The 56,923-nt window shown below is 56.0% G+C and carries 55 protein-coding genes and 1 tRNA gene (2 of these 56 only partly in view); 33 read left to right on the top strand and 23 right to left on the bottom strand.

The window, feature by feature from the left end:
* The 4 genes from Q8O73_RS20105 to Q8O73_RS20090 all read left to right on the top strand — a co-directional run.
* Nucleotides 1–409: the 3' end of a cobyrinate a,c-diamide synthase gene (locus tag Q8O73_RS20105; RefSeq protein ID WP_305559994.1), read on the top strand. It extends 926 nt beyond the left edge of the window; only the last 409 of its 1,335 coding nucleotides appear in the window; the start codon falls outside the window, past its left edge; it ends in the stop codon at nt 407–409.
* A gap of 67 nt (nt 410–476) precedes the next feature.
* Nucleotides 477–929 carry a YcgN family cysteine cluster protein gene (locus Q8O73_RS20100; protein WP_305559993.1) on the top strand — a complete coding sequence of 151 codons (453 nt, stop codon included), beginning with the start codon at nt 477–479 and terminating at the stop codon, nt 927–929.
* Nucleotides 930–1,113: 184 nt separating this feature from the next.
* Nucleotides 1,114–2,604 (top strand): PAS domain-containing methyl-accepting chemotaxis protein, encoded by a 1,491-nt coding sequence (locus tag Q8O73_RS20095; protein WP_305559992.1) that lies wholly within the window; start codon nt 1,114–1,116, stop codon nt 2,602–2,604.
* 54 nt (nt 2,605–2,658) lie between these two features.
* A complete protein-coding gene (locus Q8O73_RS20090) occupies nt 2,659–3,477 on the top strand; it encodes an MBL fold metallo-hydrolase (protein WP_305559991.1) in 819 nt (272 codons plus the stop codon).
* 67 nt (nt 3,478–3,544) lie between these two features.
* Here Q8O73_RS20090 and Q8O73_RS20085 read toward each other — a convergent pair whose 3' ends face one another.
* The 6 genes from Q8O73_RS20085 to Q8O73_RS20060 form a co-directional block, all read right to left on the bottom strand.
* Nucleotides 3,545–3,805: a DUF1150 family protein gene (locus tag Q8O73_RS20085; RefSeq protein ID WP_305559990.1), complete on the bottom strand. Its 261-nt coding sequence runs from the start codon at nt 3,803–3,805 to the stop codon at nt 3,545–3,547.
* Nucleotides 3,806–3,833: 28 nt separating this feature from the next.
* Nucleotides 3,834–4,316, bottom strand: coding sequence for an Hsp20 family protein (locus Q8O73_RS20080; protein WP_305559989.1), 483 nt, complete (start codon nt 4,314–4,316; stop codon nt 3,834–3,836).
* A gap of 169 nt (nt 4,317–4,485) precedes the next feature.
* Nucleotides 4,486–6,201 carry an adenylate/guanylate cyclase domain-containing protein gene (locus Q8O73_RS20075; protein WP_305559988.1) on the bottom strand — a complete coding sequence of 572 codons (1,716 nt, stop codon included), beginning with the start codon at nt 6,199–6,201 and terminating at the stop codon, nt 4,486–4,488.
* Nucleotides 6,202–6,282: 81 nt separating this feature from the next.
* Nucleotides 6,283–7,011 (bottom strand): gamma-glutamyl-gamma-aminobutyrate hydrolase family protein, encoded by a 729-nt coding sequence (locus tag Q8O73_RS20070; RefSeq protein ID WP_305559987.1) that lies wholly within the window; start codon nt 7,009–7,011, stop codon nt 6,283–6,285.
* A gap of 167 nt (nt 7,012–7,178) precedes the next feature.
* Complete coding sequence (locus tag Q8O73_RS20065; RefSeq protein ID WP_305559986.1) at nt 7,179–7,637, bottom strand: DUF6691 family protein; 459 nt, start codon at nt 7,635–7,637, stop codon at nt 7,179–7,181.
* Nucleotides 7,638–7,641: 4 nt separating this feature from the next.
* The gene (locus Q8O73_RS20060; RefSeq protein WP_305559985.1) at nt 7,642–8,067 is read right to left on the bottom strand and encodes a YeeE/YedE family protein; all 426 of its coding nucleotides are present in this window, start codon (nt 8,065–8,067) and stop codon (nt 7,642–7,644) included.
* A gap of 234 nt (nt 8,068–8,301) precedes the next feature.
* On the opposite strand from Q8O73_RS20060, the gene Q8O73_RS20055 reads away from it, so the two are divergent.
* The 3 genes from Q8O73_RS20055 to Q8O73_RS20045 all read left to right on the top strand — a co-directional run bounded on the left by Q8O73_RS20055 (nt 8,302) and on the right by Q8O73_RS20045 (nt 10,172).
* Nucleotides 8,302–9,291 (top strand): class I SAM-dependent methyltransferase, encoded by a 990-nt coding sequence (locus tag Q8O73_RS20055; RefSeq protein WP_305559984.1) that lies wholly within the window; start codon nt 8,302–8,304, stop codon nt 9,289–9,291.
* Between the two features lie 113 nt (nt 9,292–9,404).
* Nucleotides 9,405–9,680, top strand: coding sequence for a hypothetical protein (locus Q8O73_RS20050; RefSeq protein ID WP_305559983.1), 276 nt, complete (start codon nt 9,405–9,407; stop codon nt 9,678–9,680).
* The gene (locus Q8O73_RS20045; RefSeq protein WP_305559982.1) at nt 9,681–10,172 is read left to right on the top strand and encodes a hypothetical protein; all 492 of its coding nucleotides are present in this window, start codon (nt 9,681–9,683) and stop codon (nt 10,170–10,172) included.
* 62 nt (nt 10,173–10,234) lie between these two features.
* On the opposite strand, the gene Q8O73_RS20040 is transcribed toward Q8O73_RS20045, so the two are convergent.
* Nucleotides 10,235–10,310: transfer RNA gene (locus Q8O73_RS20040), tRNA-Ala, on the bottom strand.
* 98 nt (nt 10,311–10,408) lie between these two features.
* Entirely contained in the window at nt 10,409–10,726 is a 318-nt protein-coding gene (locus Q8O73_RS20035; RefSeq protein WP_305559981.1) for an FYDLN acid domain-containing protein, read from the bottom strand.
* A gap of 338 nt (nt 10,727–11,064) precedes the next feature.
* Here Q8O73_RS20035 and aroA point away from each other — a divergent pair, with 338 nt between their 5' ends.
* The 8 genes from aroA (at nt 11,065) to Q8O73_RS19995 (ending at nt 19,155) form a co-directional block, all read left to right on the top strand.
* Entirely contained in the window at nt 11,065–12,405 is a 1,341-nt protein-coding gene (aroA, locus tag Q8O73_RS20030; protein ID WP_305559980.1) for a 3-phosphoshikimate 1-carboxyvinyltransferase, read from the top strand.
* A 54-nt stretch (nt 12,406–12,459) separates the two neighbouring features.
* Nucleotides 12,460–13,104 (top strand): (d)CMP kinase, encoded by a 645-nt coding sequence (gene cmk / locus Q8O73_RS20025; RefSeq protein WP_305559979.1) that lies wholly within the window; start codon nt 12,460–12,462, stop codon nt 13,102–13,104.
* A 210-nt stretch (nt 13,105–13,314) separates the two neighbouring features.
* Nucleotides 13,315–15,018, top strand: coding sequence for a 30S ribosomal protein S1 (gene rpsA, locus Q8O73_RS20020; RefSeq protein WP_305559978.1), 1,704 nt, complete (start codon nt 13,315–13,317; stop codon nt 15,016–15,018).
* Between the two features lie 195 nt (nt 15,019–15,213).
* Entirely contained in the window at nt 15,214–16,128 is a 915-nt protein-coding gene (gene sppA, locus Q8O73_RS20015; protein ID WP_305559977.1) for a signal peptide peptidase SppA, read from the top strand.
* Nucleotides 16,129–16,201: 73 nt separating this feature from the next.
* On the top strand, nt 16,202–16,477 hold the full coding sequence (gene ihfB / locus Q8O73_RS20010) for an integration host factor subunit beta (protein WP_305559976.1): 276 nt from the start codon (nt 16,202–16,204) through the stop codon (nt 16,475–16,477).
* 150 nt (nt 16,478–16,627) lie between these two features.
* A complete protein-coding gene (locus Q8O73_RS20005) occupies nt 16,628–16,948 on the top strand; it encodes a lipopolysaccharide assembly LapA domain-containing protein (RefSeq protein WP_305559975.1) in 321 nt (106 codons plus the stop codon).
* 93 nt (nt 16,949–17,041) lie between these two features.
* Nucleotides 17,042–17,755: an orotidine-5'-phosphate decarboxylase gene (pyrF, locus tag Q8O73_RS20000; RefSeq protein WP_305559974.1), complete on the top strand. Its 714-nt coding sequence runs from the start codon at nt 17,042–17,044 to the stop codon at nt 17,753–17,755.
* A 194-nt stretch (nt 17,756–17,949) separates the two neighbouring features.
* Nucleotides 17,950–19,155, top strand: coding sequence for an MFS transporter (locus Q8O73_RS19995; RefSeq protein WP_305559973.1), 1,206 nt, complete (start codon nt 17,950–17,952; stop codon nt 19,153–19,155).
* A gap of 4 nt (nt 19,156–19,159) precedes the next feature.
* Here the strand turns inward: Q8O73_RS19995 and Q8O73_RS19990 are convergent, their stop codons facing one another.
* Nucleotides 19,160–19,963 carry a TSUP family transporter gene (locus Q8O73_RS19990; RefSeq protein ID WP_305559972.1) on the bottom strand — a complete coding sequence of 268 codons (804 nt, stop codon included), beginning with the start codon at nt 19,961–19,963 and terminating at the stop codon, nt 19,160–19,162.
* 143 nt (nt 19,964–20,106) lie between these two features.
* On the opposite strand from Q8O73_RS19990, the gene mutM reads away from it, so the two are divergent.
* The 7 genes from mutM to gyrB all read left to right on the top strand — a co-directional run bounded on the left by mutM (nt 20,107) and on the right by gyrB (nt 29,276).
* Nucleotides 20,107–20,946, top strand: a complete 840-nt coding sequence (gene mutM / locus Q8O73_RS19985; protein ID WP_305559971.1) for a bifunctional DNA-formamidopyrimidine glycosylase/DNA-(apurinic or apyrimidinic site) lyase — start codon at nt 20,107–20,109, stop codon at nt 20,944–20,946.
* Between the two features lie 167 nt (nt 20,947–21,113).
* Nucleotides 21,114–21,890: an enoyl-CoA hydratase gene (locus Q8O73_RS19980; protein WP_305559970.1), complete on the top strand. Its 777-nt coding sequence runs from the start codon at nt 21,114–21,116 to the stop codon at nt 21,888–21,890.
* 132 nt (nt 21,891–22,022) lie between these two features.
* On the top strand, nt 22,023–22,283 hold the full coding sequence (gene rpsT / locus Q8O73_RS19975) for a 30S ribosomal protein S20 (RefSeq protein WP_305559969.1): 261 nt from the start codon (nt 22,023–22,025) through the stop codon (nt 22,281–22,283).
* A gap of 467 nt (nt 22,284–22,750) precedes the next feature.
* Complete coding sequence (dnaA, locus tag Q8O73_RS19970) at nt 22,751–24,184, top strand: chromosomal replication initiator protein DnaA (protein WP_305560003.1); 1,434 nt, start codon at nt 22,751–22,753, stop codon at nt 24,182–24,184.
* Between the two features lie 266 nt (nt 24,185–24,450).
* The gene (gene dnaN, locus Q8O73_RS19965) at nt 24,451–25,569 is read left to right on the top strand and encodes a DNA polymerase III subunit beta (protein ID WP_305559968.1); all 1,119 of its coding nucleotides are present in this window, start codon (nt 24,451–24,453) and stop codon (nt 25,567–25,569) included.
* A 64-nt stretch (nt 25,570–25,633) separates the two neighbouring features.
* Nucleotides 25,634–26,791, top strand: coding sequence for a DNA replication/repair protein RecF (gene recF, locus Q8O73_RS19960; RefSeq protein ID WP_305559967.1), 1,158 nt, complete (start codon nt 25,634–25,636; stop codon nt 26,789–26,791).
* 25 nt (nt 26,792–26,816) lie between these two features.
* Nucleotides 26,817–29,276 (top strand): DNA topoisomerase (ATP-hydrolyzing) subunit B, encoded by a 2,460-nt coding sequence (gyrB, locus tag Q8O73_RS19955; RefSeq protein ID WP_305559966.1) that lies wholly within the window; start codon nt 26,817–26,819, stop codon nt 29,274–29,276.
* A gap of 489 nt (nt 29,277–29,765) precedes the next feature.
* Here the strand turns inward: gyrB and Q8O73_RS19950 are convergent, their stop codons facing one another.
* The gene (locus Q8O73_RS19950; RefSeq protein WP_305559965.1) at nt 29,766–30,506 is read right to left on the bottom strand and encodes a DeoR/GlpR family DNA-binding transcription regulator; all 741 of its coding nucleotides are present in this window, start codon (nt 30,504–30,506) and stop codon (nt 29,766–29,768) included.
* A gap of 76 nt (nt 30,507–30,582) precedes the next feature.
* Here Q8O73_RS19950 and Q8O73_RS19945 point away from each other — a divergent pair, with 76 nt between their 5' ends.
* From Q8O73_RS19945 to Q8O73_RS19915, 7 genes are all read left to right on the top strand, one after another.
* Nucleotides 30,583–31,215: a TIGR00725 family protein gene (locus Q8O73_RS19945; protein WP_305559964.1), complete on the top strand. Its 633-nt coding sequence runs from the start codon at nt 30,583–30,585 to the stop codon at nt 31,213–31,215.
* 75 nt (nt 31,216–31,290) lie between these two features.
* On the top strand, nt 31,291–32,409 hold the full coding sequence (locus Q8O73_RS19940) for an ABC transporter ATP-binding protein (protein WP_305559963.1): 1,119 nt from the start codon (nt 31,291–31,293) through the stop codon (nt 32,407–32,409).
* The gene (locus tag Q8O73_RS19935) at nt 32,400–33,299 is read left to right on the top strand and encodes a carbohydrate ABC transporter permease (protein WP_305559962.1); all 900 of its coding nucleotides are present in this window, start codon (nt 32,400–32,402) and stop codon (nt 33,297–33,299) included. The genes Q8O73_RS19940 and Q8O73_RS19935 overlap by 10 nt, the downstream gene beginning before the upstream one ends.
* The gene (locus Q8O73_RS19930; protein ID WP_305559961.1) at nt 33,296–34,111 is read left to right on the top strand and encodes a carbohydrate ABC transporter permease; all 816 of its coding nucleotides are present in this window, start codon (nt 33,296–33,298) and stop codon (nt 34,109–34,111) included. The genes Q8O73_RS19935 and Q8O73_RS19930 overlap by 4 nt, the downstream gene beginning before the upstream one ends.
* Nucleotides 34,112–34,280: 169 nt before the next feature.
* The gene (locus tag Q8O73_RS19925) at nt 34,281–35,540 is read left to right on the top strand and encodes an extracellular solute-binding protein (RefSeq protein ID WP_305559960.1); all 1,260 of its coding nucleotides are present in this window, start codon (nt 34,281–34,283) and stop codon (nt 35,538–35,540) included.
* 331 nt (nt 35,541–35,871) lie between these two features.
* The gene (locus tag Q8O73_RS19920) at nt 35,872–37,779 is read left to right on the top strand and encodes a transglycosylase domain-containing protein (protein ID WP_305559959.1); all 1,908 of its coding nucleotides are present in this window, start codon (nt 35,872–35,874) and stop codon (nt 37,777–37,779) included.
* Nucleotides 37,780–37,987: 208 nt separating this feature from the next.
* Nucleotides 37,988–39,976, top strand: coding sequence for a transglycosylase domain-containing protein (locus tag Q8O73_RS19915; protein ID WP_305559958.1), 1,989 nt, complete (start codon nt 37,988–37,990; stop codon nt 39,974–39,976).
* Nucleotides 39,977–39,997: 21 nt separating this feature from the next.
* Here the strand turns inward: Q8O73_RS19915 and argE are convergent, their stop codons facing one another.
* From argE to Q8O73_RS19895, 4 genes are read right to left on the bottom strand one after another with little or no spacing between them, the layout of a single operon-like run.
* Entirely contained in the window at nt 39,998–41,176 is a 1,179-nt protein-coding gene (gene argE / locus Q8O73_RS19910) for an acetylornithine deacetylase (protein WP_305559957.1), read from the bottom strand.
* A gap of 24 nt (nt 41,177–41,200) precedes the next feature.
* On the bottom strand, nt 41,201–42,691 hold the full coding sequence (locus Q8O73_RS19905; RefSeq protein ID WP_305559956.1) for a tripartite tricarboxylate transporter permease: 1,491 nt from the start codon (nt 42,689–42,691) through the stop codon (nt 41,201–41,203).
* Between the two features lie 16 nt (nt 42,692–42,707).
* Entirely contained in the window at nt 42,708–43,232 is a 525-nt protein-coding gene (locus tag Q8O73_RS19900; RefSeq protein ID WP_305559955.1) for a tripartite tricarboxylate transporter TctB family protein, read from the bottom strand.
* 33 nt (nt 43,233–43,265) lie between these two features.
* The gene (locus Q8O73_RS19895) at nt 43,266–44,255 is read right to left on the bottom strand and encodes a tripartite tricarboxylate transporter substrate binding protein (protein ID WP_305559954.1); all 990 of its coding nucleotides are present in this window, start codon (nt 44,253–44,255) and stop codon (nt 43,266–43,268) included.
* A 146-nt stretch (nt 44,256–44,401) separates the two neighbouring features.
* Here Q8O73_RS19895 and Q8O73_RS19890 point away from each other — a divergent pair, with 146 nt between their 5' ends.
* A complete protein-coding gene (locus tag Q8O73_RS19890; RefSeq protein WP_305559953.1) occupies nt 44,402–45,307 on the top strand; it encodes a LysR substrate-binding domain-containing protein in 906 nt (301 codons plus the stop codon).
* Between the two features lies 1 nt (nt 45,308).
* On the opposite strand, the gene Q8O73_RS19885 is transcribed toward Q8O73_RS19890, so the two are convergent.
* Entirely contained in the window at nt 45,309–45,938 is a 630-nt protein-coding gene (locus Q8O73_RS19885) for a LysE family translocator (RefSeq protein WP_305559952.1), read from the bottom strand.
* A gap of 20 nt (nt 45,939–45,958) precedes the next feature.
* Nucleotides 45,959–46,744 (bottom strand): M48 family metallopeptidase, encoded by a 786-nt coding sequence (locus Q8O73_RS19880; protein ID WP_305559951.1) that lies wholly within the window; start codon nt 46,742–46,744, stop codon nt 45,959–45,961.
* A gap of 159 nt (nt 46,745–46,903) precedes the next feature.
* Here Q8O73_RS19880 and Q8O73_RS19875 point away from each other — a divergent pair, with 159 nt between their 5' ends.
* Nucleotides 46,904–48,124 (top strand): argininosuccinate synthase, encoded by a 1,221-nt coding sequence (locus Q8O73_RS19875; RefSeq protein WP_305559950.1) that lies wholly within the window; start codon nt 46,904–46,906, stop codon nt 48,122–48,124.
* Nucleotides 48,125–48,214: 90 nt separating this feature from the next.
* The gene (truA, locus tag Q8O73_RS19870) at nt 48,215–48,955 is read left to right on the top strand and encodes a tRNA pseudouridine(38-40) synthase TruA (RefSeq protein WP_305559949.1); all 741 of its coding nucleotides are present in this window, start codon (nt 48,215–48,217) and stop codon (nt 48,953–48,955) included.
* 8 nt (nt 48,956–48,963) lie between these two features.
* On the opposite strand, the gene Q8O73_RS19865 is transcribed toward truA, so the two are convergent.
* Nucleotides 48,964–49,425 (bottom strand): Lrp/AsnC family transcriptional regulator, encoded by a 462-nt coding sequence (locus Q8O73_RS19865; RefSeq protein WP_305559948.1) that lies wholly within the window; start codon nt 49,423–49,425, stop codon nt 48,964–48,966.
* Between the two features lie 159 nt (nt 49,426–49,584).
* Between Q8O73_RS19865 and Q8O73_RS19860 the strand changes: the two genes are divergently transcribed.
* A complete protein-coding gene (locus Q8O73_RS19860) occupies nt 49,585–50,838 on the top strand; it encodes a D-amino acid dehydrogenase (protein WP_305560002.1) in 1,254 nt (417 codons plus the stop codon).
* Between the two features lie 4 nt (nt 50,839–50,842).
* Here Q8O73_RS19860 and Q8O73_RS19855 read toward each other — a convergent pair whose 3' ends face one another.
* The 6 genes in view from Q8O73_RS19855 to nosZ are tightly spaced (at most 3 nt apart) and all read right to left on the bottom strand, a layout consistent with a single transcriptional unit that may run on beyond the window.
* Nucleotides 50,843–51,778 carry an FAD:protein FMN transferase gene (locus Q8O73_RS19855; RefSeq protein ID WP_305559947.1) on the bottom strand — a complete coding sequence of 312 codons (936 nt, stop codon included), beginning with the start codon at nt 51,776–51,778 and terminating at the stop codon, nt 50,843–50,845.
* A 1-nt stretch (nt 51,779) separates the two neighbouring features.
* Nucleotides 51,780–52,355, bottom strand: coding sequence for a nitrous oxide reductase accessory protein NosL (locus tag Q8O73_RS19850; RefSeq protein ID WP_305559946.1), 576 nt, complete (start codon nt 52,353–52,355; stop codon nt 51,780–51,782).
* Entirely contained in the window at nt 52,352–53,173 is an 822-nt protein-coding gene (locus tag Q8O73_RS19845; protein WP_305559945.1) for an ABC transporter permease, read from the bottom strand. The genes Q8O73_RS19850 and Q8O73_RS19845 overlap by 4 nt, the downstream gene beginning before the upstream one ends.
* Nucleotides 53,170–54,060 carry an ABC transporter ATP-binding protein gene (locus tag Q8O73_RS19840; RefSeq protein ID WP_305559944.1) on the bottom strand — a complete coding sequence of 297 codons (891 nt, stop codon included), beginning with the start codon at nt 54,058–54,060 and terminating at the stop codon, nt 53,170–53,172. Before Q8O73_RS19840 ends, Q8O73_RS19845 begins: the two co-directional genes overlap by 4 nt.
* Complete coding sequence (locus Q8O73_RS19835; RefSeq protein WP_305559943.1) at nt 54,032–55,372, bottom strand: nitrous oxide reductase family maturation protein NosD; 1,341 nt, start codon at nt 55,370–55,372, stop codon at nt 54,032–54,034. Before Q8O73_RS19835 ends, Q8O73_RS19840 begins: the two co-directional genes overlap by 29 nt.
* Before the next feature lie 3 nt (nt 55,373–55,375).
* A protein-coding gene (nosZ, locus tag Q8O73_RS19830) for a TAT-dependent nitrous-oxide reductase (RefSeq protein WP_305559942.1) crosses the window boundary here: on the bottom strand, nt 55,376–56,923 show its 3' portion. 405 nt of this gene lie beyond the right edge of the window; 1,548 of the gene's 1,953 nt are visible here — the last part of the coding sequence; its start codon lies off the right edge, out of view; it ends in the stop codon at nt 55,376–55,378.

The raw sequence follows: 56,923 nt of genomic DNA, 5'->3' as shown, positions 1-56,923 counted from the left end.
GGTATTGGCCGCCGCCGAAAATTTCAAATCCGCCCTGCATCGGGCCGCTGCCCGGGATATCCCGGTTTACGGCGAATGCGGGGGCTATATGGTGCTGGGCGACACCCTGATTGACGGGGCGGGGCATGCCCATGCAATGGCGGGTTTGTTGCCGCTGGTCACCAGTTTTGCCGACCGTGAATTACATCTGGGCTATCGCGATATGACTTTGACCCGTGAAAACCGGTTGGGCGGGGTCGGGGACCGGTGGCGCGGTCATGAATTCCATTATGCCCGGACCCTGCGCGCCGACGGGCCGGGATGGCTGACGGCGACCACCGCCGATGGCCGGAATTTGGGCGAAACCGGTCTGATCAACGGATCGGTGTTTGGTTCCTTTTTGCACCTGATCTGTGCGGCGGCGACATAATCCTGTATAAACAGACAAGACAACCGATCCCCGTCAGGGTCGGTGACGCCGAGGCAGAGAGAGCAAGATGACCGATCAACCGGATAATTCCCCCTTTTGGAAAACCAAATCCCTGCGCGAGATGAGTTCGGCAGAATGGGAATCCCTGTGTGACGGTTGCGGGAAATGTTGCCTGCACAAATTGCAGGACGAAGACACAGACGAGGTATTTTATACCACCGTCGGCTGCCTGTTGTTTGATTGTACCTCCTGTCGTTGCAAGGATTATCCCAATCGCAGCGTTCTGGTGCCCGATTGCGTGATTTTATCACCCGACAATCTTGATGAATTGTCGTGGATGCCCTCGACATGTGCGTATCGTTTGATCAACGAAGGAACGGACCTGCCCGACTGGCACCCTCTTGTGACCGGAAACCCCGATTCGACTCGTTTGGCCGGGATGTCGGTATCCGGGCGGGTAATTTCCGAAAAAGATGCCCATCCCGACCTGTCGCGTTATCTGGCCGATTGGCCTTCCTGATCCAGACATCCCCCCATTCCGTATAGCTATTTGACCTTCCTTCTGTGGCCCCGATCACAACCTGCAAGATATAATTGCATCTGTGCTATGCGCCAAAATCGTTTTAGGTTAGTATAGGTATCGGTATAAGACCCTTAAGGGTAGGTTACATACCTTTGGATGTTTCAGTATGAGGATTCGTGCGATGGCTTTGTTGAACTTTTTCCGGTCCGCAGAAGGTCAGGAAGCCCTTCAGGTTATGAAGGCGCTGGATGCCTCGATGGCGGTGATTGAATTTTCGCTGGATGGCCGGGTTTTGCGGGCCAATCCGAATTTCCTCAAAGTGATGGGCTATAGCGCCAGTGAAGTGGCAGGCAAACATCACAGTATCTTTGTGACGGATCGCGAACGTGAGTCACCTGGATATCAGGATTTCTGGAAAAAACTGCGCGATGGCACCTACCAGAAGGCCGTGTTTCAGCGGGTGGCAAAGGACGGTTCGCACATCTGGCTTGAGGCATCCTATAATCCGGTATTGGGCAGTAATGGCAAGCCGCTTAAAATTGTCAAATTTGCCATCGATATTACCGAACGCCGGATGGATCGCGCCAATCTTCAGGGGCAGGTTGATGCCATAGGCAAATCGCAGGCGGTGATCGAATTTACGATGGATGGTACGATTGTCGATGCGAATGCCAATTTCCTGAATGCCATGGGATATCGTCTGGACGAAGTCAAAGGCAAACATCACAGGATTTTTGTCGAACCCGATTATGCCAAAAGCCGGGATTATACCGATTTCTGGAAGGCCCTGAATGACGGGGAATATCAGGCTCGCCAGTTCAAGCGGATCGGCAAGAATGGCAAGGTTGTGTGGATCGAGGCGTCCTATAATCCAATTCTCGACGCTAATGACAAACCGTTTAAAGTGGTCAAATATGCCATCGATGTGACTGATCAGGTCAATCTGCTGGTCGAACTGAAATCCATGATCGACAATAATTTCAGCGAAATCGACACCACGATCAAACGGCTTGAAGAAGCTGCTCATCACGCCACCAGCGCCTCTGAAGAAACGGCGGCCACCGTGCAAACGGTTGCCGCAAGTGCCGAAGAATTATCGGCATCAATTGGCGAAATTTCGCGCAGCATGGCGCAATCGCGTACCGCCACCGAACAGGTATTTGACCAGACGGTCGAGGCCAATGGTTCGACCCAGCGCATGGCCGATGTCGTGGCATCGATGGGCAATATTGTCGAAGTCATCCAGAATATTGCCGGTCAGATCAACCTTTTGGCGCTGAATGCCACCATTGAATCAGCCCGGGCGGGTGACGCCGGCAAGGGATTTGCCGTGGTTGCCAACGAGGTGAAAAACCTTGCCAATCAGGCGGCACGCGCCACCGACCAGATTGCCGGGGAAATTGCCGGGATTCAGTCGATCACCACCGAAGTGGTGGACGCGCTTGTTACCATTCGCGGGTCGGTCGAAACGGTGCGTGATAGCATCACCAGCATCTCATCGGCGGTCGAAGAACAAAGTGCCGTGACCAATGATGTATCCAACAATATGCAAACCATGTCGCAGGGTGTTGAATCTTTTGCCGAAAACATCAAGGGTATTCAGGATTCGGCCGGTCTTGTTGCCGGGTCGGTAGACCGGACGCGACAGGCTGCCAGCGTTTTGGCGCGCTGATTTTTCTGGCCCCGCCTTTCATGTTACAGTCCGTCATCGTTGTGTGAACTATTTTTGAAGGACTTGCCAAATTCCGGCAACCGCCTCAAAGATAGCAACGATGACGGCGGTAACGGGGTGGGTGGACATATGCGTATCGAGGTTCTGGGAGTTGGCGAGGCGTTTGATCCCGAATTCTGCAATTCATCGGTTGTGGTCAGTGCCGGGGGATACCGCCTGATGATTGATTGCGGGGCGTCGGTGATGGCACCCTTGCTGAAACGGTATCCGGATCCCGATGCCATTGACGGCATTTATTTTACCCATATGCATCCGGATCATGTGTTCGGGTTGGTGCCGGTGTTGCTGAACTGGCGCGATGATGGCCGGTCCAAACCGCTGGACATTGTGGTGACTGAACAATTGCGCGGACATTTGGAAAAACTGATGGCGATTGGTTTTGAAGGGCTGGGCAGTGCCTGGCCGTTTGAGATCGTCTGGCATCTGACATCGGACACCCCGCAAATCGGTCCGTTTCAAACCTGGTTTGCCCTGTCAAATCACAGTGTGCGCAACCACGCGATCCTGTTGCAACATGACGGCGGGTCTTTTGCCTATTCCGGCGATGGCAATGTTACGCCCGATACCATTGCCCTGTTCGCCCGCGCCGATCTGGTCTTTCAGGAAACCTATCTGCCTGCGCCCGATCCGGCCCATGCGGCGCATTGCGATCTGGAAACGGTGCGCGAAATGGCCGCCGATATGCCTGGTGCCCGGTTTTGGCTGTATCACATCAAACGCGATTACCGCAGCCGCATCATTGACCTGGTCCGCGATGATCCGCAGTTGCGGGTGGCGATACCCGGTGAAATTATCGAAATCCGTCAAGGATAATCAAATGCAAAACAGGCGGCACCGCAAGAGTCCGCCTGTTTTGATAATGGCCCGCCAAAATTGACGATCAATGAACGGCGCGTGGTTCCATATCGTGCTGCCGGATGGCGGCAAAGGCCACGGCATAGCTGTCAAAGGTGGCAATATGGGTGCCATCGGCGGTAAAGACGCCGTAACCGTGTTTGGCGCTGTCATCGACCAGTTCACGCACATAGGCGAAATCCTGAATGCCGAGCATGGCAAAATCGCCGGCAGACAGCCTGTGCAAATCTTCGTCGGCGAACATGGCGTCGTCGGAATCGTCGTAATCGGTGATGCGGTCAGTCATTCAAACCACTCCTTTTCATGCCGTGCGCTCAGGCATTGTCTTTGTCGTCGGTATCTTCGACACGCATGTCGATAGTGCGCGACGGCACGGCTTTTTTCTTGCCGGAATTTATGGCGATCTCACGAACCACCGGCTCCGGCACCGGACGATTCAAATCGATATGCAGCAAACCGTTGTCGAGATGGGCCCCGATAACCTCAATGCCTTCGGCAAGGACAAAGGACCGCTGAAACTGGCGCGAGGCAATGCCCCGGTGAATATAGATGCGGTTGCTTTCGTCTTCCTGATGTTTTCCGCGAATGATCAACTGGTTGTCTTCGGTGGTGACCGAAAGATCGTCATCAGAAAAACCGGCAACGGCGACGGAAATGCGTAGATGGTTCTCGCCAATCTGTTCGATATTATAGGGCGGATACCCTTCGGCCTTGGTTTTTGAAACCTGATCCAGAACCCGTTCGATCTGGTCAAAACCAAGCAATAACGGACTGTTGAACATTGAAATACGTGACACAGTGCACCTCCTCTCATTGAGCGAGCGCGAAAAACTTCAGACCCGGCAAGGCGTCTGAAAAATCTGACCCGAACCTTTCGGCGCCAGAATACAGCCTTTCCTCAGTAAATGTGGTTTTGTGCGCGATAGTCAAGAGCCTTGCTGCATCGCAACCGGTTTATTATGGCGATTATGCCGGTTGTGGTTGCAGGGCGGGCGGGGTGGATGGGGTCGGATTTTCGGTGATATCGGGCAATTCCGGCAGGGTTTCAAGGGCATAATAGGCAACATTTTGCGCCTTGCCGCGCAGGGCAACCTCGTGCAGAACGGCATCGGCGGGTACTTCAAGCCCACCATGATCAAACAGGGCCCGCGACATCACAAGCGACACACCATGTTCCTTGGTCCGGCTTTCAAGGCGGGCGGCGGTATTGATGGTATCGCCAATCGCGCTGATATTTTCGCGACCAGGTGGGCCCATTTCCCCGACAATTGCCTCGCCCAGATGCAGGCCAATGCCCATGCGCAAACGATGGGGCAATTCGCTTTCAAGATGGGCGTTCAACTGATCCATCCTGCGCAGCATTTCGCCAGCTCCGCGTACCGCCTGATGGATCATCAATTCGGTATCGCGGGTATCAAGGCCATAAAGCGCCATCAGGCCATCGCCATTAAATTGTGCATAAAGGCCGCCGGTCTGACGCAGGGCATCGGTCATTTCGGCAAAAAACTGATTAAGGATAAATAGCACGTCATAGGGCATTTTGGTTTCGCCCAGTTTGGTGGAATCGCGCAAATCGGCAAACAGAACCACCACCTGACGTTCGCTGCCTGACAGGCCGCCGGGGCGTTTTCCGTCGCGCGCGGTGGCATTGGGGGCCAGCAACGGCGCAACTGCCAGATCATGTTGTGGCCGGATCTGACAAGCCAGACGCAAGCCATGCGGGGCATTGATGCTGCGCAGGGCGGCCTGTTCCACCCGGCCAGGCATATCAAGCTGATCCAGTCCCGATCCGCAATGAATGCGACAGGTGGTACAACGCCCGCGCCCGCCACAAACCGAGGCAATATCGATCCCGGCATCGCGCAACGCTTCCAGTACGGTCGCCCCCGGCGGCACCCGCGCCGCCCGGCCATTGGGCAGATTCAACACCGGCCCGCGCCGGGCACGATCAAGGGTCTGCCTGATCTGTCGCACCACAAACGGTCCCCCGGCCAGAACAAGGCTGACAATCAGGCCGGGGATCAGCATCCGTTCAAAAAAGGCTGCCCCTTCGGCGGTGACCCCGGCTTTTTCAATGACGGAAACCAGATAACCGCGCCCGCCCGCCTCGGTACGTCGCAGGATTTCCATGGCACTTGCGGCAAATCCGGCAAGGGCAAGCGTCGGGACAATTACCGACAACGTTCCCAGAATTCCGCGCCAATGAGTATAACCGGGTTTGATCCGCAGCCAGAAATGAATGCCGATACAGCCATGTATCCACACGACCAGCACCGTGAGGACTTGAAGCACACCGTTTTCCGGCTTGAAAATCACCAGATCCAGCAACACCCGTTCAAAGGACGGGTCGATCCCGTGGCCAAGTTCGACAATGCGGGTGCCGATAATATGCTGAAACAACAGGACCGGAATGCACAGACCCAAAACAAGCTGTGCCCATTCCCATTTGCGCAAACGCAGGCTGCGCCGTTGCGTCAGATGCCCGGTCGCCAGAAAGAAATGCACCAGCAGGGCGGCAAATAACAGAATTTCAAGCGGCGGAAATTTCCACAGACTGCTGGTGTATTGACCGGCAAGATGCATTGCTTCGGGCGAGATGATCCCGGCAGCATGGTTCAAAAGATGCGTGAGGACATATCCAAACAGGGTCAGTCCGGAATATAATCGCAGTTTCGGGATCATGGCGGCCCTCATGCATCCGTTTATTTGATGCAGTCTAGAACACGATCCGCAAAAGTAGAACCATTTTAGCGGGATGGCCGATTACGCTACCTTGCGTTTATGGGTCTGACGCAGGAAATCAAGCATCCATTGCCCGAATAATCCACTATCAACCGGCAATTCCAGCGATTTTTCCGCCGGGGTGGCGATTTCTTCGGGGATCACCGTGCCGCGCCGTGTATCCAGCAGCGCGGTTTCATAAGACCGGGAAAATTCCGGGTGTGGCTGGATCGAGGCGGCAGTGTCGCCATATTGCAGGGCGGCATAAGGACAGAATTCCGAACTGGCCCAGACCTGTGCACCTTCGGGCAGTATAATCACCTGATCCTGATGAAAGGCATGCAGACGGATGGATGAAGGGGCCGCACCCAGCCATGCCGGGGTCTGTGGCGTGATGTCATATTGATGCACACCAATGCCCCAGCCCTTGTCGGATTTGATCACCTTGCCGCCCAGCGCCTCGGCCATGATCTGATGACCGAAACACACCCCGAAAACCGGAACGCCGTTGCTGACAATATCGCGCAGCAGGGCTTGCAGCCGGATCATCCACGGCAGGCTTTCATAAACCCCGTGTTTCGATCCGGTGACGATCCATGCATCGGCATCCGTCACGGCACCGGGAAAATCATTTTCCAGAACCGGCCAGACATGGAACTGCAAGGACGGATCAAGGGCCAGCAACATGTTTTGAAACATCGCCGGGTAACTTTTATGGGTGTCTTGCAGATCTTCGGGCACAAACCCGGTTTCCAGAATGCCGATCTTCATCGCAGTCCTTTTTGGGCTGATGACAATGTGCATCAGCACTTAGGACAGCCGGTGCCCGATGACAAGGGGGATGATGGCAGGATCGCGGAATGGCTGCCATGTCCTGCCTGCCGGATCACAAGAAAACGACGATGCCGTCGCGGGGGGAAACGGCATCGCCGTCAGTCTTACCGGGATTGGGGGCCGGTAAGGGGGCAGGTGGCGGGCAGACCACCGGTGATCCGGTGCAACACCATGCCCGCCAGCATGGCAAAAACAAAAACGACGGTTTCGACCTGACCCAGTGCCAGTGCGCTGATCGCCGGGCCGGGGCAATACCCCACCAATCCCCATCCTGCGCCAAACATCAGACCACCGACAATCAGGTCGCGATCGATATCGCGGCGTGTTGGCAAGGCGATGTCACCGCCGCAAATTGCCCCGGTGCGCCGACGGGCCAGCCAGAAAAACGGCAATGCTGCCAACAGGCCACCGCCCATAACAAAGGCAAGGCTGGGGTCCCAGCCTCCCGACGCGATGGCGGCGATATCAAGAAATGCCAGAACCTTTTGCGGGTTGATCATGCCCGATATGGCAAGACCGGCCCCAAACAGCACGCCACACAACAGGGCGGAAAAAATGCGCATGGTGTCAGGCTCCGATCAGATGGCGAAGGATAAAGACCGTGACAAAACCCGCCGTCATAAAGGCAAGGGTCGCCATCAGCGAACGTGCCGACATCCGCGACAACCCGCAAATGCCATGCCCGCTGGTGCAGCCACTGCCCAGACGGGTGCCAAAACCCACCAGAATCCCGCCCAGAATAATAACCGGCCAACTTGCCCGGACCACGCTTTCAAGCGCAAAACCCGGCAGGGCGATTATCAAAAGCGGCCCGATGATCAACCCGGCGACAAAGGCCAGTTTTTCCCATCGTTCCGACCCGTTTGGGGTCAGAAGGGTTCCGACAATGCCACTAATCCCGGCGATCCGGCCATTAAGGATCAGGTAAAGCCCCGATGCCAGCCCGATAAGACCACCGCCGATCAGGGCCGATAACGGCGTGAAATTTTCCATTAAAACGCTCCCGCAGGATTTAACCAACATCATAATATTATGTTTTTATAATGTTAAGCAAGAACAATTATGCCGAAAACATGCCCTGTGATTCGGGAGGGTCGGGTTTCTGAAAATATAATGCGTTGTTTTTATGAGATATTATCCGGCTTGCCAAAAGCCTTAAACAGGATGATATAGCAGGCATGAAAACATGTGTTGCGATGGTGCAACCGCCCGGGGTTCCTTCCATAAATGAGCAAAGACCGCCTGACCGCCAGCCGCCGTCTGGAATTTGCACTGGCCCTTCTTGAACAGAACGACATTTCTGCCGCCCTTGACGTGGCGCAGGCCGCGATTGAGGCTGACCCGGATTGGGACGAGACGCATTTTGTGCTGGGCGATTTGTATGAAAAGGCCGGTCAGCCCGAAAATGCCGTCGAAGCCTTCCGGCGCTGTCTTGCCCTTGATCCACAGGACCGGCGCGGGGCCGAAGTGCGCCTGACCTTGCTGGGCGCAATGGCGCAACGCGACCGCTTGCCGCCGGATTATGTCCGCGCGCTGTTCGATGATTATGCCCCGCGTTTTGATGCGGCCTTGCGCGATGGCCTTGCCTATCGCGGGCCGGAATTATTGTTTGAGGCGGTCCGCGCCTTGCTGCCCGGTTTGCCGCGTCCGCTCCGTCTGCTTGATCTGGGCTGCGGCACTGGCCTTGCGGGGGATATTTTTGCCGCCCATGTTGATGGCATGGACGGGGTGGATTTATCGCCACGCATGATCAATCGTGCACGGGCCAAGGGCCTGTATCAGACCCTTATTGCTGCCGATATCACAGCACTTCCCGTAACACAGCAGGGCGGGTTGGCGGACCGGTATGGTCTGGTGGTGGCAGCTGATGTTCTGAATTATCTGGGCGACCTTGCCCCGGTTTTCACCGCCGCCACGGCGCGGATGGAAATGGGGGGGCTGATGGTCTTCAGCCTTGAAGACGGGGACATCTATCCGTTTGATCTGGGACGCGGCCAACGTTTCCGCCATCATGGCGATGCGGTGCGCGGCTGGCTGGCGCAGGCCGGGCTTGATATTGTGTCGGATGCCACCGGCATTTTGCGTCAGGAAAAGGGCGTGCCGGTCACAGGCCGTTTCATGGTGGTGCGTCGCGTCCCGGCGACAATTACCCTGCCGGGATCATCGCTTCTGCCGACCGATCCCGATTCTACGGCAACGCCGCAGACATTGCACTGAACATTCAAATTTATCCTATGCATCAGGGGGTGAATATTTGTTCTTGATATGTTCTGTTTGGTGAGTTACTATCTTCAGCTGTAGATAATCATTGTCATGGATTGAGGTGACCAATGGGTGTTGATAGCAACAAATATAATAAAAGCATTCCGCTCCTTTGCCCAACCTGCGGGGGAGAGATGTTTGAATTCTCTAATGGGGTTGATCAAGCCATTGAGGTTGCGAAATGCGTGGTGTGCAAGCGAGAAATTGCGAAAGATGATTTGATCCGGGAGAATGAAGAAAATATCTCGGAGCATGTCGAGGAAATCAAAAAAGAGATAATCGATGATTTCCGCGATTATTTGAAGAATTCTTTTAAAGGCAACAAATATATTAGAATAAAATAGATGGAATTTACTTTATCTATAAGTGATGTAATCGCTCTGATGGCTCTGATGGCTCTGATGGCTCTGGTTTTCTCTGGATATGCCACATGGAAAACGTTGTCTTTTAACGAGCGGCAGAAATCTTTAATCGATAGCCAAGAGCGTCTTAATAATTTGTTGCTTGAGCAGGGTGAAAACCAAGTGCGCGACTCACAGAAGGCAGACCTTGGTGCAAAATTTATCACGTTGGGAAACAGCAAGCATCGCCTCAAGATATGGAATATGGGCAAGGCTACGGCCCGAAATGTCCGCATTGAATTTCCAGAAGGCAATGACACTTTTATTAACTCAGATGTCGAGAGGAAATTTCCTTTAGAAGTGCTTGAGCAGTTTCAGTCGGTTGAGCTGATCGCTGCGGTTTCTTATGGTTCGAAGAGCAAGCATCATATTAAATTGATTTGGGATGATGAGTCTGGTGCTGACAATGAAAAAAGCACCTATCCGACGATTTGATGCTGGCCTTGATTTCTGCGATGTAAAAGACAAAACCCGTCGCTTTTGGCGACGGGTTTTGATGGTGGAGCCGATCAGGATCGAACTGACGACCTCTACAATGCCATTGTAGCGCTCTCCCAACTGAGCTACGGCCCCTTTTAATCGCGCCGCAAGGATTTACACAGAAATCCGTTGCGGCGCGGGGATATTTAGAAGGTTCGCCAGCGCTTGGCAAGCCCTATTTTCAAAAAATACTAGCGGTCCAGATCGTCGTTTTCGACATGTTCGAGAACCTCGCCGAGGTCATCGTCATCTTCGCCAAGATCAGATGCATCTTCAAGCAGATCGTCGCCGATATCGTCATCATCCACGTCATCAACGTCGGCATCGAGATCAATGACATCATCAATGTCTTCATCTTCTTCGGGCTTCGGTTTTGCAACCGCGGCTTTCTTGGGTTTCGCCACACCATCGGCAATGCCGCATTTCGGGCAGACGACAGGGGTACGATTAAGATCGTAATATTTGGTTCCGCAAGCTAGACAGTGCCGTTTCTTACCGCGTGCTGACATTACGGTAGACCCTCGTTAAATACCGTGATTTTCTAAAAAGAGATAAAGGTCAAATTCCCTTTACACATAACGGCCCAATTGCCATCTCGTGTCCCGCTTGTCAAAAGGAAATTGCACACGATGGATCGCATTTGTGACAAAGCCGACAACCCGCCCGATGCCAACATCCCCGGCGCGGGGCAACAACCCTTAAAAACCGCCTGAAAGCTGGTGTCGGGCGGTGGTCTGTGCTAGGACGGTGCCCGATTTGCAAGATGCATCTTTTTCGGGTTTTTTCTGCCGGAATTTGTGTATCGTGCCGCGATCACCCCAAATTTGACAGACCACAGGCAGACCAAATGAGTTCTTCGCAGACCAGACGTTCATTGCAATCACGCAAATGCGGGTCGCTTACCGGCGATATCCGGGTTCCCGGCGACAAATCCATTTCCCATCGCGCCCTGATGTTTGGCGGCCTCGCAATCGGTGAAACGGTGATTTCAGGTCTGCTGGAAGGCGAAGATGTTCTGGCTACTGCCGATGCCATGCGCAAACTGGGTGCCACTGTGACCCGAGATGACGAAGGTAAATGGCATGTGCGCGGTGTGGGTGTCGGTGCCCTGCGCGAACCAGACAGTGTGATTGATATGGGCAATGCCGGGACCGGCATCCGCCTGTTGGCCGGGATTGTCGCCACGCATCCGATTACAACATTTTTCACCGGCGATGCGTCCCTGTGCAAACGGCCAATGGGCCGGGTGGCAGACCCGCTGGCGCAATTTGGTGCAAAATTCGTTACCCGGGATCGCGGTCGCCCGCCAATGGCGGTGATCGGCACGGACGAGGCAATGCCGGTGTCCTATACCCTGCCGATGGCCTCAGCCCAGGTGAAATCGGCGGTATTGCTGGCGGGTCTGAATACCGCCGGAACCACCACCGTAATCGAACCCAAACCATCACGCGACCATACCGAACGCATGTTGCGGCATTTCGGGGTGACGGTCGATGTGACGGTTAATGACGATGGCGGGCGCACGGTCAGCCTGACTGGTCCGGTTGAAATGACTGCCGCCGATATCGTGGTGCCGACCGATCCCAGTTCGGCGGCGTTTCCGCTGGTTGCGGCCCTGATCCATCCTGAATCGAATGTCACCATTCGCGATGTCTGTCTTAATCCGTTGCGCACCGGCCTGATCACCACCCTGATCGAAATGGGTGGCGACATCACCATCACCAATCAGCGCGAAGAAGCCGGCGAAACCATCGGTGATCTGGTGGTGACCGGCAAGAACCGCCTTAAAGGCATTACGGTTCCGGCGGAACGTGCTCCGTCGATGATTGACGAATATCCGGTTCTGGCCGTGGCCGCTGCCTATGCCGAGGGGGAAACCCGGATGTGCGACCTTGAAGAATTGCGGGTCAAGGAATCGGATCGTTTGGCGGCGGTTGCCGCCGGTCTGGTTGCGAATGGTGTCATTCATCGCATCGAAGGTGATGATCTGATTGTCACCGGCGGTATGGTGCCGGGCGGTGGGCGGGTGGAAACCCATCTGGATCACCGTATTGCCATGTCGTTTCTGGTATTGGGTATGGGGGCGGAAAACCCGGTTGCGGTCGATGATGCCGCCCCGATTGCCACCAGTTTCCCGATGTTCGAGGATTTGATGACGGCACTGGGCGCACATTTTGCCCCGGCTTGATCCGATCTGATCCGGCCCGATTCTGCGTATCTATATATAAAGAAGGATCCTGTCATGATCATTGCGATTGATGGACCGGCCGCCTCGGGCAAGGGCACGCTGGCACGCCGAGTCGCCGACGCGCTGGACTATGCCTATCTTGATACCGGGCTTTTATACCGGGCGACCGGGCGCAAGGTTCTGGATCTGGGATATGATCCCGAAGACGCCATCGCCGCCGTTGAGGCCGCCGAAAAACTGGTGGCCGCTGATCTTGATCGTGATGATTTGCGCAGCGAGGAAGTCGGAACGGCAGCCTCGAAAGTAGCAGCGATTCCAAAGGTTCGCGCCGTATTGCTGGATTTTCAGCGTAATCTGGCTGCCCATCCGCCAGGTGGCAAGCGTGGGGCCATTCTGGACGGGCGCGACATCGGCACCGTGGTGTGTCCGGATGCGCCGATCAAGTTCTATTTGACGGCCAGTGTCGGCGAACGTGCGGGCCGCCGGTTCAAACAGTTGCAGGAAAAAAATACCGCTGTTATATACGAGCGCGTTCTGAAGGAACTTGAAGAACGTGATGCCCGCGACAGTGCGCGCGATGTTGCACCGCTTAAACCGGCCATTGATGCGATCCATATCGATACGGATCGTTTGAATGCGAATGCAGTGTTTGATGCGGTCATGGCGCACATCACCACGCATATGCGTGGTGATGACTGAGCAACGGGTGTTTTGAGCCGTCAGGCGACAGACCAGGCCAAGGTGAACGAGCAGATCGTTCGCCTTTTCGTGCATGAAAATCCGTTGGGCTTTTCTGTATGTCCGGGCTGCAATGTTGTCTGGCACCACCGCCGCATTTTTGCGGCAAGACCATCGGATACAACCGATTGGCCAGAATACTGATGACGAACCCGAAAGGAAGTCTCTTTAATGATGACCGCTGAACAAGCACAATTTACCACTGGCGAAAATTTCGCCGACCTGCTGGCCGAAGCTCTTGGCTCGGAAGACGAAGGCTTTATTGGCCGCGTTATTACCGGTACCGTCGTGAAAACCACCGATGATGATGCCATCGTCGATGTGGGTCTGAAATCCGAAGGCCGCGTACCGCTTAAAGAATTTGGTAATGGCACTGTCAATATTGGCGATACCGTCGATGTTTATGTGGACCGTTACGAAAACAAGGACGGCCTGATCGTCCTGTCGCGTGAAAAAGCCCGTCGCGAAGAATCCTGGATTGAACTTGAAAAACAGTTCAACGAAGGCAAGCGCGTTGATGGCACGATCTTTGGTCGCGTCAAGGGTGGCTTTACGGTTGATCTTTCGGGCGCTGTGGCGTTTCTGCCGGGCAGCCAGGTTGACATCCGTCCGGTACGCGACGTCACGCCGCTGATGAACAACCCGCAGCCGTTCCAGATTTTGAAAATGGATCGTTCGCGCGGCAATATCGTTGTTTCGCGTCGTGCCGTTCTTGAAGAAACCCGCGCTGAACAGCGCGCCGAACTGATCCAGAATCTGCAGGAAAGCCAGATTCTGGACGGTGTGGTCAAAAACATCACCGATTACGGCGCATTTGTCGATCTGGGTGGCGTTGACGGCCTGCTGCACGTTACCGACATTGCATGGAAACGTATCAACCATCCGTCCGAAGCCTTGCAGATCGGCCAGACCGTCAAGGTTCAGGTCATTCGCTTCAATTCGGAAACCCAGCGTATTTCGCTTGGCATGAAGCAGCTTGAAGCTGATCCGTGGGAAGGTGTCGAAGCCAAATACCCGGTCGGTTCCAAGTTTGAAGGCCGTGTTACCAACATCACCGATTACGGCGCGTTCGTCGAGCTGGAAGCCGGTGTTGAAGGTCTGGTCCACGTTTCGGAAATGTCCTGGACCAAGAAAAACATCCATCCGGGCAAAATCGTTTCGACCTCGCAGGAAGTCGAAGTCATGGTGCTGGACGTTGATTCCCAGAAGCGTCGTATTTCGCTGGGTCTCAAACAGTGCACCTCGAACCCGTGGGATGCCTTTGTTGCCGCCCATCCGGTTGGCTCGGAAATTGAAGGCGAAGTCAAGAACATCACCGAATTCGGTCTGTTCATCGGCCTGCTTGGCGGAATTGACGGCATGGCGCACCTTTCGGACCTGTCATGGGACCGTTCGGGTGAAGAAGTCATCAAGGAATTCAAGAAGGGCGATATCGTCAAGGCCAAGGTCCTTGATGTTGACGTCGAAAAAGAACGTATTTCGCTGGGCATCAAACAGCTTGCCGAAGACCCGTTCAAGGAAGCCGCTCTGGGCATCAAACGTGGCGATACCGTTACCTGTGAAATCACCGAAGTCAATGACGGCGGGATTGAGGTTTCGGTTGGCGACACCGATCTCAAAGGCTTCATCCGCAAGGCTGAACTGTCGCGTGACCGTTCGGACCAGCGTCCGGATCGCTTCGCCGTTGGCGAAAAAGTCGATGCCAAAGTCATTTCTGTCGACAGCAAGACCCGCAAGGTCACCCTGTCGGTGAAAGTGCTGGAAGTTGAAGACGAGAAAAAAGCGATGAAGGACTTCGGTTCAGTCGATAGCGGCGCATCGCTTGGCGATATTCTGGGCGAAGCCCTGCGCAAGAAACAGCAGGACGCTGAATAAGCATCCACGCACTTGCGATCAATATGCCTTCGGGCGGGAAACGGGCTGCGCTTTGCGTGGCCCGTTTTTTGTGCCGAAACGGTAAAACCGGGAAAATTTATCGTTGGCAGGTTTTTGTCCTTGCCAAGGACGCCCGGACAAACCATTTGAAAAGGCATGATTTTTAACTTTCCCAAGTGACAAGCCGGAGTTCCCATGGCGCTTGATGCCGATATTCTTCTGGACCGCCGCCGCCTGAAAAAATCGATCCTGCGCTGGCGGGTTCTGGCGCTGCTGGCCGTGGTCGTTGCCATTGTTGTCGGGCTGTATCAAAGCGGTCTGTTATCATCGGACAGCGGCCCGCGCATTGCCGAGGTGACGATTGAAGGTGTGATTACCGAAGACCCGTGGTTGCTGGCCACCCTTGAAGAGGTCGAACACGATGATGATGTCGTTGGGCTGATTGTGCATGTCAACAGTCCGGGTGGCACCATGGTCGGTGGCGAATCCCTTTTTGAGGCTCTGCGCCGGATTGGGGAAACCCGCCCGGTGGTCGCCGAAATGGGGACTGTTGCGGCGTCTGGTGGATATATGGCGGCGATTGCCGCCGATCATATTGTCGCGCGACGCGGGACCATTACCGGGTCAATCGGGGTGATTTTTCAGTCGATGAATTTCACCGGTACCTTGGAAAAGCTTGGGATTGAGCCGTTGACGGTAAAAAGCGGGCCGCTGAAAGCGGCCCCCAATCCGTTTGAAGAAACCAGTGACGAGGCCCGTGATGCCATGCAAGGCCTGATTGCTGACATGTTTGATGTGTTTACCGGGATGGTGGCGGAACGGCGGAACCTTGATCTTGCGGTGGTTCAGCGTCTCGCAGATGGCCGGGTTTATACCGGCCAGCAGGCGGTGGCCAACGGTTTGATTGATGAAATCGGCGGACGTCGCGAAGCCTTGCGGTGGCTGCATGATGAGGCGGGTGTTGCACCTGATCTGGATGTTGTGCCGCTGGAAATCAACTATCCGGAAGATTCGCTTCTGGACGCTTTCATCTCGGGAAGTCTTGGAAAAATCCTGTCTTCTGAGGGACTTAAACTTGACGGTTTGCTTACGGTCTGGCAACCTGAATGAAAGCGCCCACTTAGCATATCCGAACCTTTGGTTGAGATGAAATCTGTGTAACCGTATAGGACGGGGCCCGAATATGACAAAATCAGAACTGATTGCCCGGTTGGCTGAACTGAACCCGCATCTTTATCAGCGCGATGTTGAACGTATTGTCGCGACGATTTTTGATGAAATCACCGAGGCGCTGGCGCGCGGTGACCGGGTTGAATTGCGCGGCTTTGGTGCGTTTTCGGTCAAGGATCGCGATGCCCGTGTCGGTCGCAATCCCCGCACCGGCGAGGCCGTGCCGGTCGGCGAGAAAAAAGTACCCTATTTCAAAACCGGCAAACAGTTGCGTGAGCGGCTGAACTGAAACGGCGATTGTACGCTGCGCCGTTCGGTGTAGTCTGACAAACGGCCTTTATGCGCCGCGCCTTTGTGCGCGGCGTTTGCTTTAACATTGTGGCGTTGATCGGTTATGCTGATCGGGTAAACCCCATTAAACGGGACGCAGGAGACATTGATGCGCATTCTTTACTGGGTCATTTCCATTCCTCTGGCGATCCTGTTGACGGTTTTTGCGGTGTCCAATCGTCAGACAGTGACCTTGTCTTTGTGGCCGCTGCCCTACGAAATCGACATGCCTTTGTTTGCGCCGGTAATGTTGGCATTGGTGGTCGGGTTGGGAATCGGGTTGGTATTTGAATGGCTGGTTATGGGCAAACATCGCCGGGCGGCAAGGCGGCTTGATACCGAATTGCACCGCCTGAAACGCGAAAATGAAAAAGACCTGCCTGCCGATAGAGATCCCAAAGAGGGTCAAGCCGCCTTGCCGCGTATTTGACTGATGGGGTGGGGTGTGTTTTGGTTGGTTTTAACGCGATAATCAGCTAAGAAACGCCCGACCCGCCCCTATGCCTGCGACGGAGGATATCCCATGCGCCCCCAGGACCGAATTTTCTGCGCCATCGATACCACCGATCTTGATCTGGCGGTGGGGCTCGCAGAAAAACTGTCGGGCGTGATTGGCGGGGCCAAACTGGGCAAGGAATTTTTCGCCGCGCACGGTCCGCAAGGGGTACGTGATGTGGCAAAGGCCGGATTGCCGGTTTTTCTGGACGTCAAATATCACGATATTCCCAATACGGTTGCCGGGGCGATCCGGGCGGTCACGCCGCTGGGTCTGCGTATTGTCAATGTCCATGCTACCGGCGGGGTGGAGATGATGAAACGCGCCGCCGAAGCCGCCCGTGAAACAGCTGCCAAAATCGGGGTTGAAACTCCGTGGGTGATTGCGGTGACCATCCTGACCAGTCTGGATCAGGGCGATCTGGATGATGTCGGTCTGCGCGGACCATTGTCGGACCGGGTGGTGAAACTGGCCGAATTGACGCAAAAGGCCGGTCTGGACGGGGTGGTGTGTTCCGCACAGGAAATTGACGCGGTGCGTGCCGCATGTGGGGTGGATTTCAAACTGGTCACACCGGGCATTCGTCCCGACTGGGCGGCCAGTGACGATCAAAAACGCATCGTCACCCCCCATGATGCCGTGGCACGCGGGGCGGATGTGCTGGTTATTGGCCGTCCGATTACCCGTGCCGATGATCCGGTGGGGGCGGCCCGGCGGATCGTGGCCGAACTGGCGGGATAAAACCGCAAAAATCTCCCCGATCTTTGACAAATTTGCATAGATTCTATGCCATCATAGCGATGGCATACTGTCCGGTTTGCGGGCATTTTTGAATCGGTTCAATCTGCGTCAAACGCAGATCAGCCGCTTTATATTCTGTTTCCCGCATTTGGTGTCGTCGCCCTTGACGATCCCGCCTTTCCGGATGGTTGCCGATGTCTTCTGTGTTTTCTCCGGCCTTTGTGGCGCGTTTGCCGATTCTGGCCTTGGCTCTGGCGTCATTTGGCATTGGTACCACCGAATTTGTGATTATGGGGCTGTTGCCGGATGTTGCGCTGGATCTGGGCGTGACGATCCCGCAGGCCGGGTTGCTGGTGACTGGTTATGCACTGGGCGTGACGTTTGGTGCGCCGTTTCTGGCAGTGGCAACCGCACGGATGGAACGGCGACGGGTTTTGCTGATGCTGATGGGGATTTTCATTCTGGGCAATTTCCTGTGCGCTATTGCGCCGGGATACTGGCTGTTGATGATGGCGCGGGTAGTGACGGCATTTTGTCACGGGGCATTTTTCGGATTGGGGGCGGTTGTGGCGTCCAATCTGGTTGCCCCGCACAAACGGGTGCAGGCAATTGCCCTGATGTTTTCCGGCCTGACGCTGGCCAATGTTCTGGGGGTGCCGTTTGGTACTGCCTTGGGGCAGGAACTGGGATGGCGGGCGACTTTCTGGGCGGTGGTGATGATTGGCGTGGTGGCGGCGATGGGCCTTTATCTGTGCCTGCCGCGTAATATCCGCGCCCAAAGCAATGGCCTGCTGGCCGAAGCCCGGTCACTGGGCAAGACGCAGGTTTTGTTTGCCATGCTGATCAGCGTTCTGGCCTCGGCCAGCCTGTTTAGCGTTTTCACCTATATCACCCCGATGTTGCAGGATGTGACCGGTGTAACACCGCGCGGGGTGACACTGGTTCTGTTGCTGTTTGGTGTGGGGTTGACGGTCGGGAATTTCATTGGTGGGCGGCTGGGCGACTGGCGTTTGATGCCAGCGGTGATTCTGACTTTTGTGGCGCTGATCGTTGTTTTGATGCTGTTTACCGAAACCTTGCATGCGGTCTGGCCCGCCACTCTGACGATTATTGCCTGGGGCATTGTTGCCTTTGCGCTGGTCTCGCCGTTGCAAATGCGAGTGGTGAACGAGGCATCGGGGGCACCCAATCTGGCCTCTACCCTTAATCAGGGGGCGTTTAATCTGGGCAATGCCATGGGAGCCTGGCTGGGCGGTATGGCGCTGACCTATGGTGTGTCCTATCAGGATATCCCGTGGATCGGAGTGGTGATTGCCGGGTTGGGTTTGATTTTTGCGGTCTGGTCGCACCTTTTGGATCGGCGCGATATCACGGTGGGGGAAACCCCGGCCGAGATCTGAAAGCTTACGCCAGCCCGATCATGGCCTGTTGCCATAAATAGCTGATATCCGAACCATACTGATCGAAAATCAGTTTGATCGATATGGCGACGGAAACAACGACCAGAAGCGGCCTGATCATCCGCGCCCCGATCCTGACCACCATATGGGATCCGATAATCGCACCGACGATTTGCCCACCCGCCATAACAAGGCCCAACATCCACACCACGTCGCCGCCGACAATAAACATTGCCAATGATGCAATGTTGGAGGTGAAATTCAAAACCTTGGTATGGGCGGTGGCCTTTGTCAGGTTAAAGCCCAGCAGGGCGACAAAGGCGATGCCGAAAAACGACCCGGTGCCCGGCCCGAAAAATCCATCATAAAATCCGATGCCAAATCCGGCGGTAAAGGCGAACATTGTCTTGCCGATGACCTGATGGGCATCCATATCGCCGACCTTGGGTGATAACAGGAAATACAGCGCAATCAGGATCAAAAGTCCCGGCAGGATCGTCATCAGGATGCTGGCATCAATCATCCGTACCAAAAGGGTGCCAAGGGTAGACCCGGCAAAGGTCAGGATAATTGCCAGAATCATATCGCGCGGCTGTACCAGGCCACGTTTGATAAAGCTCATGGATGCTGAAAAACTGCCAAAACTGCCTTGCAACTTGTTGGTCGCCAACGCCTGTTGCGGCGTAATTCCTGCCCATAACAAGGCCGGGATCGTAATCAACCCACCACCCCCGGCAATGGTATCGACAAAACCTGCCAGCATGGCAACGGCAAACAGGATCAGCAGCAGGTCGAAACCAAATTCCATTTTGAATATGTCCGTGACAGGTAAAGAGGGAGGGCGGAAAGATGGCAGTAGAAAATCCTTGGCGGGTGGCGGACGATTGCGCGGAAGCCTGACAGGGATTAGATAACACTATCTTCCATCCTTTTATAAAGAGATCAGATCGCATGCCTGAATTGCCAGAAGTCGAAACCGTCTGTCGCGGCCTTGCCCCGGTGATGGAAGGCCGGATGTTACAGCAGGTGGTTCAGCGCCGCCCCAATTTGCGCACGCCCTTTCCGGCAGGGTTCGTCGAAAAACTGACCGGGCGGCGGATTGATCAACTGACACGGCGGGCAAAATACATTGTCGGTTATCTGGATGACGGGCAGGTCTTGCTGATCCATCTGGGCATGTCGGGTCGCATGACAGTGTTTGAAAATGTCGGAATCCCGGCCCCGGTTGCGGGAAAGCATGATCATGTCGATTTCGTAATGGATTCCGGCGCACTGGTGCGCTTCACCGATCCACGCCGCTTTGGCTTGATGGAACTGACCCGGGTTGAGGAAATGGCAGGTCATCGCATGCTGGCCGGAATCGGGCCGGAACCGATGGGTAACAGTTTTAACACCGATATTCTGGCCGTGGGACTGGCACGGCGCAACAGTCCGGTCAAAACCGCCCTTCTGGATCAGAAACTGGTGGCGGGTTTGGGTAATATATATGTGTGCGAGGCGCTGTTTCGGTCGGGAATCGCGCCGGAACGGCTGGCCAGCAGTCTGAATGCCGATGAAATCACCCTGTTGTTCCGCGAAATACGTCTGGTTCTGGAGGATGCGATTGCCGCGGGTGGGTCCAGCCTGAAAGATCATCGGCAGGCGAATGGCGAACTGGGATATTTTCAGCATAATTTTCGGGTCTATGGCCGCGAAAACGAATCTTGTGTACGTGAAGATTGTGTCGGCACGGTTAGGCGTCTGGTTCAGGCTGGACGATCCAGTTTTTACTGTCCGGTCTGCCAGAAATAGGTCTGCAGAAAATAGGTGAGCATGTATGCGGGAATCGGGATTTAAGCATCACCCGGTGGCCTGCCGGTTGCCTCGCGATCTTAAAATCGGTAAAACAGTATCAAATTATAGTTTCACGCGACTCGGGTGGTAAAGGCCCGATGCGTCAGTTTCAGGAAGCAGATAGCATGACTTATGAAAACATTCTGGTCGAGGTAAAGGGCAATGTTGGTCTGATCACACTGCACCGGCCCAAGGCGCTGAATGCGCTGTGCGATGCGTTGATTGCCGATCTGGGAAAGGCGCTGGACGGATTTGAGGATGATGAGGCGATTCGCGCCATCGTCATTACCGGTTCGGATCGTGCCTTTGCCGCCGGGGCGGATATCAAGGAAATGGCCGATTACGACTATATGGATGTCTATAAGGCCGACTTTATTACCAAAGGATGGACCCGTGTGGCTGATTGCCGCAAGCCGGTGATTGCGGCCGTTGCCGGATTCGCTTTGGGTGGGGGCTGTGAACTGGCAATGATGTGCGACATCATTCTGGCGGCCGATACGGCGAAGTTTGGTCAGCCGGAAATCACCATCGGCACCATCCCGGGGGCAGGTGGCACCCAGCGCCTGACACGGGCGATAGGCAAATCCAAGGCGATGGAAATGTGCCTGACCGGGCGGATGATGGATGCCGAAGAAGCCGAACGCGCCGGATTGGTCGCGCGAATCGTCCCGGCTGACTCGTTGCTGGAAGAAGCCCTGAAACTGGCGGAAAAGATTGCTTCTTTCTCTGCCCCCGTGGTGATGAAGGCCAAGGAAAGTGTCAGTAAGACCTATGAAATGACCTTGACCGAAGGCCTGATGTTTGAACGCCGCGAATTCCATTCGACCTTTGCCCTTGAAGACCGTGCCGAAGGGATGAAAGCCTTTTCCGAGAAGCGCAAACCCGAATTCAAACATCGCTAGGACTGGGAAAGAGTCCGTCTGCGCGGAATTTCGCAGGAAATCCCGGTATCAAGGGTTGACGGGGTAAAAGGACGGAGCTATAAGCCGCGCTCCGAATTACGTAACATTTTTGTTTTAAGAGACAGGTTCGCAATGGCTCATCATAAATCGGCCAAGAAGCGCATTCGCCGCAACGCCGCCCGTACCGAAATCAACGGTGCGCGTATCGGTCGCATTCGTACATTCGTCAAGAAGGTCGAAGCTGCGCTGCAAGTTGGCGACAAGGATGCTGCTCTGGCTGCGCTGAAAATTGCCGAGCCGGAAATGGCACGCGGCGCGCAGCTTGGGGTTCTCCACAAGAATACCGTCGCCCGCAAGGTTTCGCGCCTGACCGCTCGCGTCAAGTCGCTCTAATAAATCCCTTTGGGGATGGCGAGTCGAAGGCCGCGCTTGATGCGCGGCCTTTTCGTTGCCCGGATTTCGCAGAATCACCTTTTGTTCCCTAGTTGCGGCATCGTAAAAATCCGCACAAAAAGGGGAATGTTTTGATGTCGAAATCCTTTATTTGTTCCGTTTAAGATCGGCTTGCCTGCGGCGGGCCGCATCAGTACAGTGTCTCGTCTTCGCCCGAGGCTTTGGCCTTAAAAGACGAAGAACCAAAAAAAGGCGCGAGTACGCTTCCGAACTGCTTTTGGGACGACAGACGTGTTGATCGCTTTGGCGACTGACGCGATGGTTTGCTGTTTTGTCTTTGGGGGTTTTTGGTTGACGTATGGTTAATTTGGACACCGGGAAAGGTACGAGCAGTGCAGCACGCCATAAGGGGAGCGCAAGTGGCGGTCACAGGATCCGACGGGGGGATTCCGGGCGACGCGCAGGCGATGCCGGACGATCATACAAAAGGAATCTGGCAGGGAGTCCGCGAAAAATTGCGGGCGGAATTTGGGGCCACGGCCTTTCGGTACTGGCTGGACCCGGTGCAACTGATTGCGGTTGAAGCCGGTGTGGCGCGTCTGGGCGCGCCGACCCGTGCGATGCGTGATTGGGTGTCGCAGCATTATCTGGATCGGATCCAGGCCTTTTGGCATGCCGATGACAGCAATGTTCATTTTGCCGAAATCGTGGTGGTCGCGCCGGCAACCGGCAACCAGACCCGACCCGCATCACCGGCAGTTAAAAAATCCCGCCCGGCAGGCGATGTTGTCGCGACCGGAACTGTGGCACCGCCCCAACCTCTCCGCAATCCGCAAATTTCCGGTCGTAGCGTGATCGCCAGCATGTCCGATGATGGCATCAGTGCCGCCCTTGATCCGCGCTATACCTTTGATAATTTTGTGATCGGCAAGCCAAACGAATTTGCCTATGCCGCCGCCCGGCGGCTGGCCGAGGCCGAATCGGTGCCGTTCAATCCGCTGTTTTTGTATGGCGGAGTCGGTCTGGGCAAAACCCATCTGATGCATTCGATTGCATGGCATATTCGCCGGACCCAACCGCACCGCACCGTTATTTATTTGTCGGCTGAAAAATTCATGTACCGCTTTATCCGGGCGCTGCGCGACAAGAACACGGTGGATTTCAAGGACCAGTTCCGCTCGGTCGATGTGTTGATGGTCGATGATGTGCAATTCATCTCGGGCAAAAACTCTACACAGGAAGAATTCTTCCATACCTTCAATGCATTGGTCGATCAGGGTCGTCAGATCATTGTGTCGGCCGATAAATCGCCCTCGGATCTTGAAGACATTGAAGAACGTCTGCGTTCGCGTCTGGGGTCCGGGTTGGTGGCCGATATCCATGCCACGACCTATGAATTGCGTTTGGGCATTCTCGAATCCAAGGCCGAACGTCAGGGCGTACAATTGCCGCAGCGCGTGATGGAATTCCTTGCCTACAAGATCACCTCGAATGTCCGCGAACTGGAAGGCGCGTTTAACCGCGTGTTGGCCCATGCGCAACTGGTCGGGCGGGAAATCAGCCTCGAAATGGTGCAGGACGTTCTGCATGATTTGTTAAGGGCCTCGGAGCGCCGGGTGTCGGTGGACGAAATCCAGAAAAAAGTCGCCGAACATTTCAACATCAAAGTGTCGGACATGCATTCGGCCCGCCGGGCCCGTGCCGTGGCGCGCCCCAGACAGGTGGCGATGTATCTGGCCAAACAGCTGACCACCCATTCCCTGCCGGAGATTGGTCGCAAATTTGGCGGGCGTGACCACACCACCGTCATGCATGCGGTGCGCAAGGTCGAAGAACTGCATGGCTGCGATCCGTCGCTATGCGAGGATATCGATTTACTGCGCAGGATGCTTGAAAGTTGACATGCGACCGGAATTTCGGGTCTTTTTTCCGGGCTGTCTGGCGGCGTTGGCGGGCTGTAACCCGCCGCCTGCCTGATGCGGAAGAATATCAGCCCTTGATATGCAACGACTCGTTTTGTTTGCTTGGTTTTCGCCTGTAAAAATCCTTCGATTTCCAGACATGCGTGTTATAATGCCGCACCCTGCCCTGAAAAGGTGGGGGTTGGACATAAAAACTGAATAAAAATCAAACTGTTAACCTTGCTAGACAGACGGATAGGACGGGCATGAAGCTGACCATCGAACGCGCGGCTCTGTTGAAATCACTGACCCATGTTCAAAGTGTGGTCGAACGGCGAAACACCATTCCAATCCTGTCCAACATTCTGTTGCGGGCAGAGGATGATCGTCTTTCGCTGGCGGCAACCGACATGGATCTGGAGATCATCGAAACCACCACCGCCAATGTAAGCGAAGCCGGGGCGACAACGACGCCCGCGCATACGCTTTATGAAATTGTGCGCAAGTTGCCGGAAGGCTCCCAGGTGCAAATTTCGCTGGAACCGGGTGCCGGTCGTCTGACCTTGTCGGCGGGGCGGTCGAAATTCAATCTGGCAGTGTTGCCGGTGGATGATTTCCCGGCGATGTCGGGCGGCGAATTGCCGGTCAGCTTTACCCTTGCGGCCGCAGAATTGCGCGGCCTGATTGACCGTGCCGAATTTGCCATTTCGACCGAGGAAACCCGTTATTACCTCAATGGTATTTATTTCCATGCGACCGAGGCCGAAGGCACGCATATTCTGCGCGCGGTTGCGACTGACGGGCACCGTCTGGCCCGGATCGAAGCGCCGCTGCCTGATGGTGCGGAAAACATGCCGGGCGTGATTGTGCCGCGCAAGACTGTGGGTGAATTGCGCAAGCTGATCGAAGATACCGGCGAGGCGGTTGATATTTCGTTGTCCGATACCAAAATCCGGTTCGGGTTTGGCAATGCGGTTCTGACGTCCAAGCTGATTGACGGCACCTTCCCTGATTACGAGCGGGTTATTCCGTCGGGCAATGACAAAAGCCTTGATCTGGAATGCAAACCGTTTGCCGATGCGGTGGATCGGGTATCGGCGATTTCGATTGAGAAATCCCGTGCGGTCAAGGTGGTGTTGTCGGGCAATACCCTGACCCTGACGGCCTCCAGTCCGGAACATGGTACGGCGACCGAGGAACTTGAAATCAACTATGACGCCGAGGATATCGAAATCGGCTTTAATTCCCGCTATCTGCTGGATATTGCCAAGCAGGTCAAGGGGGATACCCTTAACCTTTTGATGTCGGACGGGTCGTCACCGACGATCCTGCGCGATACCGATGATCTGTCGGCATTGTATGTCCTGATGCCGATGCGCGTCTGACGTCAACACAACATTTGCTGTGGCTGTTTTTGCCCATAATTTCCCCCCGGCAGACGGTGCGTCGATGACGCCCCGTCTTGCCGTCTCGCGCATCAGTCTGTCGGAATTTCGCTGTTATCAGACCTTGCGTCTTGATTTGCAGGGTGGGCCGGTTGTGCTGACGGGGCCCAACGGGGCGGGCAAGACCAACCTTTTGGAGGCCGTTTCGCTTTTGGCGCCGGGTGGCGGGTTGCGGCGGGCGAAACTGGGCGAAATGGCCCGCAATGTTCCGGCCCTAGATGATGGTGCTGTGCGGGCATGGGCGGTGGCGGCGACCCTGGAAACGCCCGACGGGGAACGGCATCTGGGATCGGGGTTGGACCCGGCGGCACTGGTGCAGGGGCGTGAACGCCGTGCGGTGCGCATTGATGGCGAAACGCAACGCGGGCAGGCGGCCTTGGGCCGGGTTTGCAACGCGGTGTGGCTGACGCCGCAAATGGACCGGTTGTTTCTGGATGGTCCGGCGGCACGCAGGCGGTTTCTGGACCGGCTGGTATATGGATTGGACCCGGAACATTCCAGCCGGGTTGCGGCCTATGAACACAGTTTGCGCAGCAGGGCAAAATTGCTGCGCGATGGCAAGGCCGATGACAAATGGCTGAATGCCATCGAGGATTCGATGGTTAGGCACGGAATTGCGGTGGTGGTGGCGCGGACCGAATTGCTGGCACAACTGGTGCGGGCCGGGACAATGGCAATCGGGGCCTTTCCGGCGGCGCGGCTGGCGCTGAAAGGTGATCTGGAAGACTGGCTGGCGGAATTGCCGGCGGTGGATGTCGAGGACCGGATGCGGGCCTCGTTGCGAGATGGACGCAGGCGCGATGCCGGATATGGCGGGGCATCGGTCGGGCCGCAGCGCAGCGATCTTCTGGTCTGGCACGATGCCAAGAACCAGTCCGCCGATCAATGTTCGACCGGCGAGCAAAAAGCCTTGTTGCTGTCGATTGTGATGGCGAATACGCGGTTGCAAAGCCGGTCCCGCGGGGCGGGGCCGCTTTTGCTGCTGGATGAAGTGGTGGCCCATCTGGATGCCGAACGGCGGGGTCATCTGTTTGACGAAATCGTGGCGCTTGGGGTTCAGGCCTGGATGACAGGTACGGACCGGGCGCTTTTTGAAGGTTTGGACGGACGGGCGCAATTCTTTCGTGTGGAAGATGCCCGGATTCGTGCCGAGCAAATTTGATCTGTGAATGCCGAGGTTGTGAGCGATGACCAACGAAACTGATACGCCGACAAACGCCGAAATTGCGGCGCAGGAATATGGCGCGGAATCGATCAAGGTCCTGAAGGGCCTTGAAGCTGTACGCAAACGCCCGGGGATGTATATCGGCGATACCGATGACGGTACCGGTTTGCATCATATGATTTATGAAGTCGTCGATAACTCGATTGACGAAAGCCTTGCCGGGCATTGCGATACGGTCTGGGTGCAGCTGAATGGCGACGGATCTGCGACGATCCGCGACAATGGCCGTGGCATTCCCACCGACATGCATAAGGGTGAAGGCGTTTCGGCGGCCGAGGTCATCATGACCCAGCTGCATGCTGGCGGCAAATTCGACCAGAATTCCTACAAGGTGTCCGGCGGCTTGCATGGCGTGGGCATTTCGGTGGTCAATGCGCTGTCAACCTTGCTGAAACTGACGGTATGGCGCAATGGCAAAACCCATTATATGGAATTTTCCAATGGCGATGCAGTCAAGCCGCTTGAAATCATTGGCGATGCGCCGATGGCCAAAGACGGCAAGCCGCTGACCGGGACCGAAATCACCTTTTATCCCGATGCCTCGATCTTTGCGATTACCGAATTCAACTTTCCGACCCTTGAACATCGCCTGCGCGAACTGGCTTTCCTCAATTCCGGGGTGATCCTGACGATGCGCGATGAACGTCATAGCGAACCGGTTGAATCGGTGCTGCATTATGAAGGCGGCATTCGAGCCTTTGTCGAATATCTGGATCGGTCCAAAACCCGCCAGATCGAAGAAGCCATTCATATTTTTGGTGAAAAAGACGGCATTACCGTCGAGGTCGCCCTGCAATGGAATGACAGCTATCACGAAACGACCCTGTGCTTTACCAACAATATTCCGCAACGTGATGGCGGGTCGCATATGGCCGGTTTCCGAGCGGCCCTGACGCGCCAGATCAATAATTACGCGACCGAAAGCGGCATTGCCAAAAAGGAAAAGGTTGCATTGTCGGGTGATGACGCCCGCGAAGGCCTGACCTGTGTGGTGTCGGTCAAGGTGCCGGACCCGAAATTCTCGTCGCAGACCAAGGACAAACTGGTGTCGTCCGAAGTGCGCCCGGTGGTGGAAAACATCGTCAGCGACAAATTACAGCAATGGCTGGAAGAGCATCCGGCCGATGCCCGCAAGATCGTCTCCAAGGTGGTCGAGGCCGCCGCCGCCCGCGAAGCGGCGCGCAAGGCACGCGAACTGACGCGACGCAAGGGGGCGCTTGATATTTCATCGTTGCCGGGCAAACTTGCCGATTGTCAGGAACGCGATGCGTCCAAAGCCGAATTGTTCATCGTCGAAGGGGATTCCGCAGGCGGGTCGGCCAAACAGGGCCGTGAACGCGGCTATCAGGCAATCCTGCCGCTGCGCGGTAAAATTCTGAATGTTGAACGGGCGCGTTTTGACAAGATGCTTTCAAGCCAGGAAATCGGCACCCTGATTACCGCCCTTGGCACCGGGATCGGGCGCGATGATTTCAATGTGGATAAGGCGCGCTATCATAAAATCATCATCATGACCGACGCCGACGTTGACGGGGCGCATATCCGTACCCTGCTTTTGACGTTCTTCTATCGCCAGATGCGTGAACTGATTGAACGCGGGTATCTGTATATTGCACAGCCGCCTTTATATCGGGCCAAACGCGGCAATTCGGTGCAGTACCTCAAAGACGACCGCGAGATGGAGCAATATCTGACCGCGCAGGGGATTGAGGATGCCGTCCTGACCCTGACACGCGGTGAACAGATGGCCGGACCTGATCTGTTGCGGGTGGTCGAACTGGCCCGCCGGGCGAAATCGCTTCTGGAACCGCTGTCGATGAAACTGCCGATTTCGGTTCTGGAACAGGCGGTTCTGGCCGGGGCGCTGAACCCGGCCTTGCTGGATGATACGACCAAACGTCAGGAAGCCGCGACCAAACTGGCCCAGCATCTTGATACTCTGGCCGAGGATTTCGACCGTGGCTGGGTGGGCGAGGCACCGCTGGATGAACTGGTGGTGTGGCGCATGATGCGCGGCGTTGAAGAACGCTTTGTGATTGATGCCAATATGCTGCGCTCCGCCGAAAGCCGGGCGATTGCCGGTTTGTTGACGGAATTGCGCGACCTGTTTGAACAGGGCGCGGTCTTTACCGCCAAGGACAAGACCTGGAAAATCAATGGCCCGGTCGATCTGGTCAATGCGGTGATGGAATATGGCCGCCGCGGCATTTCGGTTCAGCGCTATAAAGGTCTTGGCGAAATGAACCCGGATCAGTTGTGGGAAACCACACTGGATCCAAATGTCCGCACCTTGTTGCAGGTTCGGGTCGAACATGCCGATCAGGCCGAGGAAGTGTTTTCAACCCTGATGGGCGATGTGGTCGAACCGCGCCGCGATTTCATTCAGGCCAATGCGCTTAAAGTTGCCAATCTCGACGTTTGAGGTTTGCAAATTGAGAGTTGATGCACATTCACAAGATGGCGAAGCCCTTGAAAATGTTTTGGATTCTCTGATGTAACAGGATTATTTTCCGGTTTTTGAAAATAGTTCTTGATATGTTCTTTTTGCTGTGGCATAAGAGAAAAATCAACGGGACAAATCCGCCCGGACCGAAACCCGCAAAGCACTACGCTTTGCGGGTTTTTGCGTTTGGCGCCAGATAAAACAGATGAAAGAGATGATGATGCAGCGGTATAAAGACAGACAGGATGGCGGGCGAAACCGCAAGACCCTGACCGGCGGGTGGAAAAGCCATTACGGGGGTATTGCCCAAGCGGTGTAACCCGGCCACAGGTCAAGACGCCCGAGGTGCGTCTTGTTGTCGGCGAAAGGCCTGCCCGATGTCAGCCGATGTTGCCGGGGGGCGTGGGAGGCCGGGAATGGCGTGGTTGCCAGAAGCCCACAGCCTGTCGCCACACCCGTCAGGCTGTGTCACCCCGCCCTGTCCCCCGCCGGATTAAACCCGGATTCTTCGGTGATAATGCCGCTAAAATCCGCAGTTTCGGCAATTTCAACCCTTGCTGTACGGCCAAATTTATCTGTTATTGCCAACAGATAGGACTTTCTGGCAACAGACATCGCCATGCGTTTCACCGCAATTTTTCCGGGATCAAAATCCATGACACCGCCGCCCGGCTCAATCGCGGAACAACTGACAAGGGCAAAATCAGGTCGAAATGCGCGCAAAGCCAAAACCGTTTCTTCCCCCGTGACCGACCCGTCCGGCCCGCTCACCCGGCCGGGCAAAATCCGCACATCATGCCGTGCCGGATCAAAGGCCGCGGCAACATGCAAGCTGTTGGTAACAACATACAGGGCGGGTTTCAGCGCCAGGACTTCGGCAACCGTTTCCATTGTTGTCCCAACATCAAGATAGACAAACGCCCCGTCAGGCACCAGCCCTGCCACCCGTTCGGCAATGCTGCGTTTTTCACCAAGGCCGATCATGCGTTTTTGCCCATGATCCAGCCGGTCAACCGAAACACCGCCCTTAACCCCGGCCCCACCGTGAAACCGTTCAATCAGCCCGGCCTCATGCATGGCAATCACATCGCGGCGCACTGTCTGCATCGATACCGAAAACATGTCCGCCAGGGCTTCAAGGGTGATAAAGCCCTTGGCCTCAATTTGGGCCAAGACTTCCTGTTGCCGTTCGGAAAGTGAAACCGTCATAAAAATCCCCTATGGACAACACCCTGGAATGGAAGATACCTTACAATTCATTTGCCATACAAGGATTAACATCACGATGACATTTCTTTGGTCTGAAAAAACCGGTCGCCTTTGCCAGAACGAAAACATGTATTTCGATGCGTGGCAATGGCAATGGATACAGGGGCATAACACCCCCGATGACCTGGTACCCGTTACGGCACAAAATGCCCTGCGCAACATGACTGAAGCTGGCAAATGCCGCATCATTCCCGTTGCCGTCATTGGCCCGCGCGAAGCCGATGCACAGGAAACAGCAACAGCCGAAAATATTGGCTCGGCATTGGCCAAACTGGGACTGTCATTAATTTGCGGCGGCAAAAGTGGCGTGATGGAAGCCGCTGCACGCGGGGCATATAATGCCGGTGGCTTGACAATTGGCTTGTTGCCCGATGAAGACTGGCACGCGGCCAACCCGTTTATTTCCCTGCCGCTGGCCACCGGCATTGGCCGGGCGCGCAACGCCCTGATCGCGCAATCGGCACAGGCATTGATCGCGGTGGGCGGCAAATACGGAACCCTGTCAGAAATCGCTTACGGGTTGCAATTTGGCAAGCCGGTTTTTGGTTTGTGCACGACGCCCGATGTTCCCGGCCTTCGCAAGGTAGGGTCGGTTGATGCGACAATGGAGGCTCTGGCGATCGCCCTTCTTGCACCGCAAGATATGTAACAATAATTACACTTAACTCGGTAACTGTTAGCGATATATTACATTCATTGGGTATGACGCGACAGGAATTGAGAAATGATAGAGATCGACGCCGTTACGCGCTGTTTTGGCGAGAACACCGTCCTCGACAATGTATCCCTTGTCGCAGAAGAAGGAAGTTTTCTGGCCCTGTTGGGGCCATCGGGCTGCGGCAAATCAACATTGTTGCGCCTGATTGCCGGCCTTGATGATCCGGACGCGGGCTGCGTCCGGATCAAGGGCCGGGATATTTCAGGGTTAAGTGCCGTGGAACGCAATGTCGCCATGGTGTTTCAATCCTATGCGCTTTATCCGCATCTGAGTGTTGCCGAAAATATCGGCCTGCCGCTGGCCATGCGCGAACTGTCGCGCATTGACCGATCCCCGCTTGGCCGGGTTTTTCCCGCCAGCCGCCAGCGCCGCAGCGATACACAGGCCCGGGTCAAAAAGGTTGCCGCATCCGTCGGCATTTCCGACCTGCTAGACCGCAAACCCGGTGCCCTGTCAGGCGGGCAAAAACAGCGTGTTGCCCTGGCCCGCGCCCTGGTTCGTGATCCATCAGTCTTTTTGCTGGATGAACCCCTTTCAAACCTCGATGCCAAATTGCGTGTGCAAATGCGTGCTGAAATCGTGGCGTTAAACCGGGCAACCGGGCGCACTTTTATCCATGTCACCCATGATCAGGTTGAAGCCATGAGCATGGCAGACCGGGTTGCTGTCATGCTGGGCGGGCGGGTGGCGCAATTTGGCACGCCGCGCGAATTATATGAAACACCCTCCAGCCGCGATGTCGCCGCCTTTGTGGGCACCCATCCCATTACCTTCGTTTCCGGCCCCAAATCCGGCGGCCTGCATCCGATATTCCACGGGGTTGGTGTTCCATCTCCTTCCGGTCCGGTGGTCATTGGCATTCGGCCCGAACATTTAACGCCTGCCCCGCAAGGCCCCATAACCGGGCGGTTGCACAATATTGAATATCAGGGGGCAGAAGTTTTGCTTGATGTGATTTGCGATACGGGCATCACCCTGCGGGCCACTGCAACCGGCGACTGGCAGCCGCCGACACCGGGATCGGAAATTCATCTGGCCTGTGCGCCGGTGCATATGCATGTGTTTGACGCCGACAGTGGTGCCCGCCTTGAAGCCGGTCATAAGGGGGCAGCATCATGCGCCTGAGCCGCAAGTCAAGATCGGTACTGACCGATATCTGGCTGGTTGGCCCGGCCACCTGCGCAATGATCGTGCTTATTTTTATCCCGGTTATCATTGTCGCCCTGATGTCCTTTACCGATTACCAGTTCGGGGCGCGCAGCTTTAACTGGGTGGGCTGGCAAAATTACATCGTCATGCTGACCGATCCCACTGCCCGGCACGCCGTGACCAACACCCTGGTTTATGCCGCCATTGTCATACCGGCATCGATCTTTCTGGGATTGATCGTGGCATTGGGATTGCACCATCTGGCCCTGAAAACGCCGCGTTTTGCCAGCGGGTTGCGTGCGGCCTATTTCCTGCCGGTTGCGGCCACACTGGTGGCAATGGCGGTGGTCTGGCAAATGTTGTTGCATCCCAGTTTGGGGCTGCTCAACCAGTTGCTTGCGGCAATGGGTCAGCAAGGCCCCGCATGGCTGTCGGACCGGGGGCTGGTTCTTTATACCCTGGCCGTGATCGGAATCTGGCAATCGGTTGGTTACAACATGGTGTTGTTTTTGGCCGGTCTTGCCGCCATTCCATCCGACCTTTATGACGCCGCCGAACTTGACGGGGCCGGCAGCGGCTGGAACCGTTTTTGGACCGTAACATGGCCGATGCTTGGCCCGACCACCCTGTTTGTCACCGTCATTACGGCAACGGGGGCTTTTCGGGTGTTTGAAACCGTCGCCACCCTGACCAAGGGCGGACCTGCCTTTGCCTCTGATGTGCTGGTTTATGCGATGTACCGCGAAGGATTTGTCTATTTCAAGGCCGGATATTCCAGTGCGCTGACCATCGTTTTCTTCCTTCTGGTCCTGCTTGTCACAGCCCTGAAATTTGGCATTCTCGAAAAAAAGGTACATTACAAATGACTGGCCGGATCATTCTTGTCACTGCCCTGATTCTGGGTGCATTTTTGATGCTTGTCCCCTTTTTATGGATGCTGTCGCTGTCTTTCAAAGACAGTGCCGAAATTTTCAGCTCGACGCTGGATTTTTTCCCTGCCCGTCTGTCGCTGGATAATTACATCACGGCATTTACCAAAGTGGATCTGGGGCGCTTTTTGTTAAATGGCGTTATCGTCTGCGCCGGTATCCTTGTTTTTCAGTTTCTGTTTTCGGTTCCCTGTGCCTATGCCCTGACCCAGCGCCGTTTTCGCGGGCGACAGGTTATTTTCGGGCTGGTTCTGGCGGGGCTTCTGGTGCCGTTTCATGTCACCGCGATTCCACTGTTTCTGGCCCTGGCGAAACTAAACCTGCTCGATACCTACACCGCCCTGATTGTGCCTTTTGTCAGCTCGATGTTTGGCATTTTTCTGTTTCGTCAGGCCTTTGCCGCCCTGTCGCCCGACCTGTTTGATGCAGCGCGGCTTGACGGTCTGTCCGAAACCGCCATCGTCTGGCGCATTGCCTTGCCTCTGGTTCTTCCTGCCGCAACGGCCTTTGGCATTTTTTCGGTTGTTGCCCACTGGAACGATCTGTTCTGGAACCTGATCGTCACATCCGATCCCAACCTTGCCACCCCGCCCCGCGGCATTCTGTATTTTCGCGATCGCGAATCAGGTTCGGACATCGGTCCATTGATGGCGGCCACCGTCATCGTCATCGCCCCCATGATTGTTGGTTTTCTGATGGCGCAACGGCGCTTCATTCAGGGGCTGGCAGCCGGTGGCCTTAAAGGATAACCGGTCAACGCGCCCCCAATCGGCAGGCAGCTTCACGCAAGCCCTTGCCAATCATTTGATAAACCACGCGGCACCGTCGCACCCAACCACACCAACGCCCTTTCCACCCTAGCCTGACCCTACCTGTCCAACTGCCTTTGCACCCATTGTCACATTCAGGAGAAGACCCGTGAAGAAAACACTGTTTGCCGCCGCACTGGGCCTTGCCGTCCTTGCCCCGGGCATTGCCTCTGCCGAGGAAACCACCATTCGTCTGCATTACAGTATTCCCACCATCTGGGCCAATACGCAGGAAAAACTGGCGACCGCCTTCATGGCCGCCAATCCCGATATCAAAGTCGTGCTTGATGGCCCTGCTGACAGCTATGAAGACGGCACCCAGCGCCTGTTGCGTGAGTCTGTAGCCGGTAGACTGCCCGATGTTGCCTATGTCGGCCTTAACCTGTGGCGCGTCCTTCAGGATCGTGGTCTTGCCCAGCCGCTTGATCCCTTTATCGGCGATATGAAAGCCTTTGACGAAAAGGGATACGGCCCGGCTGTTCGCCTGGGGCAATACAAAGACCAGACCTGGGCGCTGGGTGTTTCGGCCTCGACACTGGTGATGTATGTGAACCCGAAACTGGTCGAACAGGCGGGCGGTTCAATGGCATCCTTCCCGACCGATTTTGACGGGATCATAAAACTGGCACACAAAATCAATGCCCTGTCGCCCACCACCGACGGCATCTGGATTGAACCACACGACTGGCGCTTTCAATCGTTGCTTGGTGCCTATGGCGGGCGACCAATGACAGACGATGAAAGCAACATCACCTTTGACAACCCTGCGGGGATTGCGGCGGCCTCCCTGTATCAGCGTTTCGCCACCGAAGGCGGCATGAAAAGCTATGGCAGCAGCGAAGCCCGACAGGCTTTTCCGGCCGGTACGCTCGGCATCATGCTTGAAAGTTCGTCGCTTCTGAACCGTTTTGTCGAAGGTGCTGGCGACAAGTTTGACGTCACCGTGCTGCCGATGCCCGTTATGGCCCCGACCGACAAGGTTTATTTCCCCACCGGTGGTTCGGGCATGGTCATGCTGGCGACCGACCCGGCCCGGCAAAATGCTGTCTGGCGCTATATGACATTCGTCACCAGCCCGGCCGGTGAGAAAATTATTGTAGAAAATACCGGCTATGCGCCGACCAATTCCATTCTTGTCAATGATGACAGCTATCTTGGCAGCTTTTATGCCGCCAACCCGCAATCCCGCCCGGCACATCAGCAAATTGCCAGATTTGCCGGTCCCTGGTATGCCTATCCGGGTGATGAAGGTGTTGCCGTCAACGACCTGATCGGCGCAGCCCTGGTAAATGTTGCCGAAGGTGCCAACCCCGAAACCACCATCAAAACCCTTGCCGAAACGGTCCGCACCCGCCTTGGTATGCAATAAACAGCCTCCATACGAGGTCAGATAGCCAGAACCCGGCGGTTTTCCGCCGGGTTTTGTTTATGCATTTCACACCAGAGCCGGGCCATCACCTGTAATCATGCGCAAACCGTTCTGGCACAATTTGTCCTCTTTTACGTGGTTCCCTTTTTCGTGGAGGGTGTTCCCCGAAACCGGTTTGCCGTGATTTGTGGACCGTTTTGTTTTGTGACAAAGGCGGAATTGGCATGAAGATTGTTATTCACCCGGATGCATGGAAGTATTTTCTTAATCGCTTCGTTGTTTACTGATGTCAGAATTATAACAGCGATACACGACAGAAGCGGGTCCGGGCGTGGCAGAAAACGACGAAGAACCACGGCGCGGCGGAGCCAATGCGGCCCAAAGTGCGATGCATGAAATCGAAGAACGCCGGTTGCGCGAATATCGTCTGCGCCGCCGCAAGATACGTGCGGCGGTCACGATCATCGCCCTGACGGTCATCATCGGTACCGTTACGGCCATTACCCTGTCGATCAGTTCCAACCTTGATCTGAGCCGCAACATGTTGCGCAGCCCCGAGGTGCGCATTGTCGGATATGACGGATCGGCCCTGAAAATCGTCAAGGGACATTACAGTCAGGACGTGTCACTGACCACGATTCCCGAACGGGTGCAGGATGTCTTTGTCGCGGCGGCCGATCCGCGGTTTTATGAACATGCCGGGGTTTCCGCATCCGATTTTGTGCGTATTTTCACCGGTGATCCGGCCCCCGGATCAACCATCACCATGCAGGCCGCGCGCAGTTTCTTTGCCGTGCCGGGGCAAGGAACCGGTCGCAATTTGCAGGAATTGCTGGTCGCCTTGTGGCTGGAATTCAAATTCAGCAAAAAAACCATCCTGCGCAGCTATCTTGAACGGAAATATGTCGGATCGGGTATTTTTGGCATTTCGGCGGCGGCCCGCATCTGGTTCGGGGCCCCGGCAGAACGCCTGACCTTGCATCAGGCCGCCGTTCTGGCCGCCGCAATGGCCGATCCGGTGGGGCATAATCCCTTGCATTTCCCCAAAACATCGGCCGAGGCCGCCAATGTCATTTTGCAGAAAATGGCCGCCTTGCGGATGCTGGAAGTGGAACGGATGTCGGCCCTGACCCGGCTGTTACCGCAACTTGATCCCCAGATTGAAGAAGGCCGGGTTTCGGAATATCTGATTAATCTGGTGATGGATCAGGTGGCCGAACGGGTTGGTTATACCAGCCGCGATCTTGAGGTCCGCACCAGCATTGATGTCGGGGTTCAGATGCTGGCACAGGATGTGGTGCGCAATGTCAGTGCCGTTCGTTTGCAACCGCTGGGCGCGACACAGGCCGCCCTTTTGGCGATCAGCCCGGATGGCCGGGTACGTGCCATGGTTGGCGGGACAAGCTATCAGCCCATGTCACGCAACCGGGCATGGGATGTTCGCCATTATCCCGGCAGCATGATCAAACTTCTGCCTTACTATTACGCGCTGAACCAGAATAGCGACCCGGTACAATGGGTGCGCGACAATCGCATGGCGGTGGGGGGCTGGCGACCGGTGAACCCGGATCGCAAATATCTGGGCCAGATTTCCCTGCGTGAAGCCTTTGTCCGTGATGTCAATACGGTGCCCGCCAATCTGACCGATCAGTTCGGCCTGCTGGCGGTCAAGGAATATGCCCGCAAAATCGGGATCGACAGTCCGCTGTCAAATGATATCCGGACCGTTGTCGGGTTGGATACGGTGACATTGCCCGACATCGCCCGTCTGCACGCCTTGCCGCAAAATTCCGGTAAACGCCCCGATGTGACGGTGATCAACAGTATTTCGGCCATCGGATTTGAACCGCTGCTGTATCAGCGCATCGAAATGCCCAGCGAAAAACTGCTGACCGATGAGGCCATGCAGGGGGTGAATGTCCTGCTGGCCAGTGTGACCGACCCGCAATTGCGGCTGGACCGGCCCTTTGCCGGATATGGTACCAAAGCAGGTGGGGCCAGTGGCGCCTGGTATTCAGGATTTACATCCGATCTGGTGGTGGTGGCATGGGCGGGAAATGATGATAACAGTCCGGCCCCACTGGTGCGGGGCGATGTTGAAGTGGCATCAATGTGGCGGTTGTTTATGCTTGATGCCCATGATGCCCTGCCGATCCGGTCAATGGTGCGGGCATCGTCGCAACGTCGCCGCGAAAGTGATGGGGTGACAGATATGTGGAAAGCATCCCCCGGAAATTGAAATTGCGGTTGGCGCAAGTCAAAATTGATGGCATATCGCTGGTGACGGCGGGGGATGCGGTGTAAAATCATTGTTAAAAGATTTCCGCTATTCGGGACGCGGACATAGGCCTGCAAAGCCGGGTCGGTCGTCAAACGAGCAAAAAGCAGGGCGGTTGTGATATGCACCGTCCCCGGACCCGTGATCAGATAACAGCCCGAGGCCCCTTTTGGCACAGCGACCAAGCAACCGACGCCCGACAGGCACACGCAAGACATCATCGCGCAGTTCTTCCCGACGCAAGAAAAAAGGCGGCAATGGTCTGGGTTCCCGTTTGGGGCGTCTGATTCCGGGGCCTGAACAAATTGCCCGTTTTCTGGTGATTTTGTCGATCTGGGCGGTTGTGATAGGTGGGGCGGTGGTTGCCTATTATGGTTATGGCCTGCCGGACAAGGTCAATTTTCAGGTGGCGACTGAACGCAAACCGTCCATAAAAATTGTCAGTGTCGATGGTGCCACCCTTGCCAGTTATGGCAACCGTTATGGCCGCCCGGTCGAAGTCGGTGATTTGCCAGACCATGTGGCGCAGGCCTTTGTGTCGATCGAGGATCGCCGGTTTTATAACCATTTTGGCATTGATGTGATTGGTATCCTGCGCGCCACTCTGACCAATTTTACCAAAGGCCGGATCGCCGAAGGCGGCAGCACGATTACCCAGCAATTGGCGAAAAACCTGTTTTTGTCACCCGAACGCAGTTTTGGGCGCAAGATTGAAGAAGTGTTGCTGGCTTTGTGGCTGGAATTCAAATTCAGCAAGGACCAGATTTTATCGCTGTATCTGAACCGCATCTATTACGGGTCGGGCCTGTACGGGATTGACGCGGCGGCCCGGCATTATTTCGATACCGATCCAAAACGTTTGACCCTGTATCAGTCCGCTGTTCTTGCCGGTTTGCCCAAGGCACCCAGTCGTTATAACCCGCTGGTCGATCCACAACAATCGGCGGGCCGTGCCAATCAGGTGATTGAGGCGATGGTGGCCACCGGTGTTCTGACCGAAGCCCGGGCGCGGAGTGCAAAACAATATTCGGTCCAGACCGCCAGCATGGATCGCAGCGGCCCCGGTGTGCGTTATTTCACCGACTGGATTCTGGATCGTGTCACTGATTATATCGGCTATGAAGACAGTGATCTGATCATTTACACCACGCTGGATTCCCGTTTGCAGGAAATCGCGGAATTCAATCTGGAACGGGCGCTGGAAAGCCCGGTTGCCGCCGCCGGGCGCGTGTCGCAGGCGGCGATGGTGGCAATGACGCCCGATGGTTCGGTGCGCGCCCTGATTGGGGGCAAAGATTATTTTGAAAGCCAGTATAACCGGGCGACCCAGGCCCGTCGTCAACCGGGATCGGCGTTCAAGCTGTTTGTCTATATGGCGGGTCTGCAAAACGGGATTGGGGCGGGCGACTGGCGGCGGGATGCGCCGGTGACGGTGGCCGGTTGGAGCCCGCGCAACTTTGACCGTCAGCATCACGGCACGATGACAATCCGCGATGCCCTGGCGACCTCCAATAACAGCATCGCGGTTCAGGTGGCGATGGAGGTCGGGCTGGAAAAAGTCGTCAAAATGGCCCGCGATATGGGGGTTTCGGCGGATTTGCGGCCCGAACCCAGTCTGGCGCTTGGTACCAGCGAGGTATCAATGGTGGATTTGACCGGGGCCTATTCGATTATTGCCAATGGCGGTTTTGCTGTTTTCCCGCATGCGATCAACAAGATCACCAATAGCGAAGGTGAAATTCTGTATGAACGCGAGGAAATTTATCCGGTACGCCTGATCAACCCGCTGCATGCCGGTGAGATGAACAATATGTTATCGGCGGTGATTGCCAAGGGCACCGGGCGCAATGCGGTTCTGGACCGTCCGGCGGCCGGTAAAACCGGCACGACGTCGGACAATCGCGATGCATGGTTTGTCGGTTATACTGCCGAACTGGTGGCGTCGGTGTGGATGGGCAATGACAATGGCACCCCGATGAACAATGTCACCGGCGGCGATCTTCCGGCCAAGTTGTGGCATGATTTCATGTTGCATGCGCATCAGGATTTGCCGGTGCGATCTTTGGGTAAGGCGGCATTGGCCAGGTCCGAAAAAATCGGCGAAGACGATTCCTGGAAAAAATTCACATCGGGCTATACGACCGGGACCAAGCAATAACCGGTTTGCGGGAAAGACCGATCAGGCCGCACGGGCCTGATCGGTGATTTTTGCGAGAAAATCCAGACAGTCGTCGAGTTGGGAAATTTCAACAAATTCGTTGCGTTTGTGCGCCTGTTTGATGCTGCCGGGGCCGCAGATGATTGAGGGAATATGTCCCTGTTTTTCAAAAATCCCGCCTTCTGACCCATAGGAAACCTTGCCCGACACCGTCGGAATGACATTGCGCACCAGCGCAAACCCGTCGGCATCGGTACAATCGCCCATGCCGGGATAGGCAAATATTTTTTCCCATTCAAACCCGGTTTCGGGTTCTTTGGCCTGCATTTCGGCTTGCAGCGTGTCGGTGACGGTGCGCTGGATATCTGCAATGACGGCTTCGGCGTCGTGATCGGGCAGATGACGGATTTCAAAGGTAAATTCGCAAAAGTCCGGGGTGACGTTGGTGGCTGTGCCGCCGCCGATTGTGGTGGTCAGCATGGTGCTGTGCGGGACGGTGAAATCCGGGTCGAACGGGCCGTTGATTTCAAAATCGCGACCGATATCGGAAATCATTGCAATGGCGCGGGCGGCATATTCGATGGCATTGACATGATGGGGGGCAAAGGAAGAATGCCCGGCGGTGCCGGTCACATTGACCCGCATCGAATATTTGCCTTTCTGGCCATTGATCACCTTCATTTCTGTCGGTTCGCCAATGATGGCAAGGCGTGGTGGATGGGGCAATTGCGCCAGATGATCAACCATGCTGCCGACCCCCAGACAACCGACTTCCTCGTCATAGGAAAAGGCCAGATGGACCGGCATCGAAAGCGAACGGGTAACCAGATCGGGCACCATGGCAAGGGCGCAGGCGACAAAACCCTTCATATCGGTGGTGCCGCGGCCAAACAGTTTGCCATCGCGTTCATGCATATCAAAGGCCGGGGTTTCCCATCCTTTTTCAAGGGCGGGCACGACATCGGTATGGCCTGAAAACACAATTCCCGGCGCATTTTTGGGGCCGATGGTCGCCAAAAGATTGGCCTTTTGCCCGGTTTCGTCGTGAAACAGGGTGGTTTCGACACCATATTGCGCCAGATAATCCTGCACATATGCAATCAGGCCCAGATTGGAATTCTTGCTGGTGGTGTCGAACGCCACCAGCCTGCCAAGGATATCAATGGCAAGATGCAGGCGGGACATGTTGGTTTTGCTCATTTTGCTATGCTTCTTGTGTTTCGCTCAGGCGGTGGTGCGCGATTTTGTGCGCCATTTTTGCCATTCACGGCGGATGGTCAGGGCCACAAACAGAACAGTCAGGAGGAAGAACCCCCACGAGATCCAGCTTTGGAAAAACACCCCGAGATCGCCGCGCGAAATCGCCAGCGACCGGCGCATATTGTCTTCAAACATCGGGCCGATGATAAAGGCGATCAGGAAAGGGGCGGCGGGGATGTTCAGCAGCATCATGCCAAAGCCGACAACGCCCATCACCAGCAACACTGCGACGTCAAAGCTGCTGGAACCGATGGAATAAATGCCAAAAACGCAGAGGATCAGAATACAGGGCAGCAAAAGATGCTGTGGAATGCGTGAAATTTTGCTAAACGCCCCGGCGGTCATTTTTCCGGCAAAAAACAGGAACACCGAACTGAACAGAATGCCGATAAACAGGGCATAGACATCGCCCAGATTGTTCTGGAACAACATCGGCCCCGGCGTCATGCCGTGGATCATAAAGGCACCCAGCATCACACCGGTAATCACATCCCCGGGAATGCCAAGGGCCAGAAGCGGGATCATCGTGGCACCGCAACAACCATTATTGGCCGATTCCGCCGCTGCAATGCCTTCCAGTTCGCCCTCGCCAAATTTTTCGGGGGTTTTGGAGGTACGCCGTGCTTCGCTGTAGGAAAAGAATGCCGCTGTGGACGGCCCGATGCCGGGGATTGCGCCCAGAATCACGCCGATCACACTGCCGCGCAGGATGGATTTCAGGCTGTGGCGAAATTCCGACAGGGTCAGGCGGTTATCGCCCAGTTTCATGGCAATGGATGTGTCTTCGGGCCGGAACACCACCAGACGGATCAGTTCGGGCAGGGCAAACAGGCCAATCAGCACCGGCACCACACCCAGACCGTTTTTCATATCTTCGCTGACGGCAAAACGGAACGAGCCATACATATCCTCGCCCACGGTTGCCAGCAACAGGCCGAGACAACCCGATACAATCCCCAGCAACAATGATTTGCCCGAAATGCTGGCGACGATGGTCAGCGAAAACGCCATCAGCATGAAATATTCAGGCGGGCCGACGCGCAAGGCAAACAGCGCCAGCGGCAGGGCCAAGAAAAACAGCGAAATATTGGAAATGAAATCGCCGATGCAGCTGGAAACCAGCGCCATATTCAGCGCCTTGCCACCCTTGCCTTGCTGCGCCAGCGGATAGCCATCCAGTACCGTACAGGCCGCCGATGCGGTGCCGGGGGTTTTGATCAGGATTGCTGAAATCGACCCACCATAGGTTGACCCTTTATACAGGGCGACCAAAAGCAGGATCGAGGTGACCGGCGGCATATAAAAGGTAAATGGCAGGGCAAGGGTCACCGCCATCGTCCCGGTCATGCCGGGAATGGCACCAATGATCACACCGGCCCAGATTCCGGCGGCCATCGCCAGAAAATTGGGCAGGGTGGCAACGGCATCGAAGGCATAAAGCAAATCAGTCCACATCACGGGCACTCGTCAATCAAAACAGGGATGTAAGGCCCGCAGCCGAAAACAGCTTGCCTGCCGGGAAACGCGTATGGGCGATTTGGGCGAAAATCGTATAAAGCAAAAACGGAAACAGCGCGGTCAGCACCAAAACCCAGACCCGGTTGCTGTAATTGCCGGTCATCAAAAACAAAAAGCCAAGCAGCAAGGTGCTGGAAACCAGAAATCCCAGAACCGGCAAGGCATAAACAAAGGCGATAAACCCGACCGACAGAATGGCGAAACGCACGATCATAACCCGGTGGCGGTGCAGATAGGCCCCCAGACCGGTGATATGATCAGAACTTTGTTGGCGCATTGCCGGTATGGAGAGGATCAGGGCAACAAGACCCATGAATAACCCGGTCACCGCAATGACACGCGGCCACATATTGGGCGGTGGGGCAAAGCCGGGAATAAAAGACGGAACCTTGACGTAAACCGGGATCAGAACAAACAGGGTCAGCGCGAAAAACGCCGAAACGATCAGTCCGGTAATGAAATCACGATTTGGCATCATGGTTCCGTCTCGCTTTAATGGTGGGAAAACCGGTTACTGAATATAGCCGAATTTTTTGGCCATATCGTTGTAAAGCTTGAACTGGCTTTCGACATAGGCATTGGGTTCGTCTTCACCAATCACCGAAACCGCACCGCGTTTTTCCGCGAGCGACAACCATTGTTCATCAACGGCAACCTTGCCCAGGACCTCGGTCCATTTGGCACGAACATCGGCAGGCAGATTTTTCGGGCCGTAAAAGCCGCTCCAGCCGCTGACCTGACCGGCGAGTTCATATCCCAGTTCCTTGGCTGTCGGGACATCGGGCAGGTTCGGCATGCGTTTGGGCGCATAGACCATCAAGGCGCGCATTTTGCCAGCTTCGATATGGGGCATCAGCGAGGCCGAGGCGATGGCGAGAAAATCAACATGCCCGCCCAGAACGGCCGAGGCAAGCTGCCCGCCGCCTTCATAGGGGATCAGGGTTGCGGCTGAGAGCGGGTCAAGACCGGCATCCGACAGCAGCGCCTGAACGGTGAAACCGTCAATCGCGGTCGGGCCGGACGCAGCGTAAGTCATGCGGCCTTGATTTTCACGGATCTTGGTCAGAAGGTCGTCAACGCTTTTGATATCTGAATCGGCATTGACCGCCAAGATCATCGGGGTGACTTCGAGAATCCCCAAAAAGCTGTAGGCATCCCAGCCCACCGGGCTGTCGGCGTAAACCGCCGGATACAGGGCCATGCCAACACGTGACAGCAAAAGGGTATACCCATCCGCGTCCGATTCACTGACAACACGCGCACCGGTCATGCCGCTATTGCCCGGCTGGTTGACAACGACAACCGGCTGATCGCCAAGATAGGGACGGGCGGTTTCGGCCAAAGCACGACCGGCAAGGTCGGATGCGCCGCCTGCCCCATAGGGGATGATCAGGGTGACGGGTTTTTCAGGATAGGATTGCGCCTGTGCGCCAGAAACAACGGCGGTTGCGGCAAGCAGGGCTGCGGCGCCAAACGCCGCCTTTTTCAGATGACGAAACATATATATGTCTCCCGGATGTGGTGGCACGATTGCCGGTCGGTTCATTTTTATTTTGTGGTTAAAACATGGCAAACTATAACCGGTGACGCAAAATTATAATTCCAGTATAACTTATATAGATACTGAAGCGGGAAAACGGGGCAGGGGTGAATTTACGCGAACTGGAAAGTTTCAATGCCTTTATGACGCATGGCTCGGTCACGCGGGCGGCACAGGCGATGAATATCAGCCAGCCGATGGTCAGTCGCCTTTTGACAAATTTTGAAAAAAGCGTCGGTTTTCCGCTGTTTATGCGCAAGCGCAACCAGTTGGTCGCCACGGCTGAGGCCCAGCAGTTTCACAGCACGGTCTTGCGCAGCCTGAATGGTCTGCGCGAACTGGAAACCCAGGCCCGCGCCATTGCCAACCAGCAGCTTGGCAGCATCCGCATCGCCGCCCAGCCGATCTATGTTGATACTTATCTTCTTGATGTTGTTGCGAAATTTAAACGCGCCCATCCCAATGTTTCGGTCAGTATTACCGATACGGGTCTGGAAGGGTTGCTGGAGCTGGTGACAACACGCGAATGCGACCTTGGCATTGGCATTACCCTTGATATGCATGACCGCGATGTGGCGATGACGCCGTTGGCGCAATGCCGGGCGGTGTGTCTGATGCCCCGCGATCACCGTCTGGCAGGGTTCGAGACGATTGATATTGATTTGTTGCGCGGGGAAAGTTTTGTTGAACTGAGCATCGGCAGTCCGCTGCGTACCAAGATCGACTATATCTTTCAGATTGCGGGCTGGCCGCGCAAAATCGCGGTGGAGGCCCGCACCATTCGCACGGTATCGCGGCTGGTTGAACGCAATGTCGGCATAGCGGTGATTGATCCGTTTGCCGCCTTGCTGGTTGACGACAAAAAGGTGGTGGCGCGGCCCCTGACTCCGGCGATTGACTGGGATGTGGCCGTCTTTCATGGCAGCCGCGATCTTAGCAATGTGCAACGCAGTTTTTTGGGGTTCCTGCGCGCCGAAATTCCGGTTTTGCGCGATAGCGGCTGTGTGTTGTGACTTAGCCGCGCCGGTCAAAGGCCAGTTTGGCGGCAAGGGACAGGAATACGCAGCCGGTAAAAATCTGAAACGCCCGCGCCATGCGGGCGGAGCGCGCCAGAAATTGTCCCAGTTTTCCGGCAAAGCCGCCGACCAGCGCATTGATCACCGTGCCGCCGATATTGAGGATCAGGCCCAAAATCAAAAACTGCGCCAGAACCGATCCTTGCGCGGGATGGACAAATTGCGGCACAAAGGCCAGCACAAAGACAATGATCTTGGGATTGAGCAGATTAACCACAATCCCGTCGCGCCACGCCCGAAAGGCCGATGACGACGCGGTTTTGGTCGGTTGCAGGCGTGTGGTGCCGCTGCGAAATGTCTGGATCGCCAGCCAGACCAGCCAGGCAATCCCCGCCCAGCGCAGCATTTCAAACGCCACCGGGTGGGCGGCAATCAGCGCGGCCAGACCGATCCCGGCCAGAAAGGTATGGATCAGCGCCCCGGTGGCAATGCCAAAACTGGCGGCAATTCCGGCCCGTGGCCCCGATTTGATACCCTGCCCCAGACAAAACAGCATGTCATTGCCCGGCGTCATATTGAGTGCCAGCGCAGCAGGAACGAAAATCAGCAGGGTTTCAAACGGGATCATGACCTGACCATCCTGTGGGGTTAGCTGCCGACACCATAGCGGTGCAGGGACGCACCATGTTTTTTCAGCCAGAATTGCTGTTTGGTCGAAGGTCCATACAGATCGTCAACCACCTTCCAGAAACGCGGGCTGTGATTAAGTTCGGCCAGATGGGCGACTTCGTGGGCGACGACGTAATCGAGAACATCTTCGGGAGCCAGTACCAACCGCCAGGAAAACGCCAGATTGCCGCCCGATGAACAGCTGCCCCAGCGCGATTTGGTATCCTTGATTGAAATCCGGCTGATTTTTTTGCCAATGCGCCCGGCATAGGCATGGGCGCGGGGGGCGATTTCCAGTTTTGCCTGTTTTTTCAACCAGTCGGCGACTCGCCGTCCGCTATGTTCGGGTTGCCCGGAAACCCAGATCACACCGGAATCGGCCCAAACCCCGCGTTTGGCGTCCGGCACCGTGCGGATCGCATGGTCCTGCCCCAAAAACGGTACCCATGCGCCCGGTACAAAATGCACCCGGTCGGGCAGGCGACTGATATGGGCGGCGATCCAGTCGCTATGCTGTGACAGCATCGACAGGGCCACTTTGCGCGATATGCCGTCGGGCACAATCACTTCTACCCCGTCAAAAGCCGGATCAATGCGCAATTTCAACCGGGTTGCGCGCGCACTGGGCCGCAGTCGCACCGGCAACGGGCCGATCCGGGGCAAATCAATCTCGGTTTCTTCGATATGGCGCAGCATGTCAGGCGAAATGATCCGGTTTGGGGCAGAAATTTCAAAGTTTTTGCGTGTTTTTGCCGGTCGCGCCATCTTGGCCCTTGCCCGGCCTATGGGTTTTCCTATACTCCGCGCTCAAGGTAAAGGGCCAAACCCGGTAACCTGAAACCGGCCATCCCGGTTTGGGCCCGCGGGCGGATGCCAAAATGGCGTCGGCCCGGCATAACATCGGAAGACGAAAGGCGTCACAGCATGAGCAATCGGGTTAAAAAGGTGGTGCTTGCCTATTCAGGCGGGTTGGATACCTCCATCATCCTGAAATGGCTGCGCGAAGAATATAATTGCGAAGTCGTCACTTTCACCGCCGATCTTGGCCAGGGCGAGGAACTGGAACCTGCCCGCAAAAAAGCCGAGATGATGGGCGTGAAGGAAATCTTTGTCGAAGATTTGCGCGAAGAATTCGTCCGCGATTATGTCTTTCCGATGTTCCGCGCCAATGCCCTGTATGAAGGCGTTTATTTGCTGGGTACCTCGATTGCCCGGCCCCTGATCGCCAAACGTCAGATCGAAATTGCCGAAATGGTCGGTGCCGATGCCGTGTCGCATGGTGCCACTGGCAAGGGCAATGATCAGGTTCGGTTTGAACTGGGTTATTACGCCCTGAAACCCGACGTCAAGGTGATCGCACCGTGGCGCGAATGGAAACTGAATTCGCGCACCATGTTGCTGGATTTCGCCCGCGAACATCAAATTCCGATTTCGGCCGACAAGGCTGGCGGGGACGAGCCGCCCTATTCGACCGATGCCAATCTTTTGCATATTTCCTATGAAGGCAAGGCACTGGAAGACCCGTGGACAAAGCCGAACGAAAACATGTTTGTGCGCACGGTTTCGCCGCAAAATGCGCCGGACGCCATCACCACCATCGAAGTCGAATTTGAACAGGGCAACCCGGTTGCGGTCAATGGCGAACGCATGAGCCCGGCGACCCTGCTGACCAAGCTGAACGACATTGCCGGTAAAAACGGTATTGGCCGTCTTGATCTGGTTGAAAATCGCTATGTCGGTATGAAATCACGCGGCGTTTACGAAACCCCGGGCGGTACCATCCTGTCGGTTGCACACCGGGCGATGGAAAGCATCACGCTGGACCGTAATGCAGGCCATCTCAAGGACGAGTTGATGCCGCGTTATGCCGAAATGATCTATAACGGTTACTGGTGGTCGCCGGAACGTCAGGCCCTGCAACGCCTGATCGACGATACCCAGAAAACGGTGAATGGTGTTGTGCGCCTTGACCTTTACAAGGGCAATGTCACTGTGACCGGCCGCAAATCGCCAAATTCGATCTATTCCGAGGCGCATGTGACGTTCGAGGCCGACACGGTTTACAATCAGCGCGACGCTGAAGGCTTTATCAAGCTTAATGCGTTGCGCCTGCGTCTGGGCTTTGATCGCGATAGCGTCAAATAAGCAGGGTCATCCCCTGTTTCGGTCTGATTTATTGGACGAGGGGCGTTTGACGTCCCTCGTCTTTGTTTGAAAGTGCGGTAATATCCTGCGATGCAACGTTATAAATGCACTGTTGAATATGATGGCCGCCCCTATCATGGCTGGCAATATCAGGACAATGTGATTTCGGTACAGCAGGTGTTTGAACAGGCCCTTGCGAAATTTGCCGGACAGTTTGTGCGCGTGCATGTATCGGGCCGCACTGATGCCGGGGTTCATGCGCTGGGCCAGGTGGTGCATTTCGATATTTCAACGGCGTATCCTGCGGATGTGGTGATGAACGCGATCAACCATCATTTGCGCCCGGCCCCGGTGGCGGTTGTGGCGGCAGAAGCCGTTGATCCGGATTTTCACGCCCGCTTTGATTCCAAGAAACGATATTATATGTATCGCATCATCAATCGCCGGGCGCCGCTGGCGCTTGAGGCCGGTCGCGCCTGGGGGATTTTCAGGGCGCTGGATGTTGATGCGATGAATGTGGGTGCCCGCCATTTGCTGGGCCATCACGATTTCACCAGTTTTCGCGACACGGATTGTCAGGCCAAAAGCCCGATGAAGACACTGGATCGTCTTGATGTGGTGCGCGGTGAAAAGGATGAAATCCGCATCCATGCCGAAAGCCGGTCTTTTTTACATCATCAGGTGCGCAACATGGTTGGCACCCTTGTTCTGGTTGGCAAGGGCAACTGGCAACCCGATGATGTCAAAACGGCCCTTGAAGCCTGCGACCGCCGCGCTGGCGGCCCGACTGCGCCTGCCGACGGGCTGTATTTTGTGCGGGTGGATTATTAGGCGGTTGCCTATTTCCGGACGGCCCGTGATACCAGCACATTACGGATCGAAAAGCTGGAATGGATGCGTGATACGCCGGGCAGTTTGGCAAGGATTTCCTTGTGGATACGTTCAAAATCGCCGCCATTTTCGACCACAACCCGCAACAGATAATCCGATCCGCCGGTCATCAGGTAACATTCCTGAATTTCGGGATGTTTGCGGATGGCGGCTTCAAACCGGTTGAGATGCTCCTCGGTCTGGCGTTCCAGCGTGATGTTGATGATCACGGAAATGGTGTTTTGATCCTCGGCATTGCCGACAAGGGCGGTATAGCCGCGAATAACCCCTTCCTGTTCCAGCAAATTGATGCGCCGAAGGCAGGCCGATGGTGACAGACCGACATCGGCGGCCAGTTTGGTGTTGCTGATTCGGGCATTGAGGCGCAGCGCCCGGATGATATTGCGGTCAATCGCGTCAAGGCGGGACATGCGGATTCTTTCAATATGCCAATGATAATGTCATTTCATGGTTGAAATTGATCAAATTATCCACTCATTCGCAGGATTTTTCCAGATCATTTCAATATTCTCCGTCTTTTCCCGGCCCGTCGGGGCTGTCCCGCATTTTCCCTTTCACATGAGATCATGATGAAAATTACGGTTCTTGGCGCAGGCGTTATTGGTGTGACTTCGGCCTATTATCTTGCCAGGGCGGGGCATGAGGTCACGGTGATTGATCGGCAGGCCGGGCCTGCGCTTGAAACCAGTTTTGCCAATGCCGGGGAAATTTCGCCGGGTTATGCCTCGCCGTGGGCGGGGCCGGGTATTCCGCAAAAGGCGGTCAAATGGCTGTTTATGAAACATGCGCCACTGATCTTGCAGCCGATGTTCGATGCGGCGACCTGGCGCTGGATCAGCGCGATGTTGCGCAATTGCACATCGGCACGGTATGCGGTCAACAAGGGGCGCATGGTGCGTCTGGCGGAATACAGCCGCGACAGCCTGATTGCGCTGCGCGACGAAACCGGTATTGCCTATGACCACCGGACCCAGGGCACCTTGCAGCTGTTTCGTACCCAAAAACAGCTGGACGGGATTGGCAAGGATGTGGATGTGTTGCGGGCGGACGGTGTGCCGTTCGAGGTGCTGGACCCGCTGGGCTGCATTGCCGCCGAACCGGGACTTGCCGGGGTGCGTGATAAAATCGTCGGGGGTTTGCGCCTGCCCAATGATGAAACCGGCGACTGTTTCAAATTCACCAATGAACTGCAAAAACGTGCCGAAGAACTGGGCGTGACCTTTCGCTTTGGTGTTGATATTCGTCGCCTGCATCAGGATGGCAACCGCATTATTGGCGTTGAAACGGCGGCAGGGGTGGTGCGTTCGGATGTGTTTGTTGTGGCGCTGGGCAGTTATTCGCCGGGCTTGTTAAAGCCGCTGGGCCTGAAATTGCCGGTCTATCCGGTCAAGGGATATTCGATCACGGTGCCGATCATGGACGCATCGCGTGCCCCGGTTTCCACCATCATGGATGAAAGTTATAAAATCGCCATCACCCGTCTGGGCGACTGCATCCGGGTGGGCGGGATGGCCGAAATTGCCGGGTTTAACGATGATCTGCCCCTGGCCCGCCGGGCGACCCTTGAACATTCGGTCGATGACCTGTTTGGCGGTGCCGGTAATCTGAAAGAAGCCAGTTTCTGGTCGGGCCTTCGGCCCATGACGCCGGATGGCACGCCGATTATCGGCGCGACCCGGTTTGACAATCTGTATCTGAATACCGGCCACGGTACGCTGGGCTGGACCATGGCCTGCGGGTCGGGGCGGGTGCTGTGCGACCTGATCAGCAACCGCACACCCGACATCGACACCCATGATCTGGGCATTGCGCGGTATGCCTGACCGGTCAGGCGAGATGCACCAGCCGCGCCTTGGGAAACGCTGCCAGCAGGGCGGTGATTTCCGGGCGGGTCATCAGGCACATGGCAGTGCTGAGCGCATCGGCAAGGGCGGCATCGGGTGCGGAAACACTGATGCTTTGCCACGGACTTTTACCCGCTGCGCCATTGCGCGGGTCAAGGATATGGCCGACTTTGCCTTGCGCATCAAACACTGTGCCGCGGGGGGATGATGTTGCCAGTGCGCGGTCGCGCAAGGGGACAGCATCGGTCAGAATGCTTGATCCGGTATCAATCGACACCGGCCAGTCACCGCCATCGGGATGCCCGCCAAGGGCGTGAAATTCGCCGGTATTGACCAGAATGTCGGTCAGGCCTTCGGCCTGCAACAGGGCCGCAACGCGGTCTGCAACATAACCTTGCGCCACCCCGTTCAGGGTGATGGCCATGCCGGGGCGGTCAAACTGCACACCATTCTGATCATACCCCACCCCGTTCCAGCCGGTTTGCGACAGGGTGGTTTTGATGGCGTCGGGATGCGGAGCCTGCCCGTTGGCATGGTGTCGGGCATAAAGCTGCCACAGGGGTTGGATCGTTGGATCGAACAGGCCGTTGCTGGCGGTATGTACGGCATTGCACAGGCCCAGACATTCAAGCAGATCAAATGGTGGTGCGTCGATCCGGCCATGTGCATTAAGCTGCATCAGGGTTGAATTGGGTCGATAGAGACTGAAGATGTTTTCCAGCCGGGCGATTTCAGCAAGGGCGCGCTGGATGATTGCATCGGCATTGGGATGGGCAAGGCTGATTGAGGCCGCAGACCCCATCGCCACCCCGCGCCAATGAGTGACCGGAAGGGCGGCACGGGCGATGCCGGGCAAACCGGCAAGGGTCGCCGTGGCGGCGGAAATCATTAAAAAACGGCGTCGTGACACTTGGGTCATTTTAATTTTCGCCCTCCTGACGGAGTTGTTTGAGGCGGTTACGGTAATCATCGTCATCTTCGCTGATGGCGACCGGGTTGATGGCGACCGGCGACAGCACGGCGACATCGGCGATGTCATCCAGCGTCATGACCTGCCCGCCATGAAGTTTGGCAAAACGCGCGGCATCATCGGGGTTTGAAAATGGCACAAGTTCGGCCGCCCCCATGCCACCGACCCGGTTTGAACCGACGACATAATGCGCCGATATGGCGGGAATCCAATTATCTGCGCCGATCACGTTCCAGTCTGTCACCTGTGACATGTCGCTGACATAGATCACACGGATGGCGTGGCTTTGTTCGGGCATGCGTTGATAGGCAACCGCATCGCGGACCTGACTGAAAAACAGCGGATGGGGCATGCCATCCAGATGGATTTGTGCCTTGGGGCCGGGATGTTCAAGGATGTTCATCTGGCAGTAATGGCCGACGGCCTCGGCGGTCATGGCGACAGGGGCGGGCAGGTTTGCGGCCTCGTCCTCGCGACAGGCGGTCAGGGTCAAAAGCGTGATGGCAACCAGCAGGATTTTGGTCATGGCGTCACCTTGCGAAAGGCCATCAGGGCAAGCCCGAAAGCGGCAATCGGCCATAGCATGATCGAGGCAAGGGCATGGATTTGCGGGATGCTGTTGGCGGCCCCGGCAATGCCTGCGGCGGCGGCTGTGGCCTCGGACGCGGCAAGATTATACAGACGAAAGGCATCCGCCGGATTGCCCAGCAACAGCCACGGGAAAACCTGTGTGGTGAAAACCCCGCCATCATCGGCGACAATCGCCGCCAGAAGCCCAAGGTCATACAGCACAATCAGCACCAGCCACAGCCCGATCACCAGACCGGCCGCAGCACCGGGACGGCGGGCAAAGGCGGAAATGGCATATCCGATGCCCAGAAAGGTGGCACCAAGCAAAAGCGAGGTCCAGAACAGCCGGACAAGGGCCGGAATGCCAAGGGCCGCACGCGGGTCCATGACCATGGCGGCGATCACCGCGATGCCATAACCGACCGCGACCGCAAGCGCGAGAATGGCGAGATGGGCGGTAAACTTGCCCAGCAACAATTCGGCGCGCGATACCGGATAGGTCAGAACCAGCGGCAAGGTGCCGCGTTCGACTTCGCCCGCCACGGCATCAAACGACATCAAAAGGGCGACCAGCGGCACCAGATAGACTGCCAGGGATGTCAGGCTGGCAACCGTGACGGACAGTTTATCTGCCCCCAGTGCCCCGGTGGGAGCACTGCCAGCGGCAGATAAAACCATGGAAAACAGCGCCATCATCACCACCGCAATGGTGACCCAGCGATTGCGCAGCGCAATCAGGAATTCGGCGCGACCGGATGCCAGAATACGGGTCATGACGCGGCCCCTTTGCTAAAATGGCTATAGATATCTTCAAGACTGGGCGGGATGATTTCAACATCGTCAATCATCGCGCCAAGGGCAGCGATATCGCCCAGCCGGGCCAGTTTGTCGTCATAACCGCAGGTCAGATCGACCATCACCCCATTGCGACGGCCACCGGACAATTTGTCGGCAACCTGATCGGCACTTCCGGGATGGGCGGAAACCTGAAGGCGGATCGGCAAGGCAGCCCGACGGCGCAAATTGCCCAGCGTATCATTGGCAACCATGACGCCGCCCGACAGGATAACAATGCGATCCGTGCGGGCTTCGACCTCGGTCAAGGCGTGGGACGATAACAGGATGGCGACACCCTCAAGTGCCAGTTCATCCAGAATCTCGTAAAATTCGCGGCGCGATACCGGGTCAAGGCCGCTGGTCGGTTCGTCCAGTACCATCAGGCGTGGCTTGCCGATCAATGCCTGTGCCAGACCGACCCGCTGACGCATCCCTTTGGAATAGGTACCGATCCGGCGTTTTGCCGCATCCGCCAGTCCGACCCGTGCGAGCAAGGCCGGGGCAAGGTCGGGGTCCTGACTGCGCAGGCGCAGGTAATACCGGATTTGCTCCTCCCCGGTCAGGGCCGGGTGAAAGGCGGCATTTTCCGGCAGATAGGCGGTTCCGGCGCGGGCCGTATGGCTGCCGGGTGCATCGCCCAGAACCGACACCGTGCCCTGATCAGCGGTGATCAGCCCAAGGATGATTTTCATCAATGTTGATTTGCCCGCACCATTATGGCCCAGCAGGGCGACCCGTTCGCCGGGTGCAACGTCAAAACCAACATCATCCAGCACGGTCCTGCCGTCATAAAGCTTAGTGACTTGTGAGAGGGTCAGACACATCTTCAAACCTTTCATGCAACCATGCGGGGCGGGCGCGGGCCTCGGCCTCCATGGCGGTGATTTCTTTGGAAACCTTGATTTCGACGGCGCGGGTCAGCGGAAAACTGTCCAGCACCCCGCCGGGCAGGGTGGCGGGGAAATGGGCCTGACTCCAGCGGATCAGCTGCACAGCGGGCGAGCCCAGCAGCAAACCGGCGGCGGGTTGTGACCACAGGATATGGTCCATCAGATCGTTGGGACGAAAGCGGCCATCGGCAATGCCATCGCCATCCAGATCAAAAGCCGGATGGTCAGACCAGAAATTGCCACGGTTATCAAAGCTCCATTCTACGTCGCGGGTGCCGACATATTTGACCTGTGTCTGATTGCCGATAAAGGCATTGCCGGTCAGGGCGTTGCGTTCGGACCCGGCCGTAAAATGAATGCCAATCGCGCAGCCTTCAAACCGGTTGCCATTGATCAGATTGCGATGTGCGTTGTAGATAAAGGCGCATTTGCCGCCCGCGCCCCGCACCAGATTGTCGCTGACATCGGCGTTATTGGCGTAATTCAGCATCAATCCCTGATCGCGATCGGCCAGCGACATATTGCCGCGCACCTTGATGCGATTGGAAAACATCAGGGCGTATCCCAGATGATTGCCGATGGAAATATTGCCCGACACCTCGGAATCGTTGGCATACATGTAATGGACGGCAAAACGCAGATCGCGAAACAGATTGCCGCGAAAAATGCCCCGGTTCGAGGTATTGACGAAAATGCCGTCGCGGCCCAGCCGGATATCGTTGTTTTCAACCAGTGTACCCGGCGCATTCCAGACATAAACACCATTGCCCCGCGCATTGACCCGGTATCCGGTGCGCCCGACAATGGTGTTGTTGCGTACCGTGCTGTCGGTGGCACCATGAATATCGACGCCATACAGATTGCCCAGAATACGGTTGTCTTCGACCACAATACGGGCGGCACTGCGCAAAAGCTGCACCCCGGAATCGATGGTTTCGTGTTCTGATCCCGATCCGGTGATTTCCAGCCCGCGAATGACGATATCGGTGCCGGTCACGGTAATGACACTGCCGGTTTCGCCGCCATCAAGGATGGCCGTACCACCGCCATCAAGGGTGATGGCCCGGTCCAGCACCACCGGGCCATCGTGACGGCCCGGTGCCAGAAGCAGGACATCGCCGGGATTGGCCCCGGCGATGGCAGTTACAAGCGCCCCGGCCTGTGCCGGAACCCATTGTTGTCCGGCCACGGCGAAATGCAGCGGCAGGATCAGCATGGCGACAAGCAGAAGGACGGGGCGTTTCATGGCTCAGGCGCTCCGGGGTTCGACGAGCATACGGCCGCGCATTTCCATGTGCAGCGCATGGCAGAACCACTGGCAGTAATACCAGTAAACACCCGGTTTGGCGGCAACGAAGGTTGCCGATGCGGTGGCCTGCGGGGCGACCTCGAAGGCAACGCCATGATCGCCCATGGTAAAGCCGTGGGTCAGATCATCGATGTCATCAAGATTGGTGACAATCACGGTGACTTCGTCGCCTTCCTTTACCGTGAAGGATTCCAGGCTGAAAGTCGGGGCCTGCGATGTCATGTAAACCCGAACCTTGTTGCCATCCCGGATCACCGTATCGGCATAATCGTCGATATCCACACCGTCTGCTTCGGCCTGTTTGCGGGTATCGGCCCACATCGGGTCCTGACGGTCCCAGGCATTCAGCGGATTGATCAGCGAGCGGTGAACGATGATCGAGTCATGCGGTTCGGCAAAGGTCGGGCCGTCATGCATCAGGATCATCTCGTCGCCCTCAAGCGCGAACAATTGTTCGTTTTCGGGTTTCAGCGGCCCGACATTGAGGAAGCGATCCTTGGAAAACTTGTTCATCGAAATGAACCATTTGCCATCGGCTTCAAGGGTTTCACCCATCGAGGTCGAATTGTGACCCGGCTGGTAATGGACATCGACCTTGGTAATGATCGGATCGACATTTTCACCGGCATAGGCGCGAACCGCCTTGTCGATATTCCATTTCACCACCTGACTGTCGAGGAACAGGGTGGTAAAGGCGTTGCCCTGCCCGTCAAAGGCAGTGTGTAGCGGACCAAGCCCCAGTTCCGGTTCGGCAACCACGACCGAACGCGGTTCGGCACCATCATAGAACACCGCATCGAGTTTGGTGACATCAATCACCGAAACGGTTGGTGACAGTTTGCCGCTGATGCACAGATGTTTCTTGTCCGGGGCCATGTTGCAGCCATGCGGGCTGTTGGGGATCGGAATATAACGGGTATAGTTTTTGTTCTGGCCTTTGCGGCCATCAATCACTTTTACACCGTTCAGTTCGATGAAATCACCCGCCGCAATGCCTTTTTCGATTTCCGCGATGTTAAAGACCACAACATGGTCCAGTTCGGACGCGGTCATTTCGGCAATATTCATGCCCATTTCGGAATTGTAGCTGGTCGAAAAGGCGTATTTGCCGTCGTAATCGGCATCGGTGTTGTCAAGATTGCCCGAGACCATTACCTGCCATGCGACCTGCATTTCGTCGGCATCAATGGCGGTATAGAAATTCACATATTGCGACGGATCATCCAGGATTTTGCCGTCATTGATCATCGGCCCTTCGTCTTCGCCATTGGCAAAGACGTAATTGGTGCGCGGCCATTTTTGTGGACGCAGGCCGTGAATGGCCTTGGCATTCGGAATTTCAAGGATCTTGTCGGGCTTCATGACGTCAAGACGGATACGGGCAACACGGGTGTTGGCCTTGTCGTTCATGAACAGAAAACGACCGTCATATTTGCCTTCGGTAAAGGACATATGGACATGGTGAAGGTCGCCATTATCATGCACTTT

Origin of the sequence: Thalassospira sp. (assembly GCF_030690045.1) — a bacterium.
GTDB lineage: Bacteria > Pseudomonadota > Alphaproteobacteria > Rhodospirillales > Thalassospiraceae > Thalassospira.
Note: the sequence above shows the minus strand (reverse complement) of the source record. Positions and strands in the feature narration are given on the sequence as shown.

What these genes read in the sequence shown, in the direction of transcription:
- Q8O73_RS20100 (WP_305559993.1), top strand. Translation starts at nt 477, where the DNA reads ATGACCGATCAACCGGATAATTCCCCCTTTTGGAAAACCAAATCCCTG.
- Q8O73_RS20095 (WP_305559992.1), top strand. Translation starts at nt 1,114, where the DNA reads ATGGCTTTGTTGAACTTTTTCCGGTCCGCAGAAGGTCAGGAAGCCCTT.
- Q8O73_RS20085 (WP_305559990.1), bottom strand. Translation starts at nt 3,805, where the DNA reads ATGACTGACCGCATCACCGATTACGACGATTCCGACGACGCCATGTTC.
- Q8O73_RS20075 (WP_305559988.1), bottom strand. Translation starts at nt 6,201, where the DNA reads ATGATCCCGAAACTGCGATTATATTCCGGACTGACCCTGTTTGGATAT.
- Q8O73_RS20070 (WP_305559987.1), bottom strand. Translation starts at nt 7,011, where the DNA reads ATGAAGATCGGCATTCTGGAAACCGGGTTTGTGCCCGAAGATCTGCAA.
- Q8O73_RS20065 (WP_305559986.1), bottom strand. Translation starts at nt 7,637, where the DNA reads ATGCGCATTTTTTCCGCCCTGTTGTGTGGCGTGCTGTTTGGGGCCGGT.
- Q8O73_RS20060 (WP_305559985.1), bottom strand. Translation starts at nt 8,067, where the DNA reads ATGGAAAATTTCACGCCGTTATCGGCCCTGATCGGCGGTGGTCTTATC.
- Q8O73_RS20055 (WP_305559984.1), top strand. Translation starts at nt 8,302, where the DNA reads ATGAGCAAAGACCGCCTGACCGCCAGCCGCCGTCTGGAATTTGCACTG.
- Q8O73_RS20050 (WP_305559983.1), top strand. Translation starts at nt 9,405, where the DNA reads ATGGGTGTTGATAGCAACAAATATAATAAAAGCATTCCGCTCCTTTGC.
- Q8O73_RS20045 (WP_305559982.1), top strand. Translation starts at nt 9,681, where the DNA reads ATGGAATTTACTTTATCTATAAGTGATGTAATCGCTCTGATGGCTCTG.
- Q8O73_RS20035 (WP_305559981.1), bottom strand. Translation starts at nt 10,726, where the DNA reads ATGTCAGCACGCGGTAAGAAACGGCACTGTCTAGCTTGCGGAACCAAA.
- aroA (WP_305559980.1), top strand. Translation starts at nt 11,065, where the DNA reads ATGAGTTCTTCGCAGACCAGACGTTCATTGCAATCACGCAAATGCGGG.
- cmk (WP_305559979.1), top strand. Translation starts at nt 12,460, where the DNA reads ATGATCATTGCGATTGATGGACCGGCCGCCTCGGGCAAGGGCACGCTG.
- rpsA (WP_305559978.1), top strand. Translation starts at nt 13,315, where the DNA reads ATGATGACCGCTGAACAAGCACAATTTACCACTGGCGAAAATTTCGCC.
- sppA (WP_305559977.1), top strand. Translation starts at nt 15,214, where the DNA reads ATGGCGCTTGATGCCGATATTCTTCTGGACCGCCGCCGCCTGAAAAAA.
- ihfB (WP_305559976.1), top strand. Translation starts at nt 16,202, where the DNA reads ATGACAAAATCAGAACTGATTGCCCGGTTGGCTGAACTGAACCCGCAT.
- Q8O73_RS20005 (WP_305559975.1), top strand. Translation starts at nt 16,628, where the DNA reads ATGCGCATTCTTTACTGGGTCATTTCCATTCCTCTGGCGATCCTGTTG.
- pyrF (WP_305559974.1), top strand. Translation starts at nt 17,042, where the DNA reads ATGCGCCCCCAGGACCGAATTTTCTGCGCCATCGATACCACCGATCTT.
- Q8O73_RS19995 (WP_305559973.1), top strand. Translation starts at nt 17,950, where the DNA reads ATGTCTTCTGTGTTTTCTCCGGCCTTTGTGGCGCGTTTGCCGATTCTG.
- Q8O73_RS19990 (WP_305559972.1), bottom strand. Translation starts at nt 19,963, where the DNA reads ATGGAATTTGGTTTCGACCTGCTGCTGATCCTGTTTGCCGTTGCCATG.
- mutM (WP_305559971.1), top strand. Translation starts at nt 20,107, where the DNA reads ATGCCTGAATTGCCAGAAGTCGAAACCGTCTGTCGCGGCCTTGCCCCG.
- Q8O73_RS19980 (WP_305559970.1), top strand. Translation starts at nt 21,114, where the DNA reads ATGACTTATGAAAACATTCTGGTCGAGGTAAAGGGCAATGTTGGTCTG.
- rpsT (WP_305559969.1), top strand. Translation starts at nt 22,023, where the DNA reads ATGGCTCATCATAAATCGGCCAAGAAGCGCATTCGCCGCAACGCCGCC.
- dnaA (WP_305560003.1), top strand. Translation starts at nt 22,751, where the DNA reads ATGCCGGACGATCATACAAAAGGAATCTGGCAGGGAGTCCGCGAAAAA.
- dnaN (WP_305559968.1), top strand. Translation starts at nt 24,451, where the DNA reads ATGAAGCTGACCATCGAACGCGCGGCTCTGTTGAAATCACTGACCCAT.
- recF (WP_305559967.1), top strand. Translation starts at nt 25,634, where the DNA reads ATGACGCCCCGTCTTGCCGTCTCGCGCATCAGTCTGTCGGAATTTCGC.
- gyrB (WP_305559966.1), top strand. Translation starts at nt 26,817, where the DNA reads ATGACCAACGAAACTGATACGCCGACAAACGCCGAAATTGCGGCGCAG.
- Q8O73_RS19950 (WP_305559965.1), bottom strand. Translation starts at nt 30,506, where the DNA reads ATGACGGTTTCACTTTCCGAACGGCAACAGGAAGTCTTGGCCCAAATT.
- Q8O73_RS19945 (WP_305559964.1), top strand. Translation starts at nt 30,583, where the DNA reads ATGACATTTCTTTGGTCTGAAAAAACCGGTCGCCTTTGCCAGAACGAA.
- Q8O73_RS19940 (WP_305559963.1), top strand. Translation starts at nt 31,291, where the DNA reads ATGATAGAGATCGACGCCGTTACGCGCTGTTTTGGCGAGAACACCGTC.
- Q8O73_RS19935 (WP_305559962.1), top strand. Translation starts at nt 32,400, where the DNA reads ATGCGCCTGAGCCGCAAGTCAAGATCGGTACTGACCGATATCTGGCTG.
- Q8O73_RS19930 (WP_305559961.1), top strand. Translation starts at nt 33,296, where the DNA reads ATGACTGGCCGGATCATTCTTGTCACTGCCCTGATTCTGGGTGCATTT.
- argE (WP_305559957.1), bottom strand. Translation starts at nt 41,176, where the DNA reads ATGAGCAAAACCAACATGTCCCGCCTGCATCTTGCCATTGATATCCTT.
- Q8O73_RS19905 (WP_305559956.1), bottom strand. Translation starts at nt 42,691, where the DNA reads ATGTGGACTGATTTGCTTTATGCCTTCGATGCCGTTGCCACCCTGCCC.
- Q8O73_RS19900 (WP_305559955.1), bottom strand. Translation starts at nt 43,232, where the DNA reads ATGATGCCAAATCGTGATTTCATTACCGGACTGATCGTTTCGGCGTTT.
- Q8O73_RS19895 (WP_305559954.1), bottom strand. Translation starts at nt 44,255, where the DNA reads ATGTTTCGTCATCTGAAAAAGGCGGCGTTTGGCGCCGCAGCCCTGCTT.
- Q8O73_RS19885 (WP_305559952.1), bottom strand. Translation starts at nt 45,938, where the DNA reads ATGATCCCGTTTGAAACCCTGCTGATTTTCGTTCCTGCTGCGCTGGCA.
- Q8O73_RS19880 (WP_305559951.1), bottom strand. Translation starts at nt 46,744, where the DNA reads ATGGCGCGACCGGCAAAAACACGCAAAAACTTTGAAATTTCTGCCCCA.
- Q8O73_RS19875 (WP_305559950.1), top strand. Translation starts at nt 46,904, where the DNA reads ATGAGCAATCGGGTTAAAAAGGTGGTGCTTGCCTATTCAGGCGGGTTG.
- truA (WP_305559949.1), top strand. Translation starts at nt 48,215, where the DNA reads ATGCAACGTTATAAATGCACTGTTGAATATGATGGCCGCCCCTATCAT.
- Q8O73_RS19865 (WP_305559948.1), bottom strand. Translation starts at nt 49,425, where the DNA reads ATGTCCCGCCTTGACGCGATTGACCGCAATATCATCCGGGCGCTGCGC.
- Q8O73_RS19860 (WP_305560002.1), top strand. Translation starts at nt 49,585, where the DNA reads ATGAAAATTACGGTTCTTGGCGCAGGCGTTATTGGTGTGACTTCGGCC.
- Q8O73_RS19855 (WP_305559947.1), bottom strand. Translation starts at nt 51,778, where the DNA reads ATGACCCAAGTGTCACGACGCCGTTTTTTAATGATTTCCGCCGCCACG.
- Q8O73_RS19850 (WP_305559946.1), bottom strand. Translation starts at nt 52,355, where the DNA reads ATGACCAAAATCCTGCTGGTTGCCATCACGCTTTTGACCCTGACCGCC.
- Q8O73_RS19845 (WP_305559945.1), bottom strand. Translation starts at nt 53,173, where the DNA reads ATGACCCGTATTCTGGCATCCGGTCGCGCCGAATTCCTGATTGCGCTG.
- Q8O73_RS19840 (WP_305559944.1), bottom strand. Translation starts at nt 54,060, where the DNA reads ATGTGTCTGACCCTCTCACAAGTCACTAAGCTTTATGACGGCAGGACC.
- Q8O73_RS19835 (WP_305559943.1), bottom strand. Translation starts at nt 55,372, where the DNA reads ATGAAACGCCCCGTCCTTCTGCTTGTCGCCATGCTGATCCTGCCGCTG.